Raw genomic sequence first — 45,159 nt, 5'->3', positions numbered from 1 at the left:
GCCCCGGCTCCCACCCCGCCCGGCGGTGGGCGCCCCCGGGGCGGGGCCCCCCCCTCGCGGGGGCAGGGCGTGCCGGGCCCCCCACCCGGGGGCCCCCGCCATGCCGCCGGGGGCCCACGGGCCTTTTCTCGCGACGACCTACCGGTTCCGGTCGACCCAGCCCGCCTCGTACGCGGCCAGCGCCGCCTCCACCCGGTTGCGCACGCCGAGCTTGCCGAAGATGGCGCTGACGTGCGCCTTGACCGTCCCTTCGACGAGGTGCAGCCGCGCGCCGATCTCGGCGTTGGACAACCCGCCACCGAGCAGGGCCAGCACGTCGCGCTCCCGCTCGGTCAGCCGGTCCACCGGGTACCGGGACGCGCCGGCCGCCAACCTGCCGGTGTTCAGACCGGCGACGACCCGTGCGGCCACCTTCCGCGACAAGTACGCACCGCCCGCGGCCACCGCGTGCACACCCGCGATGAGCTCCCTCGGGTCGCCCGCCTTCAGCAGGAACCCGCCCGCGCCCTCACGCAAGGCGCGGGCGATGAAGTCGTCCTCCCCGAACGTGGTCAGCATCGCCACCGCCGTCCCGGGCACCTCCCGGTGAATCCGCGCGGTCGCCGCGATGCCGTCCAGCCGCGGCATCTGGATGTCCAGGACGGCCACGTCGGGCCGGTAGCGGCGCACTGCCTCGACGGCCTCGTCACCGTCGGCCGCCTCGGCGACGACCTCGATTCCGGGATCCTTCGAGAGGATCGCGCGGACCCCGGCGCGGATCAGCACCTCGTCGTCGGCCAGCAGCACTCGGATCATTGCGGGCGCCCGCCCCTTTCACCACGTCGATGGATGTGTCGCGGGGCCATCTTCTCGCGTCGGCCGTGCGGCCCGGCGGCACCGTACGGCAGTCGGCAGAGCTACCGGGCGGGCGGAAACGACGGTTGGCACGGCCGCTTTCCCGCTGGGGTCACGGTGGTCCTGCCGCCCACTCGACCTTGACGAAAGTAAGGGGTCATCTGCCGCAGGGCAGAACTCACGCCTGTCGAAAGGCAAGTCACTGCCTGACGAACGACCGATGTGCCCGTGATCCCGGAACTCCTACGGTGAATCACGAAGAGGACGAGCCGAGCGCACAAGCCGAACGGAAGGGACGGGCGGCTGACCTACCCCAGCCCAAGCCGCGCGGACGCCCGTACCGGACCAACGCACCAACCGAGCGCATCAGCCGAGCGCCTCAGCCGAGCGAACGAACCCGTCAACCGGCCCCGAGCCGACCCACCGATCCGAAAGGAGACGCGTGATCACCTTGAGAGGTCTGACCAAACGCTACGGCGGCACCACCGCTGTGGACGGGATGACCCTGGACATCACCGAAGGCCGGGTGACGGGCTTCCTCGGGCCCAACGGCGCCGGCAAGTCGACGACGATGCGCATGATCCTCGGGCTCGACCACCCGACCGAGGGGCAAGCCCTCATCAACGGCAAGCCCTACTCCTCACTGCGCCACCCGGTACGAGAAGTGGGCGCGCTGCTGGACGCGAAGGCGTTGCACCCGGGACGGTCGGCCCGCGCGCACCTGCGGGCCATGGCGCGCAGTAACGGCATCCCCGTGCGGCGGGTGGACGAGGTGCTGGAGGAGGTGGGACTGGCCACGGTGGCGCACCGGCGTGCCGGGGCCTTCTCGCTCGGTATGCATCAGCGGCTCGGTGTCGCGGGCGCGCTCCTCGGTGATCCGCGGGTGCTCATCTTCGACGAACCGGTCAACGGGCTCGACCCGGACGGCGTGCTGTGGGTACGCGAACTCGTCCGGTCCCTGGCCACCGAGGGACGCACCGTATTCCTCTCCAGCCACCTGATGAGCGAGATGCAACTGACCGCCGATCACCTCGTGGTGATCGGCCGGGGCAGGCTGCTGGCAGACGCCCCGATAGCCCACGTGCTGGCGAGCGGCGCGCCGGCCCGGGTGCGGGTGCGCTGTCCCCGTCCCGACGAGATACACGCCCTGGCTGACGAACTCCTGTCGTACGACGGCACCCAAGTGGCATGGAGCAGTCCGGACGAGCTCGTCGTCATGGGCCGGACCGTCGAGGAAGTCGGCGATCTCGCCCACGAGCGGGGAGTTCGGCTGCACGGACTGAGTGAGGAGACGGCATCACTGGAGCAGGCCTACCGGGAACTCACCTCGGACGCCGTGGAGTACGGCACACACGGACGAGCGCCCGGCGCACCCGAAGCGGCGTCCGGCGGACATGAAGCAGCCTCCGGCCCGCACGGAAGAGCCTCCGGCACGAGCAGACGAGGCCCCGGCACGTCCCACACCGCGCCCCGGATACCGGCACGGAAGGGCAGGGAGGGTAGGACCGATGTCGACCATCGTCACTGACAGCGCACGCGAACGCCCACCGATCGACCACTTCGGCGGCCGGTTCGGGCTCGCCGGTGCGCTCGCGGCCGAGTGGACCAAACTGTGGACCACCCGCACCGCGTACGTCTGCTTACCCGTGGCCGCCCTGCTCATGGCGGTGTTCACGTTCTATTACGGCTCTCTGGCCCGGATCAACGACGAGCCGGTCCAACCGGTCGGCAGCGCGCCCGTCAGCGCCGCCGTCCTGGTGCAGTTCGCCTTCGTCGTCCTGGCCATGACCACCGTGACGAGCGAGTACACCACCGGCTCCATACGCGCGTCCCTGCTGTGGGTGCCGGTCAGGGGGCGGCTCCAGTGGGCGAAGGCGCTCGTGGCCGGCGCGGTCTCGTTCTGCGGCGGGGTGGTGCTCGGTGTGCTGGGGACGACCGTGAGCTGGATGACCTTCCGCGGCCATGCGACGTTCGAACCCGCCGAGGCGATAGGGCAAGTGCTGTCGCTGGGGGCGTACTTGGCGGCGGTGGCGGTGCTCACCGTCGGGGTGTCCTTCGCCGTGCGGTCCGCCGCCGGGGTGCTGGCGCTCGTCAGCCTCCTGCTCGCGGGCCTGCCGATGGTTCTCCTGGGCCTGGGCGGGAAAACCCTGCTGACGATCAACGACTACTTGCCGCAGAGCGCGGGCGCCCACTTCATGAAGGGAGAAGGTGATACTTACGCCCCCGTGGTGGGCCTGGCCATCGTCGTGACATGGTCCGCGGCGGCCCATCTGACGGGCCTGATCGCACTGCGCCGCCGCGATGCCTGAGGACGCGGTGCCTGAGGACGCGATGCCTGAGGAGGTGATCGCCTTGCGCCGCACGTCGCCATCGCCCCTGACGACCCCACCGTTCCCCGACGCGACTTCCCCAGACGACACCATCGCCCCCGGGTAACGCCATCACCTGCCAGTGACGCCATCGCCTGCCGGTGACGGCATCGGGGGAACAGCGGAACGATGACGTCACCAGCGCCCACCCCCTGGGGCCGGTTCCTGAAAACGGCCGCGATCAAGAACCGTCCGCCCCGCGGGGCAGCACGTCCTTGGCGACGAGTCGGGAACCGGCGAAGCACAGCCGGTACACGTCCACCTCCTCCAGGAGGTTGCCGTTGGACCGGTAGAACTCGCAGGCGGAGCCGGGCGGTGTGGGCGCTGACCGCATGGCGGCGGACGGATAGGGGAACTGGCGCGCGGGCAGCACGTCCGCGAACCGCTCGCGCTGCTGGCCGGGGCGCAGCGCCTCGTAGGCAGTGGGCCGCAGGACGCACGTGGTCAGTTGGTAGGCGAGCAGTGCGGCGGCCGGGAGCACCGTGAGCCCGATCCCGGCCGGTACGAGGAAGGCGGCGGCGAACCGCAACCTGGCCCGGCGCCGCGCCACCGCGAGCTGGTGCGTGGACTCCTCCTCCTCGTGCATCGTCCGCCGGCCCGCGGTGAGCGACCGATCGGGACCCACCCGATCCGGCACGGTGGCCACCACTTCGAAGCCGCCGCCGCGCGGTCCGGCCCGCAAGGTGCCGCCGACGATCCGCACCCGCTCCCGCATCCCCGTCAGTCCGCGGTGCCCGGAGGCCCGGGCGGGCGCGGACTTCGACCCGCCGGGGGAGTTGACCACCCGCACCTCGGTCTTGCCGTCCTTGTGCGTGATCCGCACCCGCACCGCGCTGCCGGGGGCGTGCTTGGTGGCGTTGGTCAGCGACTCCTGCACCACCCGGTACACGGCCCGGTCGGCCAACGGAGCCAAGGCGGGGGCCTCGCCCTCGCGGTGCAGGGCGACCTCCACGCCGGACGCGCTCGCCCGGCGCACGAGTTCCTCCACGGATTCGGCGGGTGACGCGTCCGGCCCGGACTCCGTGCCCTCGCGCAGCACCCCGATGGTGTCCCGGAGGTGCTCGACGGCGTCCGAGACCGCCGAGCGCAACGCGGTGACATCGGCACGGTGCTCGTCCGTCAGCGCCGGTTCCAGTTCCAGAGCACCGGCGCGCAGTGCGATCAGGCTCAGCTCGTGGCCCAGCGAGTCGTGCATGTCGGCCGCGATCCGGGTGCGTTCGCGCAGCCGGGCCTGTTCCACGACCGACCGCTGCCGCTGCTCAAGGCTCACCGCCCGTTCCCAGCCGCCGCGCACCAGCGCCAGCCGGGCCCGTCGGTAGCAGCCGGCGAGCCACGGCAGCAGCAGCGCCCCCGGCACCAGCGTCACCGTGTAGAACCACCACACCGCACCGGTCCGCAGCAGGGCACACACCGCGAGATCGACCGCGACACAGCCACCGAGCACCAGCAACGCCGAGCGTGCGGACGCCGACCGGATGCCCAGCAGGTAGCTCATCACGGCCAGCGGCAGCAGGTACGGGCTCCCCGGACTGACCTGGTCCGTCAGGCCCAGCGCACACAGCCCGTTGACCGCCACCACGGCCGCACCGGGCCACCGGCGCCCGCCCGGAACCGCCACCGCCAGCACCACCACGGGCAGCACCACATCCAGCACCGCATCCAGCACCACGGAGGGCGTCGCGTCGCCCGCCTCCACGAACCAGGCGACACCCACCAGGGACAGCACGGCCCACAACGCCCCGTCACGGAACGCCGGCCCTTTCACCACCAGGGAAAGGGCCGCGAGGAAGCCCGCGCCCGCCCGGTCCTTCCCGTTTTGCCGTATCACCCGCCGAGATTATCGAAAGCCGATCAGCGGTGAGGGGCGTCGGTCCTCGGGCGTCCGTCCCCGCCGGTTCGATGTGGCGTAGGGGCTCGCCCCGGGGCCTACGCGGCACCACCCACCATGCCGTGGACCGCCACGACGCCTTCGCCGAAGGTGATCTCCCGCGCCGACGCCTTCGTCCCGCTGACGTGGCGGATGGCCGTCCGCACACAACGAAGCCGGGGGCGCCGCGCCACCGGACGGAGCCCTCGCGTGAGTTGCTCAGCGCAGGCGTCGCAGGAAGACGTCCCGCGCGCCGTTGGTGTCCCCGGGGACGAGTTCGGCGCTGTCGCTGTTGAAGACCACCCGGCGCCCGGACCGGTCGACGGAAGCGCCGTAGGCGCCTTCGGTGAGCGTGCCGCCATCGGGTGTGGTGCTCAGCCGGGTCACCGCTCCGGTCCGCAGGTCGCGGGCGAACACGTCCCAGGTGCCGTTGGTGTCTCCGGGAACGAGATCGGGCGCGTTGGAGGTGAAGTACGCGGTCCGGTGGTCGGCGCTGAGCCCTTCCCCGAACACGGTCCCGGTCGGCTGTCCGCCGTCCGGCCGTGCACCGAGCCGCAGCTGCGCACCGGTGCGCAGGTCGAGGGCGTAGAAACCCTGCAAGCCCGCCCGCTCCCCGGGCAGGACCGCTTGGCTGGTGCCGAAGAGGACGTACCGTCCATCAGGCGAGAAACGCAGGGTGTAGTGCACGTCCGCCGGGACGCCGTCCACGTTGTGCGCGCCCGCCCGGGTCTCCCCGGTCCGCAGGTCGTGGACGCCGAAGGCGCGGTACGGCTGCGGAGGGCGCTTCACGGAACCCTCATCCGCCGTCCGCGTGGGATTCCCCGGCCAGGGGAAGAGGTTCCTGGCTTCGGTCACGAACGCCACCCGGCGGCCGTCGGGGCTGATGACCGCGTCGGTGGAGACCCCCGTCCCCTGGGTGCCGTCACTGGCGACGCTGACGCGCTTCGTGGTGCCCTTCCACCGGTCGCGGACGAAGATGTCGGCCAGGCCGTTGGTGTCCCCGGGCACGAGATCGTCCCGCTTGGACGTGAAGGCGATGTAGCGACCGTTGGCGCTGATGGACGGTGTGAAGCTGTCACCCCGGGGCGCGCCCGCGGGCTGACGGGTGATCAGCTCGGTGGTGCCCTTCCACCGGTCGCGGAGGAAGATGTCGTCCCCGGCGTTGGTGTCGCTGGGATCGAGCGTCCGGGAGGGCGAGTCGAAGACGACGAAGCGACCGTTGGCGCTCACGGCCAGCGTGGCCCCCGGCACGTAAGCCGGTTCACCGTCCTGGCCCGCGCTGACCAGGTCGACCCGGCCGGTGCGCAGATCCTTGGCGTATATCTGCAACCCCACGCCGCCGGCCGCCTCGGGCACGAGGTTCGTGGCCTCGCTGATGAAGACGACGGTCCGCCCGTTCGCGCTGAGGACGGCGTCGAACGAACCCCCGTCACCCTGGCGCCCGTCCGGAGCGACGCTGACCCGCCGGATGTCCGCGCTCGCCGCCCCCCGTACCGCGGTCGTGCGGGCCGCCTCCGCGGTGGTCCGTGGCGTCGTCGCGCTCGTCCATGGCCGCGTCGTGGCGGGGCGTGTCGCCGTCGCGTCAGGTGCCGGTGAGGGCGAGGCGAGGGCGGAGGCGGGCAGCGTGACGGCGCACGCCCCCGCCACCACCGTCAGCGCGGCCTTGAGTCGCCAATGACGCATGGTGCCTCCCATGTCCGCTGGGCTCGTGTGACGGGTGAGACCAGCCAATCCGCCGCCGATCCCCGGGACAACGGCGGAATCGGCCATGCCCCGGGGTATTCCCTCCCGAATCAGCCGATGGGCGCGGCCCGTACACAGCCGCGGACACGGGCGGCAGCACGCTCGTGGGCCGTATCCCTCAGCGCCCCACCTCTTCGTAGCCGGTCTCCTCGCTGCCGATGAAGGTGAGAGCACGGCGGTCGAGGCCCAGCGCCGTCAGCAGAAGGTCGAGATCCGTGTCGACGTCCTCGGTGGTACGGGGCACCGAGACCAGCGTGCCTTGGCAGGAACTGCCTTCCAGGCGGTGCAAGGCGAAGTGCTCACCCTTCACGTGAACCATCGCGACATCGACGTGGCCCAGGTCCTCCCAGCTTCGTTCGACGCTGAGCCGCAGCCGTGCCGCCAGCGCCTCCAGAGGGGGAGCGAGTCCGGCCACGACGTGGAACGACCCTGAGACGTACCACCACAAGCTGAACTGCGAGGCGTGGTTGGGGTTGCCCGGACAGGCCGATGGCGCCGGCCCCCATCCCGGTTCCGGCCCCGGTACTTCCACGTGCCCCATCACGCCCACCACCCCCGATTTCCCAGGGCCACCGTATCTCTGCCCCGGAAAGGGACGGCATCCGTCCCCGGCCTTTGGTTGACGGGAATGACATGCCGATGCCCCAAGCCGACCGGCACGGCGTCAGACCGTGGGGAAGTGCCGAGTAAGCGGATATCGGAGACCCGATCCCTCCCCGTGGCGTTTTCACCCACCTGGTCAGTTGCATTGCACGGATCGTCTGTGCTGCCGGTGATAGGTGAGGGCCCTTCGGAATTGCCGGGAGACGGGTCGGCGGGGCTCGGTCGTGCGGGGGAGCGCCTCCTCCCTTCATTCCCGCCGAAGGTCTCCGGCATCAACGAAGGGAGGGGGCTATGGCAGGCAGGGAGCCGCTACGACCATCGAAAGATGGTTACAGGCGCGCAAGCAGCCTAATTTTCCAAGGCGTGTGAGGCGAGTCTCATGTGAAGCGGAACCGCTCTCCGTCGGGGGTGAAACGCCCGATAGCTCCCGACCTGATGTTGCTCAATGTTTCGGCAACATGAAAAAGCGTCGGTTTTGTTAAATACCGCGGAACTGATGTCCGGCAGGGCGGAAGGACGGGGATTGCCAAGTTCGGGACGGCTGGCTCTAATGATCGTCCGCAGCCGATGCAGAGTCAGCCAGGTCCGTTACCCGATCCGATCTGCGAACAGGACTGCCATCGGTTCCCCGATCCTCCCCGCGGCCGATTTCGACGAAGAAGCAGGAGTGCGCCCGCGCATGACCGAAATGCAGATACAGGAGTCCCGTGGTCCCCTCGCCGCGGCGCTCGGCGCGTTCCGGCGGGACCGGCTCGGGCTCGTCGCGGGCGGTGTGGTGCTGTTCTTCGTCGTGCTGGCACTGGCGGCACCGCTGATCGCCGCCGTGTACGGCAAGAACCCGGACGAGCATTACGGGCAGAACCTGCCGGGACTGCTGAGCGAGGAAGGGCTGCCGGTGCTGCCCAACGGCGGTATCTCGGGAGAGTTCTGGTTCGGCATCGAACCGGGGCTCGGCCGCGACGTCCTGACCCAGCTCCTGTACGGAATCCGGACCTCGCTGCTGGTCGCGGTGGTGGCCGTCGCGATCATCGCGGTGGTCGGGGTCGTGCTCGGGGTGACCGTCGGTTACCTCAGCGGGCTGGCGGACCGGGCGTTCACCTTCGTCTGCAACGTTCTGCTGGCCTTCCCGACTCTGCTGCTGCTCCTCGCGCTGAGCCCGGTCATCCAGACCCGGTTCGTGCCGCCCGGGGAGAACGAACCCGCCTGGATGCAGTTCACGGTGCTCGTCCTAGTCTTCTCGGCGTTCGGCTGGGTGCCGCTGGCGATGGTGCTGCGGACGACCGTGCGGTCCCTGCGTGAACGGGAGTTCATCGAGGCGGCACGGGCCGTGGGCGCCGGTCGTCGGCACATCGTGCTGCGCGAGTTGCTGCCCAACGTCTGGGCGCCGGTGCTGGTGCACATCACCTTGGCGCTCCCGGGCATCGTGACGGCCGAGGCCGCGCTTTCCTTCCTGGGGGTCGGCATCAGCGAGCCGATCCCGGACTGGGGACGCATGATCGCCCGCGGCGCCGAGGTCTTCTACGACGACCCGACCTACATGTTCTTCCCCGGCGTGACGATCCTCGTCTTCGTCCTCGCCTTCAACCTGCTGGGCGACGCCGTCCGCGACGCCCTCGACCCACGGACCGGCCGCTGAACCGGCCGCGTCTCCTGGTCACCGCGACGGGTCCGCAGCCGTCGGTCCGGCCACCCAGCCGCTCCATCACGACGTAAGAGGCGCAGGAGCCCCCACCCCGCTCACGTCAGGAGCAGGGCCCCGCAGGCCGCCGATCCGCTCGTCGTGCCCGTCACACGTCCTCGTCAGTCAGCGAAAAGCAACTCGCCGAGGACCGCCGGAGCGGCTGCCGAGCCCTGTCAAGGCACCTCCGCGCCCGCTTCCCCCTTTTTTCACCACCGTGCGTACCACGCCCCCACCCACAAGGGAGATCACCATGCCCCGCACCAACCGCCGTCCCCACCCCGCGGCACGGGCGGTCCCGGCCATCCTCGTCAGCGCCGCGCTGCTGTGCTCCTGCTCGGCGGGCGCCGGCGCGGGAGGGGCGAAGGCGGAGCACGGGAAGGAAGCCAAGCTGTCCGCGCTGCTGGGGACCGCGCAGGACAGTGCGGGCCCCGCGCCGGCGGTCTCCGGGGCCCGGTCCGGCGGCACGGTGCACATCCTCAACCCGACCGATGCCCCGCACCTGGACCCGCAGAAGGTCTACAGCGGGGAGACGTTCAACACCTCCCTGCTCTGGGGGCGTCAACTCACCCAGTACCAGGTGGTCGACGGCAAGCCGAAACTCGTCGGTGACCTGGCCACGGACCTCGGCCGGCCTTCGGACGGCGGGCGCACCTGGACCTTCACCCTCAAGAAGGGGATCGCCTGGGAGGACGGGAAGCCGGTCACCGCCGCGCACGTCAAGTACGGCATCGAGCGGACCTTCGCGCCCGGGTTCGAGGTCGGGCCGTCCTACTGGCCGATGTGGCTCACCGGTTCCGACGACCTGACGGCGGCGGTGAAGAAGTACCGCGGCCCCAAGGACGGCCATCTGAAGGTCGGCGGCCGGGACGCCATCGAGACCCCGGACGACCGGACGCTGGTCTTCCACTTCCCCAAGCCGCAGTCGGACGTGTCCTTCATGGCCACGCAGTCGGCGTCCTCGCCCGTCCGGCCCGACAAGGACACCGGGACGCGCTACGACGTCAAGCCGTTCGCCACCGGCCCGTACCGGATCGTCGAGCACCGGCAGAACCACTCCATGACGCTGGAGCGCAACCCCCACTGGAAGGCGGAGACCGACCCGATCCGGCACCAGTACGTGGACCGCTTCGAGTTCATCTTCGGGAAGAAGGCGGTCAACTCCGGTCAGGAGATCCTTACCGGCCGGGGAGACGGGGCCGACAGCACCAGCACGGACCGCGACGGCCTGGCGCCGGAACTGTTCGCCGAGGCCGAGCGCGACCCGAAGAAGAAGGACCTGGTGGTGGGCGGGCGGCGCGGGGCGTACACCACCGCCCTGCGGATCAAGAACACCCGCGTGCCCGACCCGGCCGTGCGCAAGGCCATCCACTACCTCTTCCCGCGCCGGCAGATCCGCCAGGTCCTGGGCGGCCCGCGCGCCGGCGACCTCGCCACCACCCTGTCCTCGCCCGCCGTGGCGGGCTGGCGGGCGTACGACCTGTACCCGGTGGCGCCGACCGGCGACATCGCCAAGGCCAAGGAGTACCTGCGGAAGGCGAAGAAGCCGGTGACGCGGCTGACGTACGCCTACGAGAGCACGCCGGTCAACGACCGGGTCGCGCAGGTGCTGGCGGACGCCTTCCGGGAAGCCGGCATCGAACTGGTCCGCAAGCCGCTGAGCGAGGCCGCCTTCTTCGACCAGGTCTTCCGCGGCCCGGCCCCGTACGACCTGTGGATGAACACCACGTCGGTGAACTGGCCCACCGCCGGCACTCTGCTGCCGGAGTCCTTCCACAGCGAGTTGGACGCCCTGTCCAACGAGACCCGCTACCGCAACCCGCACGTCGACCGGGAACTGGAACGCATCGCCGGCATCGGGGACCTCCGGAACAAGACCGCGGAACTGCTGGAGCTGGAGCAGACCGTGATGAAGGACGTGCCGGTCGTACCGTTCCTGAACGCCCGCACCGCCCAGGCGCACGGCGCGAACGTCGGCGGCGCCTTCATCCACCCGATCTACGGCACCATCAGCCCCGCCTGGCTGTACCTGAAGAAGGCGTGAGCCGCCGACCATGCCCACCTACCTGATCCGCCGCTGCCTCCAAGCGGCCGTGGTGCTGCTGGCGATCTCCGCCACCGCCTTCGCCCTCTTCTACGCGGCCCCCGCCGACCCGGCGCTGATCGCCTGCGGCCCCCAATGCGACACCGCGCAGGTCGAAGCGGTCCGGCACAGCATGGGCCTGGACCGGCCGCTGCTCGCGCAGTACGCCGAGTACCTGCGCGGCCTGGTGGCCGGCCGCACCATCGCCGACGTGGACGGCACCCCGATCGCCTGCCCCGCCCCCTGCCTGGGCTACTCCTACACGCTGCACGAACCGGTACGGGAGGCGATCACCGGGCGGTTCCCGGTGACGCTCTCCCTCGCGGCCGGCGCGCTCCTCGTCATCCTCGTCCTCGGCATCGGCGCCGGGTTCGTCTCCGCGCTGCGCCGCGGCACCGTCACCGACCGGCTGCTGTCCGGCTTCACGCTCGTCGGTGCCAGCGTCCAGATCTACTTCCTGGGCTACGCGCTGCAGTACCTGCTGGTGTACGGCACCGGCCTGCTCCCGCTGCCCGGCTACACCCCGCCCGGCGAGGACCTGGCGGCCTGGGCCGGCGGGTTGCTGCTGCCCTGCCTGGTGCTCGGCTTCGTCAACGCCGCCGTCTTCGCCCGGCTCTCCCGCGCGCAGATGCTGGAGGTCATGCACGAGGGGTACGTGCGCACGGCGCGCGGCAAGGGCCTGGGCACCCTGCGCACCCACCTGAAGTACACCTCGCGTGGGGCGGCGGCGCCGCTGGTGCAGCTGCTCGGCCTGGAGGTCGGGGCGCTGCTGGGAGGCGCGTTCATCACCGAAACGGTCTTCGGGCTGAGCGGCGTCGGCAAACTCGCCGTCGACGCCGTCACCCAGAACGACCTGCCCACCGTCGTGGGCACCGTCCTGCTCGCCGCGTTCTTCGTGGTGGTGTTCGTCGCGGTCGCGGACCTGGTGGTCGCGTGGCTCGATCCGAGAGTGAGGCTGGCGTGAGTGCCGCGGGGTTCGTCGTGCCGGGCGGGTTGCCCGGGGCCGGGGCGCCGGACCGGCGCGGGGCTGGGGGCGCGGATCGGCGCCGAGGCCCGGCCGCCCGCACTGCGGGAGCGGGCTTGTCCGGGGCCGGGTCCGGGGCGCCGGGGAGCGCGGGGGCTGCCGTGCGGAGGACGGGAGAGGAGAGCGCGGTGCGAAGGGAGCCGAGGCCGGTGGAGCCTGTGCGGACCACCGGACCGGTGAGGCGTACGGGGACGAGCTCCGCGGCCGATCGGGAAGTCGTAAGGACGGGGACAGGGATGCGTACGGACGCGAGCGTCGCGGCGCGCGCCGAGGCGGGGCCCCGGACCGGCGCCGAGGCCCGGCCGCCCGCGCTGCGGGTCCGGGGGCTGAGCGTGTCCTTCACCGGCCCGCGCGGCACCGTCACCGCCGCCGAGGACGTGACCTTCGACCTGGCCCCCGGCGAAGTGCTGGGGCTGGTGGGCGAGTCGGGCTCCGGCAAGTCGACCGTGGGGCTGGCGGCGATGGGGCTGCACGATCCCGCGCGGACCCGGATCACCGGCAGCGTGGAGGTCGGCGGAACGCCCGTCACCGGGGCGCCCGAGGCGACGCTGCGGGCGGTGCGCGGCGCGCGCATCGCCATGGTCTTCCAGGACGCGCTGGCCTCCCTGTCGCCCTTCCACACGGTCGGCGCGCAGCTCGCCGAGGCGTACCGCCTGCACCACGGGGACCTCGGGCGGAAGGCCGCGCGGGAGCGCGCCGTGGAGATGCTCGAACGGGTCGGCATCCCGGCCGCGCGCGCCCGCGACCACCCCCACCGGTTCTCCGGCGGCATGCGGCAGCGCGTCATGATCGCCATGGCGCTGATCAACGATCCGGACGTGCTGATCGCGGACGAGCCGACCACGGCGCTGGACGCCCGGGTGCAGCGCCAGGTGCTGGACCTGCTGGCCGAGTTGCAGAAGGAGCACGGCACGGCCGTCCTGCTGGTGACCCACGACGTGGGCGTGGTGGCGCACACCACCGACCGGATGCTGGTGATGCGCGGCGGACGCATGGTGGAACTCGGCCCGACCGCGCGCCTGCTGACGGCCGCGTCGGCCCCGTACACCCGGGCCCTGATCGGCGCGGCGCCCTCCCTGAGGACGGAACCGGGGACCCGGTTGCCCACGGTGGAGGACGCGGAGCCGGGGGCGGCCCCGGGCGGCGGGACGCCGACCGCGGTCCCGTGGGCTGCGGGGAGCGGAGCTCGCGGCGGGACGGGAGACGCGGCAGACCTCCGCAACGGGATCCCGGTCGCGTTCCGCGGCGGCTCGGCGAGCGGGGTCCCGGGGGCCTCCCGGGGCGGGACGACGGTCGCCGCCGTCCCGGTCCCGGAAAGCGGCGACCCGCCCGTACGCCGCCCCCTGGCCGAGATCACCGGCCTGAGCGTGCGCTTCGGCGGCGGCCGGACCCCACTGGGACGGCGCCGCGACCCCACCCACGCCGTGCGCGACGTCACCCTCACCATCGGCGAGGGCGAGACGCTCGGCCTGGTCGGCGAGTCCGGCTCCGGCAAGTCGACCACGGCGCGGGTGCTCGCCGGACTCCAGCGGCCGACCTCGGGCACCGTACGGTTCGACGGCCGCGACATCGGGCGGGCCGCCGTGGACACCCGGCTGCGCCGCGAGCTGAGCCGGGCGGTGCAACTGGTCTTCCAGGACCCGTACGCCTCGCTCAATCCCCGCCGCACGGTCGAGGAGATCGTCACCACGCCGCTGCGGGTGCACACCCGGCTGGACCGGTCCGCGCGCCGGGCGCGCGCCGCCGAACTCCTGGAACAGGTCGGGCTGGAGGCCCGCCACCTGCCGCGCTACCCGCACGAGTTCTCCGGCGGCCAGCGCCAGCGCATCGGCATCGCCCGCGCGCTGGCCCCGCGTCCCCGCCTGGTCATCGCCGACGAGCCGGTCTCCGCCCTCGACGTGTCCGTGCAGGCGCAGGTCCTCAACCTGCTCATGGACCTGCGGGCCGAGCTGGGCCTGTCGCTGCTCTTCGTCTCCCACGACCTGGCCGTCGTACGGCACTTCTGCGACCGCGTCGCGGTGATGCGGCGTGGGGAGATCGTCGAGACCGGCACCCGGGAGGAGGTCTTCGACCGGCCGCGCGCCGCCTACACGCGCGAGTTGCTGGCGGCGACGCTGTAGTTCCGGGCCGGGGCGGCCTCGTGCCGCTGCCCCGGGGAGGGGGCGGGGCGGCGGCACGCGTCCGAGGCGATCGTGGTGGGAGCACCGCGCGTGTGCCCGACGGTTCGGCAACGGCATGTCCTTTGACGAGGCGCTGCCCATGCCGCCCGAAGAGGCGGCGGTCTTCTCCACAGAAGCGGCGGTCTTCCTAAAGAGGCGGCGACGTGAACACATCCAGCAGCCATCGGGCGCTTTCCGCCTCGCCCGCCGTCCCCGGGGCGCCGGACGGCTCCGGGAAGAGACGGCCCCAGGAGCAGGACCGGCCGATCGCGCCGAGCCGCCACGCCAGGCTCACCGCGCGCCGCAGCTCCGCCCGCGTGCGGCCGTCTCCCGTCCACGGCTCCAGGTAGGCGTCCCGCAACCGGGGCAGCACCTCGGGCCCGTACCGGTCGCACGCCGCCTGAGCGGGGACCGGCAGGCTGCAGAAGGGATGGGTGACGTTCGCGTCACCCCAGTCGAAGAAGACGAAGCGGCCCGAGGGAACGGCGAAGAGCTGGCCCGCGTGCAGGTCACCGTGGTCGAGGGAATCGGCGATGCCGACGCCCGCCAGCTCCGCGCACCACTCGGCGAGCCGGGGCCGCAGCGCCCGTAGCGCCGCGCGGTCGTCGGCCCCCAGCACGGCGTTACCGGCGACGAGCCGGTCGAAGGCCTCGGGGAGCGCGGCCGTGCGCGCGCTCGGGACGCCGAGCCGCTCCATCGCGCGGACCTGCGGCATGACGGCGCGTTGCAATTCCGCGTACTGGCGCAGCGGTTCCTCCCAGGCGCGCGGGTCGTCGGGAACGTGGTCCAGCGCGTCCTTGAAGAGGGGCCCACCGTCCGGGAGCAGCGACCACCCGCGGCCCGGGTCGACGGCGAGTGGCCGCAGGACGTGCTCGGGGACCCACCCGGCCAGCGCCTCGGTCAGGCCCGCCTCGAAGAGGCTCGCCGGCGGATTGGCCTTGAACCACACGGCACCGGGCCGCGCGTCGGTGTGAGTGGGCGTGCCGGTGCCCGCAACCGAGATCTTCACCAGCACGGACCACGGCCGCAGCCGCACTTTCTCCAGCCCGGTCGCGCGCAGCCCGTGCGCGGCCAGCTCCCCCGCGGCCCACTCCAGCGCCGCTCTCCGCCAGTCCGGCCCTTCCCAGGGGGTCACGGCGTCCTCGTACCGTCCGCGATCCACTGCACACGGCCCCTGGTCCCTTTCGTGCCGTCTCTCGCCCATTTCATCTCGTCCGTGAGACACGGCCTCCCGCGTGTGATGGCGCATGACGCCACTCCATCACCGCGCCCACCGTGCCTTCACCGCTTTTCGGCGCCCCGCCCCGGGCACGTTCACCCGGCCAGCCCGCAGTCCCCGCACTTCACGCCAAGGGGAACGCGGTAGTACAGACAGCAGCTCCGGCGCCGAAAGCTCAGGTCCGGGCCGGTGACGTGCCCGGTCCCGGCCAGCCTCCCCGTACGGAGCAGCGTCCCGACGAGGTCCGTGAGCGGTTCGCGGACGTCGGGCCGGGCGGCGAGGATCGCTCGGGCGGCCTCGGCCAGGGCGGAGGCCGCGTTGCCGTCCAGCAGGCGGCGGGCCACCTTGACGCGCAGGCCGGCGGCCAGCGGTTCCAGGTGCCGGACCATCACCACCTCGTACAGCGTGTCCGCGAGCCGGGGGAGGTCATCGGCGCGCCATCCGGCAGGAGCGACCGGCAGCCGCAGGGCCGGGCCGTGGTCGGCGCGGCGCAGCCCGGCCAGGTCGGGCACGACGCCGTGCAGGACGGCGCAGGCGAGCACCGGCGACCAGAGGCGGGCGGCGTGCCCGAGCTGCACGATGGAGGCGGCGACGCGCGGTTCGCGGGTGCCGTACCGGGCGACGCGCGCCGCGATCAGATCGTCCAGGCCCCGGGCGTAGGACGTGCCGACCGGATGCCATCCCTCCTCCACGTCCCCCAGCTCGACCGCGAAGAACGGCCCGAGCGCGGCGACCTCCGCCAAGGCCGGGGCGACCGACCCCGAGGCGTCCGATCCGGCCGGGGCCCGCGGCACGGAATCCCGGTCGGTGACCCTCACTCCACCCTCCCCACCGGTCCGGCGCCGGGCAGCAGCGTGACGTGCGGGACGCCGGTCACCGGGTGCTCGGTCACCTCGGCATCCACCCGGTAGACCTCGGCCAGCAGCGCCGGTGTGAGGACCTCCCGGGGCGTGCCGAGGGCCACCACCCGCCCTTCCGCCATCACACAGATCCGGTCGCAGAAGGCGGCGGCGAGGTTGAGGTCGTGCAGGGCGATCACGGCGGTGACGCCGAGCCCGCGGACGAGCCGCAGCACGTCGAGCTGGTGGCGCAGGTCCAGGTGGTTGGTCGGCTCGTCCAGCACCATCGTCCCGGCGCGCTGGGCCAGGGCGCGGGCGATCAGGACCCGCTGCTTCTCGCCGCCCGACAGCCGGGGGAAGGGGGCGTGCGCGAGGCCGGCGACGTCGAGCCGTTCCAGCGCCTCCATGATGATGACGCGGTCCGCGGCACCGTCCCCCTCGAAGGCCCGCTTGTGCGGGGTGCGGCCCATGGCCACGACGTCGTGGACGGTCAGTTCGAAGTCGCCCGGGGCCTCCTGGAGGACGGCCGCGAGCCGGCGCGCCAGCGTCTTGCCCGGCAGCCGTCGCACGTCCTGGCCGTCCAGCAGGACCCGTCCCGACGTCGGGCGCAGCGCCCGGTAGACGGTGCGCAGCAGGGTCGACTTGCCGGCACCGTTGGGACCGGCGAGCCCCACCACCTCCCCGGGAGCCACCCGCAAGGTCACCTGGTCCACCAGCGCCCTGCCGTCCACCACGACCGAGACGTCCTCGGCGGCCAGCGCACCCGGCGCCGTCAGCGCGTCGTCCGTGGCCGCACCGTGCGTCGGCCCCCCGTCCGTCACCGCACCACGCGTCGTCATGCCGTCCGTCATTGGGCCCTCCGTCGCATCAACCACAGGAAGAACGGGCCTCCGACCAGCGCCGTGAGGATGCCCACCGGGATCTCCTCGGGGCTCATGAACGTGCGCGCGGCGAGGTCGGCGGCGATCAGGAAGGCGGCGCCGAGCAGCGCCGCGGCGGGCAGCGCCCGGCGGTGATCGGCGCCCACCAGCAGCCGCACCACGTGCGGCATGATCAGGCCGACGAAACCGATCTGGCCGCTGACCGCCACGATCGTGCCGATCATCAGCGCGACCAAAGTGAACAGCGCGGCGCGGAAACGGTGCACGTCCAGGCCGAGCGCCACGGCGGCCTCCTCACCGGCCAGCAGGAGGTTGAGCGGACGGCAGACACCGAGCAGCACCGCCGTGCCGATCAGGACCGCCGCGGCGGGCACCCAGACCATCGGCCAGGTCGTCCCGGCCAGCCCGCCGAGCATCCACCGCAGCGCCGACTGCGTCTTGTGCGGATCGTCCGAGGTGACGAGGAAGAAACTGGCCAGCGCGGAGAGCACCTCGGCCGTCGCCACGCCCGCGAGCACCAGCCGCACGGTGGTCATCCGCCCGCCCGATTGGGCCAGGAGGTAGACGGCGACCAGCGCGACCAGGGCGCCGATGAACGCGGCGACGGGCAGCGAGAACATGCCGAACAACGTGAGGTGGAACACCATCACCACCACCGCGCCGACCGTCGCGCCCGAGGAGACGCCCAGGAGCATGGGGTCGGCCAGGGGATTGCGGACGAGCGCCTGCAACGCCATGCCCGCGACCGCCAGCCCGGCCCCCACCACACCGGCCAGCAGGACCCGAGGCAGCCGGACGTCCATGACGATCGTCTCCCGGGCCGCGGACCAGGTCGGCTCGGCCAGCCCCGGATGCACCCGGTGCAGCAGGATGCCCCACACCTGATCGGCCGGAACACTGATCGAACCGGCCGCGACGCCGAACGTCGCGGCGAGGACCACCAGGACCCCGAACAACCCGAGGACGAGTCCGTAGGGCAGCGTCCGACGCCGGACCCCGGCATCCGTGACCGCCGTCCGCCGGTCGCGCTTCTCCCGCACGCCGCTGACGCCGATCACCGGAAGCGCCCTGGGTGGAGCTGGCGCGCCAGCGACTCCACGCCGGAGGGCACCCGCACACCGAGCACCGTCGACGACAACGGCAGCACGGCGAACCGCTTGTTCTTGATGGCCGGTACGTCCTTGAGCGCCGGGTTGGAGAGCAGGAACTTCTTCTTGTCCTCGACGGGCTGGTCCCCGTAGTCGTAGATCACGATGACCTCCGGCGCGCGCTCGGCCACCTGCTCGAACGACACGTCACCGAAGGACTTGCGCAGGTCCGCGAACAGGTTCACCCCGCCGGCCCGCCGGATCATCTCCGCGCCGACGCCGGCGCCGCCCGCGGTGAAGGCCGTCTTCTCGCCGCTGTCGTAGACGAAGACCTTGACCGGCGTGACACCGGCCAACTTGTCCCGAACCCGGTCCAGCGTCCCGTGCAGCTTCTTCAGCTCCCGCTCGGCGCGCTCGGGGACACCGAAGATCTTGGCGACGTTCCGGATCTCCGTGTCCATCGTGTCCATCGTCACCGGGCCCTTCGGGCACGCCTCGACATTCACGTACGAGTTGATCCCGGCGTCGCGGAGAGCGGCCCGCCCACGCCCCTCCTTCTCCTCGAAGGAACTGGTGAACCCGCCGTAGGCGAAATCCGGTTCGACCGCCAGCAGCGCCTCGAAGGAGGGGTAGGTGTCCGCGAGCACCTTGATCTTTCCGTAGGCGTCCCGGTATTCCGGCAGGATCCGGTCATCGAGGAACGCGGTACCCACCATCCTCTTCTCCAGCCCGAGGGCCAGCATGACCTCGGTGACGTGCTGGTTCAGCGACACCGCTCGCCGCGGAGGCGACGTGTAGGTGGTCCGCACGCCGCAGTTGTCCACCGTGACCGGGAATCCCTTGGCGGGGGTGGCCGCCGGCGCGGCCTCGTCCCGGGCGGCGGCACCGCCGCAGCCGGACATCAACAAGGCCGCGGAGACGGCCAGCAGCACGGACATCGGGCGTTTGCCCATCATGGGACGGGTCCTCTCGTCGCAGGGGAACGGCGGGTTCTCATCGAGGGCGGCGGGCCGGGAGGAGCCGCGCCGGGGTGGGCAGGGGAAGGCGCGCGGGGCGGGACGGCAGGAGGCGGAGGCGTGGGGGCCGAGGCGTGGGGGCCGAGGCGTGGGGGCCGAGGCGGCGCGGGGCAGGCAGCACGGGGACATCGGAGCACCCCGTGCGCGTCCGCGCCGTGGTGTCCTCGGGTTCGACCCGGTCGGCCGGGGCGAAACAGCTGGTGTCGTGACAGCGGTGCGGCTGCGGGGCCGAGGCGTGGCACGGAGACGATCACGGGGTTCCCAGCCCGCGCCGGAACAGCGGCTGACGGGCCGAGCAGCACCGACGGTCCTGCCACACCAGCGGTCGCGCCGCACGGGCGGTCCGTGGCACCAGCAGTCAGGGCGGCCACGGGGCACGGGCAGGCGCACGCGAACGCCGCTAGGGCATCGCGGAACTCGTATGACGCGGCCTCGTCGGCGCGGGCGGTCGCCATCCTCTTCGCTCAGCCAACACCGGCCGGCCGGAGGCCGCCGTGGCGGCGTCCCGGCGTACGACGGCACGGCACCAGGCCGTGCCGGGGTGCACAAACCCCATGGGCATGCGGACAAGCCCTCCCTCTGGGGAAATCCGCCCCAGTTCCTACGAGGAGGCGACCGCGTGAGTCTCCTGGCTCTCGGGTCGATGCTCGTCCCGGCCTTCCCACCCGCACGCGGGCAGTGGCCTGTGGGGGATCCGCTCGCCGATCACAGTGGCGGGACCGCGCCGGATTCACACCGGCTTCCTCGTTCCGCCGTCGCCTTTACGCCTGACATCATTGACAGAAATGCAGACGGTAGCACATGGCCGATAGGCGCATGACCCGGGAGTGCGGTCACGTTGTGCGGCGATATGCGGGACCGCTCGTCGACGTGGTGCCGGGCAATCCGACGGTGGGTAACGACCTGGCGATCCCTGCCGACTTGGGACGTGAGTCCCGTGCCCCGACAGCGGCGCGACCACATGACTGGCGGTCACTCCGCAAGGAGCTGACCTGCGGACCTGCTCTCTTCAGGAGCTCTGACCCGGCCGTGGAATGGGAGCGGAAACACAACGGGAGAACCGTCCACGGTCAGCGAATCCATATCTGCGCCCGGTGTTCACCCATTGTCCCGGGAAAGCGAATCGCTCTCCTTTGGTGAGCGGCCTGCTGATTTCCCGCGGAACCGGATGGATGCCGGAAGGCGACCGGCCGGTATTCCATGGGGAGTTGGTCAACTTCCGTGGGCGCGCCTTGGGCACCTGGAGACGGACGGAGACGCATGCAAGCGGACGTGCCCTGGGCGACGGGAGATGTCAGTGCCTCTCGCTACCGTTCTGGTGTCGGAGGTGGAGCGTCGGCAGGAGGGGGAGAAACGATGGGCGTACGGGGGAGTGGTGCGGGTGCCGGAGCCAGCGCCCGCCGGATGGCCGGGGTCGTCCGGGCCGCTCAGCGCGTCGCCCAGCACGAGCGCGCCCGGCGGTTCCTCCCGTGGGCCGCGGTGGGTGCCGCCGTGGTGGGTTGGGCGCTGGGCGCGCTGTGGGGCTGGGGGATCGGGGTGCCGGCCGCCGTCGGGGTACTGGCGTACGCCGTGTGGCAGACCTATCGGCGCGGCGTCAACACCTGGGCGATCGGCGCGGCCGGCGAGGAGCGCACCGCCCGCTTGCTCGCCCCGCTCGCCCGCCGTGGTTACGTGATCCTGCACGACCGCGCCGTCCCCGCCGGCCGGGCCAACTTGGACCACCTGGTCGCCGGTCCCGCCGGAGTGGCCTACATAGACACCAAGAATTGGCGCGCGAAGCGGGCACGGGTCACCGTCTACGGAGGACTGCTGCGCTACGGCCGGTACGACAAGACACGCGAGATACAGACCGTCTTGTGGGAGGCCGAGCAGGCGTCCCGCGCGCTCGGTGTGCCCGTCCGGCCGGTCATCGCCGTGCACGGCGCGGCCGTTCCGGCGCCCCGGGGCCGCCTTGAGCTGCACGGGGTGACGATCATCGAGGCCAAGCGGCTGCGGGGGATGCTGGAAGGCCTGCCGCCGCGGCCCGGATGGGACGCGGACCGGCTCACCGCGATCCGGCGGCTCGCCGAGCGGCGACTGCCGCCGCACGCCGCCTGATCCGCCGTGGCGCGGATCCGAACGAGGGCGTTTCGGCCTCGACGGAACAGGTGGGGGAGGAGCCACCGGTGAAAGACGATCTCCAGCCCAAGGGCGTCGACAGGGATACCACCAGCCCAAGGACCGCCGGAAAGGGCACCAGCCCAAGAACCGCCGGAAAGGGAAGGAGCCTCAGCCAAACAGCCACCAGGAAAAGGACCGTCCAGTACAGGCGACGAGCACCACCCACCCCCTCGATAACTCCCACGCGGCAGCCCGGTGCCCGCAACACCACCCCATCGGGGGATTGTCGCGGGAGAGACGCCACACGCCGATTAGCCTGACCCGCACAACCGCACCAACCGACGGGGGACTTCATGTCGGATCCGATGACCGTGCTGGCCATGACGGGGGCGACCACCGTCGTGGCGGCGATGGCCACCAGCGCATGGGAAGGGACCCGGCACCGGGTCGTGGAACTCTTCCGGCGCCGGGACGCGGAGCGTACGGCGGCTCTCGAAGCCCAGTTGGACGGTGACGCCGAACTGGTCCTGGACGAAGGGGCCGAGGCCGACGGCGTACGCGAGGACCTGGCGCGCCTCTGGGCACGTCGGATCGCCGCGCTGCTGCGGGACCACCCGGAAGCCGCCGCCGACCTGCGATCCCTGGTGGCCGAGACCGCTGCCGCCCTGCCTCCCGCGGCGCAGACCTGGACGCAGCACATCACCGCGCACACCGGCGGCACGGCGTTCGGCGCGCAGGGCCCGGGCAGCAGCGTGCACGTGCACCCGTACCCGCCGGCCGCCGGCGACGTCCCCGCGTGACCGGCCAGGGCTCTCCCGCGGGCCAGCAGGTGCGCGCCGAGGGCGGTTTCGCCTACGGCGCGATCGGGGCCGACATCCACGTGTATGCGGGCGGCCCGCCCGTCTACCTGCTGGTGAACTGGTCCCCCGCTCCGGACGCGGACCCGCGGTGGCTGCGCGAGTTGCCCAGCCGCATGCTCAGCGCCCGCCACGAGATCGTTCCCTTCACGGGCCGCGCCGGTGACCTCGCAGACCTGCACGCCTGGCGCACGTCGGAGCGCCGGCTCGCCGTTCGCTGGCTCCACGGGCCCGGCGGCCAGGGCAAGAGCCGTCTCGCGGCGGCGTTCGCCGGGGAGGCCGCCGCGGAGGGCTGGAAGGTGGTGCGGGCCGTCCACGGTCCCGGAGCCGTACTGCCGCCGCCCGGCAGCCAGGACCTGCGGACCGACGGCGCCGCCGGGCTCCTCCTCGTCGTCGACTACGCCGACCAGTGGCCCCTGCTCCACCTGACCTGGCTGCTGAGCAACCAACTGCTGGCCCGGCGGGGGCTGCCGACCCGCGTGCTGATGCTCGCCCGCGGCACCGACCTGTGGCCGGCCGTGCGCGCGTGCCTCGTCGAGGCGCAGGCCGCCACCTCCGCCCACGTCCTGGAACCTCTCTCGGGTGGGGACGCGGGCGGCGGGGAACGCGCCGACATGTTCCGCGCCGCCCGCGACAGCTTCGCCGCCCGGCACGAACTGACCTCCGCGACGGGTATCGGACCGCCGATGCCCCTGGACGGCGACGACTTCGGGCTGACGCTCGGCATCCACATGGCCGCGCTGGTCGCCGTGGACGCCCACCGGTACGGACGGCGCCCGCCGACGGACGCCGCGGGCCTCGCCACGTACCTCCTCGACCGCGAACGGCGCCATTGGACGCTGCTGTACGAGCACGGCACGGCCCCCGGCCCGGCCGCGGCGGGCGCGACGTACACGACCCCGCCGGAGGTGATGAACCGCACCGTGTTCGCCGCCGCCCTCACCGGGCCGGTCGCGCGGCCCACGGGCCGTGCCGTCATCGCGCGGGTCATGGGGACGGCGCATCAGGCCGATCAGGTCCAGCGGGTCACGGGGACGGCCCATCCGGCCCACCCGGTCGCGCGGGCCACGGAGACGGCGCGCCCCGCGCACCCGGACGATCGGGTCACCGGGACGGCACGCCCGGCCGATCCGGGCGAGCGGGTCACCGGGCCGGTCGCGCGGCCCACGAGCCATGACGCCATCGCACGGGTCACCGGGACGGCGCGCCCCGCCCGCCCGGACGAGCGGTTCACGGCGACGGCCCGCCCAGCCCCTCCCGACGAGCAGATCACCGGCACGACGCGCCCCGCCCACCCCGTCGAGCAGACCCTCGACGACCACGCGACCTGCTACCCGCCGGCCGACCCCGACCGGCCGACGGTCCTGGAGCCGCTGGTCCCCGACCGGTTGGCCGAGGACTTCCTCGCCCTCACGCTCCCCGGGCACGCCGCCGACTACCCGTCGGCCCCTTGGGCGCCGCGCGCCCTGAGCACCCTGCTGCCGCGCACCGCCGACGCGCGCGTGACCGACTGGACTCCGCGCGCGATGACCCTCCTGGCCGCGTCCGCGCAGCGGTGGCCCCATCTGCGCCACCAGCACCTGTACCCGCTGCTCCAGCGGGCTCCGTGGCTCGCCGTCGCGGCCGGGGGCGGCGCGCTCGGCGCCCTCGTGGCCCTCGACGACATCACCCCCGACCTCCTGGAGGCCGTGGAGGGATGGCTGCCCCGCCACGAGAGCCCCGATCTCGACCCGGCCCGCGCCGCCCTTCTCCTCCGTCTCGTCCCCCACTGGCTGGCCACCACCGACGACCCCGCCCGGCACGCCCACGCGCACAACAAGCTCGCGGGCGCGCTGACCGGCGCCGCGCGCTACGAGGAGGCGCACGCCGCGACGGAGCGCGCCGTCGCCCTGTATGAGGAACTGGCGGCGCGGGACCCCGGAACGCACGCCGCCGACCTCGCCGTGGTGCTGAACAACCTCTGTGCCGGCTTCGACCGGCTCCGGCGCGGGGAGGAAGCCGCGCAAGCGGGGCGCCGGGCGGTGGACATCGAGCGTCGGCTGGCCCGCGCCGATCCGGACGGCCACCGTGCCCCGCTGGCCCTCGCCCTCTCCACCCACGCCGGGGCCCTGCGGCGCAACGGGCAGTGGGTGGAGGGCCTGCGGGCCCAGGCCGAGGCGCTGGAGGCCTACCTCCGGTTGTCGCGGGAGCGACCCGGCGCCTACGACCGGGAGCTGGCGACCACCCTCCTCAACCTCGGCGTGGACCTCGCGGCGGCGCTCCAGGAACCCGCCGCCCTCGCCGCGACGCACGGGGCCGTCCTCCTCCTGGAGAAGAGGGCCGGCGTCGATCCGCCCGGCCGCGAGGGGACCCTGGCCCTGGCCCTGTCCAACCTGGCACGGCTGCTGGTGCCGCGGGGCCCGGTGTCCCGCGTGCGGCCCGAGGCGTACGAGCGCGCCCTGGCGGCGAGTACCCGTGCGGTGGAGATCGACCGGCGGTGCGCGAAGGCGAACCCGGACGCGCTGGAAGCCGCGCTGGAGCGATCCCTCAGGGTCCACGCCCGCGTCCTGGAAGCCGGGGGACACCCCTGCGCCGCACGCGCCGCGCGCGACGAGGCCGACACGCTGCTCGCCCGCCAGCCCCGGGCGTCCCGCCCTCACGACCTGAGCGACGTCGCCGAGACCGCGTACGACAGGTCGGACGCGTGCGCCGCCCTGGACGAGGCCCGACTCGCGGTCTACCGCTACATGGCGCGCGTGGACGTCCGGACGTACGGAGCGTCGCTTCTGGCGCACCTGCCTGGCTCCTCCTCAGGGCGGGACCACCTTTCCGTGCTGGAGGAGATCACCGACGTGCGCCGTCGCCTGGCCGCCCGGAACCTGCCGGAGCACGGCCCGGCGTACGCCTTCGCGCTCGGTCAGTTCGGGCTGGCGCTGTGGTCGGCAGGGCGCCGGCCGCAGGCCATCGAGATGCTGCGGCGATCCGCCGAGGCGCACCGCGACCTGGTGGCGGTGAATCCGCGCCGGCACCGGGAGGGCCTCGTCCGGGCCCTGCGGACCCTGGCGACGTTCCTGCGGGCGGCGGGCCACTCCGGCGAGGCCCGCGCCACCCGCCGCGCGGCACGCCGCCACCGGTGGCCGTTCCTCCGGAGCTGAACTCCCGGCGCCCCGCGGACCGGCGTGACGAGGGACGAAGGGGGCCGGTCCGGCGGCTCGGACCACAGACGAACGGACCGGGCGAAGTACGCACGTCGGCCGACACCCCGCGCGCGTCTCGCGCCGTGGACCGGCTTTGACATCGTCAGCCGACCGACCCCAGGCGAATTGGCCACCGCTGGCGCCGTCACCGGTTTTATGACGGTCTGAAGGCCCCACCCGGAGCCGTACTCGCGGGTGACCGGGGCCGGGGCCACGGCAAGGCGTCATCCGCTCGTCACCTGTGTGGGCGCTGGAAGCCGACCCGGCGGGGCCGCTGAATATCGCCGGAGTCACCGTGAACAGAGGGGCTGTGCGGCGATACGGGGCCAGATGGCAGTCAGGCGATCGAAAAAGCTTTGCTTACAAGGACGGTGACGGGATAGATGTTGCTCCCGAACCCCCCACCACACAGGACGGGGAACACGACAGCGAGAGGAGGGACAAGCCCGTGAGCCCCTTGATCACAGCGCTGGTGTCCTCCCGGGGTGCGGACCGCGTCTGACCCCCGGAGCGGACGGGCGCCGTCACCGGAGCGTGCCTCGACCGTGGAAACGAACGACCTGACCGTGCGTCCGATCACCGGACGCGAAGAACTCGACCTCTTCCGCCACCTTCCCTACGTCCTCAACGGAGAACTGGCGGACGACCTCGCCACCGGCCGCCGGCGACCGGAAGGGATGTGGGTCGCCCTGCGCGGTGATCGCCTGCTGGCCAGGGCGGCCTGGTGGAGCCGATCCGCCGGCGACCCACCGCTCCTCCTCGACGTCCTCGACATCGACGACCGCGCCTCGGGCCTCGATCCCGTGGGCATCGGGGCGCGGCTCCTACGCACCGCGATGGCCGCCATCCTCCCGAACGGGTCCCGCCCACCCGAGTACAGCCGTTTCGTCCCGCCGGACTGGCGCGAGAACGCGGCCACCAGGCGCGCCGTCGAGAACCGCATGACGGTGCTGGAACGGACCGGCGCCCGCCTCCTCGTCGAACGACTGCGCCTGGAATGGCGCCCGGAAGCGAAGGTCCCCGAGCCCGGCGGGCGCCTCGCCTTCCGGCCGGTCCACGGTGCCGGGGAAATCGTGGCGCTCATGGCCGACGTCCTGGACGGGACGCTGGACGCGCACGGCCGCGACGACCTCAAGCGGATGTCCGCTCGCGAAGCGGCCGTCAGACAGTACGAGGACGAGCTGACGCGTTACCCGAGCCCGCGGGACTGGTGGCGCATCGCCACGCTGCCCCACGGCGAGCCGGTGGGGTTCGTCATCCCGGCACGCAACGACTACAACGCGATCATCGCCTACCTCGGGGTTCTGCCCCCGCACCGCGGCAACGGCTACGTCGACGACCTCCTCGCCGAGGGCACCCGCATTCTCGCCGCGCGGCACGTCCCCCGCGTCCGCGCGGCCACGGACCTCGGCAACGTCCCGATGGCACGCGCCTTCCGGCGCGCCGGTTACGTCAATTTCGAGCGTGAGATCAACATGACGTGGGACTGATCGAGCACGGGGCGGGACGCCGCGAACGGTGTCCCCCCACGTGCCGCCGCGGCGAGGCTCCGGCCGGGGCCGCTCCCGATGCGGACCGTGGAGTCGACCGGGCGAGGCGGGCCCAACGGGACACGGTCCCGGCCCGGGAGCGTGGCACGACTCACCCGCCCCCCTTCCACGGCCCCAAGGCCCGCCCGGCGCGCCGGACGGCGACAACGCCGCCGAGCACGGCACAGCCGATCGGCACGGCCACGAACGCACCCAGCAGCACCCCGGCCCCCTTCAGGTCGGGGGCGCGGCCCAGGACGAGGGTGAAGAGGGCCGCCACGCCCTCGGTCAGCAGAAACCCGGCGGCGGCGCCGACCAGGCAACCGGCGACGGCGGCAGCGGCCTTGCCGGAAGGGGAACGCGTGTTCATGGTCAACAGCCTCGTCCCGAGGCGGGCCGGCGGCGTCGGCCCGGAGCGGTCACCTGCCGTACCCCACCGGTCGCGGGTGCCGGCGCCCGGCTACGCCCCCGGTTGTTCCTCGGTCAGCCAGCCGGGGGTGACCATGCCGGACTCGTACGCCAGGACCACGAGCTGGGCGCGGTCGCGCACGTCCAGTTTGGTCATGATGCGGCTGACGTGGGTCTTGGCGGTGGCGGGACTGAGGACGAGGCGGGCGGCGATCTGGTCGTTGGTCAGTCCGGCGGCCACCAGGACCATGACCTCGCGCTCCCGCTCGGTCAGGACGCCCAGCCGCGGGCCGGGCTCGGGGGCCTTGACCCGCGCGGCGAACTCGGCGATCAGGCGGCGGGTGACCGACGGGCTGATCAGCGCGTCGCCGCGGGCCGCCACCCGCACGGCGTGCACCAGTTCCTCCGGCTCGGTGTCCTTGACCAGGAAGCCGGAGGCCCCGGCGCGCAGTGCCGCGTACACGTAGTCGTCGAGGTCGAAGGTGGTCAGGATGACCACCTTGACGCCGTCCAGCCGGGCGTCGGCGGCGATCCGCCGGGCGGCCTCCAGACCGTCGACGCCCGGCATGCGGATGTCCATGAGCACCACGTCGGGGCGCAGTTCCCGGCAGACGGCGAGCGCCTCCTCGCCGTTACCCGCCTCGCCGACCACCGCGAGGTCCTCCTCGTCCTCCAGGATCGAGCGGAACCCGGCGCGCACCAGGCGCTGGTCGTCCGCCAGCACAACGTTGATCATGACGGGGGAAGCGCTCCGTTCGTGTAGGGAAGCCGGGCCCGTACCGAGAACCCTCCACCCGGCGCGAGCCCCGCGGTCAGCTCTCCGCCCAGCGCGCGGGCCCGCGCGCGCATACCGGCGATGCCGCTGCCGCCCCGCACGCCGCCGGGCCCCGGCCCCCGCCCGTCATCGCTCACCTCGACCGTGACGTGCCGCGGCCCGCGGTCGACGCGGACGGTGACGGTGGTGGCGTGCGCGTGGCGGGCCACATTGGTGAGCGATTCCTGGACGATGCGGTATGCGGCCAGGTCCACCTCGGTGGGCAGCGCCCCGTGCGCGCCGCCCGTCCGCGTCCGCACGTCCAGCCCCGCGAGCCGGGCGGACGCGACCAGCTCGCCGAGCCGCTCCAGCCCGGCCGCGGGGGCGGTCGGCGCCGCCTCGTCGACCTGCCGCAGCACCCCCAGCGTCGCCCGCAGCTCGCGCAGCGCCTCCCGGCTGGACTCCTTGATCGCGCCGAGCGCCTCTGCGGCCTGCAGGGCGCCGGTGGCCGGGTCCTTGTGCAGGCGGCGCAGCGCCGCCGCGGACTGGACGTTGACGAGCGAGATGTGATGGCCGATGACGTCGTGCAGCTCCCGCGCGATGCGCAGCCGCTCCTCGGTCGCCGCCCGCCGCTCTACCTCCCGGGCGTGGACCAGGCGGGTGTGCCGCACCCAGCCCAGCGCGACCGTCCCGACCAGCCACCCGGTCAGCATGAACAGGGCGACGCCGGTCACGTCGTGGTTGCCCGCCAGCGTGCCGATGCCCGTCCCGACGACGATCAGCGCGGCCAGCGCGCTCGCCGCCTGGAGGTGCCCCTCGGCCGCCACCCGGTAGAGCGCCACGACGAACGCGAGCATGAGCGGCCCGTCGTACACGCTGGTCAGGTAGTACGAGGCCGTGGCGGCCAGCACGAAAGCGCCGACGGCCACGGGACGGCGGCGGGAGAGGGCCAGTGCCCCGCAGGCCGCGAGGATCAGCGCCCACCCCAGGACGGTGACCGGCCAGGGCTCCTCCCGCGCGCCGATGAGCGACCGCAGGCTGCCCACGGCCACCACCAGGAAGACGCCACCGGCGAGGGCGAGGTCCGCCGCACGCCCGCGCGGCGGCCACAGACGGGCACGGAGGACGAGGTCGGGGGCCATGCGGCCAGCCTAAACAGGCCGCCCGGCCGGTGCCCCCGCCCCGCGGCGGAACCTCCCCGCGCCCGCTGTACCACCACGGTGGTAGGCCCGGCCGCGCCGCCGCAACCGGTGGGGTAGGGCAGGTGCCCGCCGTCGGCCGACGCCCCGGACGGGGGCGCCCGGCGACGCTGGAGCCATGCACACCACCACCGACACCAGCCTCCCGATGAGCCGGCGGCTGCGCGGCCTGAACCGACCGCTGATCGCCGGCCTGACCGCCGTCGCTCTCGTCCGCCCCCTGTTCTCCCTCCTCGGCCTGAGCGACGCGCTCGGCAAACCCGCCACCCCCCTGCTCCTGACCCTGGTCATCTCCCTGACCTGGATCGCCGCCGTCGGCCTGCGCCGCGTCCGCGAACCGCTCCTGACCCTCGTCGTCACCGGCCTGGCGTACGCGCTGGCCGTGCTGGTCCTGAGCGCGATCCTCTCCCCACTGCTCACGGGCAGGCTCCAAGGCCCCCTCGCCCAGCCGCAGGCGATCGTCCCGCTCTTCGCCATCAACGCCCTTTGGGGCGCGCTGTGCGGCCTCGCCGCGACGGGGCTGCGCAAGGCTCGCCACGGCCGTTCCGGTTCCTGACGCGCGGCGGACGCCGCCGAGCCCGCCCGATGCCTCGCGGCCCCGGCGCCCAGCGCACGGCGGCCGGGAACCCGGCGGTGTACGCCGCGCCGAAAATGAGCGGCACCCCCTGTTCCACATAGGTCAGCGGTACGTGGCGCCGCCAGTTACGGCCCGCGCCCCGGGCGCCCCACTCCGCCTCCGAGTACGCGAGCGCCGGCAGCCTCCGTTCCAGTGCGCCGATCACCGCGTACTTGGTGGCGTTGAGCCGGCGGTGGGAGCGCGTCATCACGAAACAGGCCAGGCACTGGGTCAGAAGGGTGATCAGCCCCGCCGGCAGCAGCCACACCGGACCGCCGCGCCAGTTCGCCGGGGAGGCGGTGGCGAGGGCGGCGACGACCGCGGTGTTGAGCGTCAGGAAGAAGGTGTTGGTGAGGTTGCGGCGGGGACCGACCCGGTCGGCCGTCTCGACGCACAACTTGTACCGCTCCAGGATCGCGCTCTGGTAGCGGTCCGTGCTGCGGCTTGCCGCAGCGGTGCGCCGACCGCGGACGCGGTCGCGCTGGAGGCCCGCGGCGAGGGCCCGTCCGCGAACGACGGCCGCCGACGTCGGCGCTGGTGCAGATCGGCGGGCGAGGCTCGGCACCCGGTTCACCACCGCGCGGACGACGAGCAGACGTTCCCGCCGTTTGCCGCCTCAGATGCCGGATGAACAGGCTGGAAGCCGGGCTTGTCGCCGCGGCCGGCCACCAGCATCGTCTACGCCGGGCGGGTGTGCGCCTGCGCCGAGATGGCGCGGTCCTGCCGGTTCGCCGTGTCGTGCAGTGCGAGTGGGGTAAGGGGAGGCTTCCATGGCACCTTCGACCACTCCGGGGCTGGTCTGGGCATCGCCGTTCACTCTCGAAGGGGGGATCACCGCTGATCCGGCGGTGGCCGCGAACGCGGACGACCGCCTGTCGGTCTTCGTGCGGGGCGGCGGTTGGGACCTGTACGTCAGGTCGCAGAAGCGGGACGGGACCTGGGGCGACTGGACACCGATCGCCGGAAGCGCCGGAAACGTCGCGGGTTCCCCGGTGGCCGTGCGTGCCCCCGACGGCATCATCAGCGTCGTGTGGCGCGGCCCGGACGACAGCATTTGGGCCGCCCGGCAGGCGGGGCTGAACACCGACGCGTACGCGCTCACGAAGATCGCCTCCGGTGCGGCGAGCGACCCGGCCGTGGCCCTGAACGCGGACGGCCGCGTCTCGGTCTTCTACAACGGCACCGACCGGGCGCTGTGGCACGTCTGCCAGACGAGCGTGACCTACCCCAGCGGCTGGAACCGGCCCGAGAGCCTGGCCGGCGACACCGGCACGCACAACTCACTGGCCCCGGCCGCGTGCTCGGAGGCGACGGCCTGATCCAGGTCTTCGTCCACGGTGCGGCCGACGAGATCTGGGGGATCAGGGAGAAGAGCCCCGACAGCACCAGCAGCTGGAGCAGCTACTTCATCGTCTCCGCGCGCAACGCCGGGGTCATCGGGCCGCCCACGGCCGTCACCGACGCGGACGGGCGCATCCGCGTCTTGTGGCGGGCCGGCAACGTCGGCTACCACGCCGTCCAGCCCGCCGGCCACGGCATGGTCTACAACATCCCGGGCACCACCCAGGGCAAGATCGGGGAAACGCCGGTGGCGGTCCTGGCCATGGACGGCCGCCTGGAGGTTTCGTCATCGCCGACACCCGCGCCCTGTACGTCTGCGAGCAGAAACAGGCCAACGGCGACGACTTCGCCGACGCCGCCCACCTGGGCGGCACCGTGGCCGGCCGGTCCCGGCCAGGTACCACGACAACCGCGTCGTGGTCGTCTACCGCGGCTCCGACAACAGCGCCTGGGCCGTTCAGCAGAACTTCGCCTAGAGCCCTGCTCCTCCGTGCCCCCGGCCCGGCACGCCGCCGGGGGCACGGCCGTGCACCGCCACATCTCGCGGTCCGAGGGCCGGCGACGGACGGAGCACATCGACCGGGTAAACGTGCTCCGCACGTACAAGCGACATCGGAACTCGCTGATGTCGATCAACGATTCAGTCCCGGAACGCCGTCCGAAGCCGCTTGCAAACGCCATCCCGACCTACTGACACAGCCACACGGGGGAGCGCCGCCCGTCAGGAGGCACTAGTTTCGTACGCGTGACCACATCGTCTGTCATGTTCGTCAACGAGGGCATCTTCGCCGTCTCGGACGACGCCCCGGTGCCCATGGACACGGTGCGATGGTCCAACGGTCTCGCCGCGCCGATGGATCTCGGAGCGTGGATCCTCACCGGCATCAACACCGGCAACGTAAGCATCCGGGCCGAAGTCCTCGACGCCCCGCCGGCGGTGGATGCCGCTGAGTGGGACGAGATCGTGGAGATCAGCGTCCGGACCGTCGAAGGCGACCTGCGCGTCCATTCCGGTTACGTGATCACGCCGGACGACCTCCCGGTGCTGAACCCCCACGGGCCGGGCTGGTACCGCATGCGCGTCCATGCCCGGGGGCGCGCGGCCAACCCGGACGGAGTCGGCGAGGAGCCGCTTGAGTACTACCTCGTCGCCATATGGCCGCAGGAACGGACAGCGGCCGTGGTCATCCGCTCAAGCCAAATGATCGAAGACGCGTTGCGGCGCCATGCCGGGGTGGTGCCTGATCAGGGTGTCTTCCGCCACCCACCGCGAGCAGACAGGGAGAGCAGCGGTAGGACCGGCCAACGGGCCCGGCTCCTGCGCTCTATGAGGGAGGACTGATCTGCCGACGGTTCACGGCTGGTCCGCGGTGCGGACGGCAGCCGGGGCGGCGGCAGCACCCGCAAGCGGTTCGGCGCCTCACGACAGCGGAAGTTCGAGTTCAAGCTCGTGGCGGATCGGGATGTCGTCCAGGCCGAGTGCGGGGATCGTCGGTTTGAGCAGGCGCGATTGATCCGCGGCGTCGCGGTGCAGGGCGACGAGGTCGAAACCGTAACGCTGGTAGAACCGCAAGGCCCGCACGTTGTCGTTCGTCGTGACCAGCCACAGGCGGCAGGCCCCTGCCGCGCGTGCCGCCCGGACCACGGCATCCACCAGCGCGCTGCCCACCCCGACTCCCTGCCGCACGGAGTCGAGCGTGACGAGTTCGCACTCGCGGCCATCGACGCGGTACGTCGCGACGCCGGCCCGCCTCCCGTGCCGTCGCGCCACGAATCCCGGCAGGGCCGTGGTGTCGTGAGCGACCCCGCGGCTCACCGAGACGGTCCCTCCCCAGCGCGCGGTGAACAGCTCACGCACCCAGCCGGTGTCCTCGTCGGTGAACGGCCGTACCGTCAGCTGTACTTCAGGGTGCCCGTCTGTGTCCATCCGGCCAGGATCTCAGACGGCGACGCCGCCTGTCCGGCGGGGCCCGCGGCCAGGCGGCAGCGCACCCACCGGTACCTGATGACCGCCAAGGACGAACCGAGAGCACGGCGAGAGAGGACGGTGTGATGATGCCGGAGCCCTGTACCAACCCCCGGCCGGAAAAAGGGAGATGCAGCATGCAGTCCGCACGGATTCGCCGCCTCGGCGCCACCGCGTTCGCCGTCCTCGCGATCGGTACGGGTGCCGTGGCCACTGCCGCTCCGGCGGTCGCCCAGAGCGATTGGCCCGGCTCCCTCAACAACAACGTGATCATCCGCGACATCGCGCTCGCGCCGAACAAGGCCGTCACCGTCGGCGTCACCTATGTCTGCGAGCGGACCCCCGAGCTGTACATGAGCGTCTCCTGGGAGCTGGCCGACCGGGACTGGAACGTCGACAATCCCCGGGGCTCCACCTCGATCCACAAGCTGACCTGTGATGAGGAGGTGCACGACATACAGGTCACGATGCCCGCCGCCGCGGACAGCCTGCCCTTCGGCAAGGGCGACGCCGTCCGTTCCGAGGTGGATCTGAGCAGCCTTGAGGGCCTTCCGTACGCCTACACGAAGAGGGTCAAGACCCTCTGACGGTGCGCGGACGTGCGGCCCGCAGTCCGCTGTGACGCCCTTTCCCCGGTCCGCCCTCCAGCCGATTCCGAAGGACCCGCTGGAGGACGGAGGGGAGCGGGGCCCAGCCACACACGGGCGGCCGAGGCCGCCGGCCAGGCGCCGGTTCCCCGCCGGGGTCGCCGGTGACGGCAGGACATCGGCCGACGGGTTCCGCACCGGCGCGGCGGTGCCCCCCGTCGCCACCGAATTCGGGTGACCGCGGTGTGGCCATGCGGACACAATTCCGTGCATGGCCGAAATACACGGCACTTATGATGATCTGTTCTCCGCGGTGCCCAGCGCGCTGGCGGGGTTGCTGGACGCGGGGGACACGGGGGCGTCGGCGGCGGTCTTCGTGGACGGTGAGCCGGTGGTGGACGTCTGGGGCGGTTTCGCCGACGCGGACCGCGTGTTCCCGTGGCAGCGCGACACGATCACCAACGTCTGGTCCACCACCAAGACGATGACGGCGCTGTGCGCCCTGATCCTGGCCGACCGCGGCGAACTGGACCTGGCGGCGCCGGTCGCCCGGTACTGGCCAAAGTTCGCCGCGTCGGGCAAGGAGGGCGTGCTGGTGCGGCACGTGCTCGCACACACCGCGGGCCTGCCCGACTGGGAGGGGACGGTCGAGGACCTCTACGACTGGCCGGCCGCCACGGCGCGGCTGGCCGCGCAGGCCCCCCGTTGGGAGCCGGGCACCGCGGCCGGATACCACTCGATCACCCAGGGCTTCCTCGTCGGGGAGGTCGTGCGCCGGATCACCGGCCGCGGTGTGGGCGCGTTCTTCGCGGACGAGGTGGCCGGGCCGCTCGGCGCGGACTTCCACATCGGGCTGTCCGCCGAGCACGACCACCGGGTCTCGCCCACCCTTCCGCCGCCGTCGCGGGACGAGGACTACGCCGCGAGCGCGCCCGGCAGCGCTCCCCCTGCCGCCGGGACCCGGCTGCGGGTGCGTGACGGCAACAGCGTGGCCTGGCGCCGCGCGGAGATCCCCGCGGCGAGCGGATTCGGCAACGCCCGCTCCGTGGCCCTCGTACAGTCGGTCATGGCGTGCGGGGGAGCGGCGCGCGGAGTGCGGCTGCTGTCGCAGGCGGGCTGCGACCGTGCATGGGAGGAGCAGTTCAGGGGCGAGGACCGCGTCCTCGGCATGGCGATGCGCTACGGCCTGGGCTACGGGCTGTTCGGCAGCACCTACGGCTGGGGCGGCTGGGGCGGGTCGATGGTCATGATCGAGCCCGATGCCCGCATGGTGGTGGCGTACGTGACGAACCAGATGCTCGTTCCCGAGGGCGACAACCGCGGACTGGAGATCGTGATGGCCGCTTACGACGGGCTGAAGGGCCTGCGCCCCTGACCCTGTCCGCCCGGGCTCGCACCAGGGGCGTGCGGTGGTCGCCAGGCGGCTTGGCGAGCAGGCTGGACCCGCCCGGTACGCCGGAGACGCTGAGCGCGGCCGTGCCCCGTCACGGGTCTCGCCCCGCACGGTCGTGGCTCGGGCGGACGCAGGGGACCGGCCCGGCGCCTTGATACGGCCCTGGCGGTGATCGCCGCGCGCCCCCACCGCCGTAAAGCCGATCAAGGCCGGACCCGGTTGGCCGCGGGTCCCGAGGCTAGCCCACTCCGCGCGGCTCACGCTTTCCTGGTGTTCTCCGTCCGAAGGATCCAAAGGAAAGGGACGGACGGGAATAGCCGGTGAACGGGAAGGAGCGAACCATGCGGCACGGTGACATCGCGTCGAGCCCGGACACGGTCGGCGTCGCGGTGGTCGGCTACAAGATGCCCCGCCTGCATACCAGGGAAGAGGTGCTGGACAACGCCCGCAAGATCGCCGACATGGTGGTGGGCATGAAGACCGGCCTGCCCGGAATGGATCTCGTGGTGTTCCCCGAGTATTCCACCCAGGGAATCATGTACGACACGGATGAAATGTACGCCACCGCGGCTGCCGTTCCGGGCGAGGAGACCGAGATCTTCTCCGCGGCCTGCCGAACGGCCCGCACATGGGGCGTTTTCTCCCTCGCCGGCGAACGGCACGAGAACCATCCCGACACCCCGCCGTACAACACCCTCGTCCTGATCAACGACCGGGGTGAGATCGTGCAGAAGTACCGCAAGATCCTTCCGTGGTGTCCGGTGGAAGCCTGGTATCCGGGCGATTCCACGTACGTCACCGAAGGGCCGAAAGGGCTGAAGATCTCGCTGATCATCTGCGATGACGGCAACTACCCGGAAATCTGGCGGGACTGCGCCATGAAAGGCGCCGAACTGATCGTGCGCTGCCAGGGCTACATGTACCCGGCCAAGGAACAGCAGGTCCTGATGGCCAAAGCCATGGCCTGGGCGAACAACTGTTACGTCGCCGTGGCCAACGCCACCGGTTTCGACGGGGTGTACTCGTATTTCGGCCACTCCGCGATCATCGGCTTCGACGGCCGCACCCTGGGCGAGACCGGCGAAGAGGAGTACGGCATCCAATTCGCGCAACTCTCGGTATCGGCCATTCGTGACGCGCGGACCTACGACCAGTCCCAGAACCATTTGTTCAAGCTGCTGCACCGCGGCTACTCCGGAATCCAGGCCGCGGGGGAAGGCACGGCGGGGGTGGCGGACTGCCCGTTCGACTTCTACCGCCTGTGGGTCACCGACCCGCGGAAAGCGGCGGAGAACGCCGAGGCCATCACCCGCACCACCACCGCCGTACCGGAACGCCCGGCCAGCTCCCTGCCGGACGAACGGGCGGACCGGACCGACTGACCGGGCCGACTGACGGGACTGGCTGACGAACCGAGCGACTCGGCCGACCCGACCGGATCAAGCCTGGCGCTGGTCGCACAGGCGGCACGAGAAGCCGTGCGAGAGCCGGTCGGCCGAGTGCTCGAACGCACAAAGAGCATGCGCGATGGTGAGCGGGGCGGCGGCCTGCGGTGCCGCCGCCCCGCTCGTCTCCTGCGCGGAATCGTCGCCCGAGCCGCCCCGGGCCCAGTGGTCGGAACCGGCGGCGGCGTCACCGTCCCCCGGCCCGGTCCTTCCGACCGCCCGAGACCACGGCGGCACCGCTGGTGGCGGGCCAGTGGGACGGCCGCCGGCACAAGACGGCACCGCGACAGCCGGATTGCGGGCGTCCCACCGGGAAGAAGCTCCGGCCCGATGCCGGACGGCCCGTCAGGTCACCGTCACGGCCGCTTCGCCCCCCGTACGTCTCCTTCATGCCGCACAGCACGATCGACGCGTCCGGCATCCCGGACGAGGACACCCGGCGGCAGAAGGTCCTGGCCCGCGGGGCCGGGATCACCGAACCCGGCTGCCGGACCATGGACAACAACGGCGGCTCGTACACCATCGAGGTCATCGGCGCGCCGCCGCCGGGCCATCCGTACCGCGTACTGTACGTGCAATGGGCACCGAACCGTCCTGGCACAGAGGAGACCTGGGCCTCATGACAGCTACCCCTTGGCTGGGCGACCCGCCCACGGACGGTGAGCGGCTGACCGCCTGGGCACTGTCCCGGATCGCGTCGACGGCCGCCGAGGACGCGCTCATAGACGCGGTGATCGACATCGAGTACGCGGCACGCGCCACCGAAGCGGAGCTCGGCGGCCGTTTCGGCGCCGCCGTGGTGGGCGACCCGACGACCCGGCGGCACGGGGGACGGCAGCGTTTCCCCCTGGACGGGATCTCCTCCCGCCGCCTCCGGGAAGAGGACAGCGACGAGCCGTGGGCCGTACTGCTCGACCCGGCCCGCCTGATCCGGGGCATCGGGTCGGTGATCCGGGCATGCCGCGGCCGGGAGGGCATCGACCTCACCCTCACTCCCCACCCGCTGTTCGCCGTCCCCACCGACCCCTGGCTGCCACCGGGCGCCCACAGCCTGGCCGTCCGGCTCGACCCGGACACGGGCGTCCTCCGCTCCGCCCAGCTCCACGACGAACGGGGCACTCTGGCGACGGCCCGGGTCGGCGAACTGAACATCCGTGATGTGCGTTCTTCGGCGCGGGCGGCCTCGACCCTGGCCCGCATGGCCACCACCCTGCTGGAGCCCGTCCGTCTGACCGCGGAAGTGCACATCGAGGCCGATCCCCATGACGACCTCTCCCTCACGTCCGTGCCCTCCGCCCGCTCCTGGACGGTCTCCCGCGACCGGGACACCCTGACGATGACGGGCGACTACGCACCGGACCGGACCAGCCCGGCGGCAGCCCGCCTGGCCGAACTCCTCACCCCGGCCCGTATCGTCTCCCACCTCGCCCACGTCACGGCCGCATCACCCGGCTCCCTCCGGGCCACGGTCCGTCCCCTGCGCACTTTCCCGTTCAGCGCCTGGGCCCCGGACGAGGCCCTGACGTGCCACTTCACCGTGGACCCGGCGACGGGCGTCCTCGTACGGGCCGAAGCGGCAGCGGACGGACGCACCGTCTTCCGCCACACCGTCACCGCACTGGGACCCGAGGGAACGTGCTCAGCCGGTGGATCACGGCTCCGCCGACCGCTGATCGCGAGCAGTGCGGCGGAGGACGGCCGACCGGTACCAGTAGGGGAGCGCGGGGAAGCCGCCCTTCGGACGGGCGGATCGCCGCCGGTCAGCCCGCGCCGTGGGCCGTCCGGGGTGCCTCGCGGCGGGCCCGCCGCTCCCGCGCGGTCAGGGGCGGTCCCTCCAGGGGGCGGCGCAGGGGCCCGCGCGCCGCGGACCAGAGGAGCCCGGGCGTGACGAGGGTGGTCAGCGGCGCCTGGAGCGTCATCACGTCCGTGAGCGCCTTGGAGACCCGGGAGGAGCCGGTCGCGGTCTTCTGCAGGCGTGCGACGTACCCGCTCAGCACGCGGTCGGCGAGGGTGGGGCTCCCCCCGACGACGCCGGGAAAGAAGATGTCCTGCCCGGTGGACAGGTTCCACGCCAGGGACACGGGCCGGGCCAGGGCCCGCTGGACGCGACGCGCCAGTCCCGCGCGGCCGAGGCCCTCGGTGGCGACGAGCCGGCGAAGGGCCAGCGCGCCCTGGGCCGCTGCGGACATGCCGTGCCCGTACACGGGGTTGAACGAGGCGACCGCGTCCCCCAGCGCGACGAATCCCTCGGGCCAGCGCTCGGCCTTCTCGAAGTATCTGCGGCGGTTGACGGTGCTGCGGGTGACCACCACGTCGGTCAGCGGTTCGGCGTGGGATATGAGCTCACCGACGAGGGGGTGCCGCACGGCTCGGGCGAACGGCGCGAACGCCTCGTTGGCGCTGGAGGGTTCACCGCCCCGGGTGCCCGAGAGCGTCACCAGCCATCGGCCGCCCTCGATGGGGACGAGCGTCGCGGCCCGCCCCGGCCGTGCTTCCTGGGCGTTGGCCTGGACGTATACCACCGGGAACCCCTCCGTTCCGGCCGGTGCGCGGAAGACGCGGCTGGCGTAGACGAGGCCGGAGTCGACCTCGCGTTCGGGCACGGGCGGGATGCCGAGCCGGGCCAGGAGGTCGGGAGCGCGGGAGCCGCGCCCGCCGGCGTCCACCACCAGGTCCGCAGGCAAGGTGTCCTCCTGTCCCTCCGCGGTGCGGTAGCGCACGCCGGTGACACGCTGGGCGCTGCCCGACAGGGCGAGGAGTTCGGTTCGGGTCAGGACGGTGACCTTCGGCAGGGCCCGGACGCGGACGCGCACCGCCCAGTCCATGAGGTCGCGGCTGCAGGCGATCGTGAAGTGTGTTTCCTCCCAGCGCTGGAACCAGCCCTGGGGGCTGAGGAAGACCAGGCCGGTGGGCAGGGGAATGCGCCGCGCGCCCGCCGCGATCCACGCGTCGGTGATGCCGGGGAGCAGGTCTTCCATGGCCCGGGCGCCCCCGGACCACAGCAGATGGGCGTGGCGGGCCTGCGGCAGTCCTTTGCGCGGGGCCGCGTCCGCGGGGAGTTCGTCGCGCTCCAGGATGGTGATGGTGTCGACGGCCTCGTGGAGCGCTGCCGCGGCGAGCATGCCGGCGAGCCCGCCGCCGACGATGACGGCGCGTCGCGGGGCCGGGGGCTTGGGCGCGGAGGATTCCGTAAGGGTGTTCATGGCCGACCGTTCTCGTGCGAGCGCGGCATGGGCGAGGGACGGACCACATGCTGCACCGCATCGATCACCAGGTGAAGGGGCGGACGGGCCGGGGCTCTCACCGGACGGCGCGGTGCGGTGCGACGCCAGGCGACGCGGGCCGGTGGACGGTGCGGTGCCAGGCGACGCCGGGCCGAGCGTGCGACGGGCAGCCGGCGATGCGCCGAAGGCGTCCGGCCCCGTTCGGCCTGGTCGAGCGGCAAGGGGCCGGTTCCCGGTCGAGGCGTCGAGGAGTCGAGGAGGAGAAGGAGGAGAGCGCGGCCCCGCGGCGCGGGGCCGGCGAGACGGGTGTTTGTCTCCGCGGATCGCCGGCCCTCCAGGAGCGCTCCTCAGCGGCCCGTACGTTCCCCCGCCCACACCGCGGGGGTCCGGTCCGCCCAAGGGCAGGCCTCTTCGAGTTGGCCGGCGAGGCGGAAGAGGCGGTCCTCGCGTCCGTAACCGGCGGCGAACTGCATCCCGATCGGGAGCCCCGTCTCGGCGTCGGCCGTCACCGGCACGGACATGGCGGGCGTGCCCGCCACATTGAACGCCGCGGTGAACGGCGAGCGGTCGAAGACGCGGTCGATCCAGCCCGGGCCGTCCAGCGCCTCCGCGCCCTGGGCGTAGGTGCCCAACGGCACGGGAAGTTCCGGCAAGGTCGGGGTGAGCAGCACGTCGTACGCGTCGAAGGACCGGGCCAGGCTGCGGGCGACGCGGTTCCGGATCCCGAGAGCGGCCACGAACTCGGGGCCGGTGACCCGCTGTCCGTAGTGGTGGCCGGCGAGGGTCACCGGTTCGAGGGTCGAGGAGTCGACGGGCCGGTCGAAGGCCGCGGCCAGCTCGTCGATCGAGGCCGCGAGGTTCGCCGTCCACACGCGGGCGTTGGCCAGGACGAACTCCTCCCAGTCGCTTCCCAGGTCTGCCTCGGCCCCCTCCACCCGGTGGCCGAGGGATTCGAGCAGGCGCGCGGTGCGGGCGAGCGCATCGGCGACCGGTGGGGTGGTGCGGCGTCCGCCCCACGCCTGGCAGAGGACGCCGATCCGCAGCGAGCCCGGATGGCGGGTGACCTCCTCCGCGTACGGCCGCGACGGCTCCTGGGCGAAGTAGGGGTCACCCGGTTCCGGACCGCGGATCTGGTCGAGCAGGACGGCGCTGTCGCGTACGGTGCGGCTGACGCTGCCGTGCACGGCCAGGCCGCTGAAGACCTCGTCGGCACCGGGGCCCATGGAGACCCGGCCACGGGTGGGCTTGAGCCCGAACAGGCCGTTGTAGGCGGCGGGGACGCGGAGCGAGCCCGCGGCGTCGGTGGCGTGGGCGATCGGGACCACCCCGGCGGCGACCGCCGCGCCCGCGCCCCCGCTGGATCCGCCCGCGCTCCGCTCCAGATCCCACGGGTTGCGGGTCGCGCCGTACAGCACGGGCTCCGTCGTGATGCCGTAGGCCATCTCCGGCGTCGCGGTACGCCCGAACGTCACCAGGCCGGCGCGGCGGAAGCGCCGCATCAGGGAGGAGTCGGCGCCGGCGACGTGGCCGGCCGCGAGACGGCTGCCCAGCTCCATGGGCCTGCCGGCCATGGGGACGCCGATGTCCTTGATCAGGAACGGGACGCCGGCCAGCGGCGAGCTGCCGGGGGAGGGCTCGTCGTCGGCCGGCCAGGTCTCCACGACGGCGTTGATCCGCGGGTTGACCGCCCGCGCGGCCTCGTGTGCGGCTGCCTCCACCTCGGCGGGGGTCACCTCGCCGCCGGCCACCAACTCCGCGAGCCCGACCGCGTCGAAGCTCACGTACTCGGAAACTCTCACTGTCACTCCAGGACAAGAAGTAATACCGATCGGTCTCCAGCGATACCGATCGGTATCGCGTGGAACGGATTGGTACCGTAGCAGAGGCGAGGGGACCCGCCCGCACAAACGACCGAACGTCACGGAGCAGTCATGGCATCGACCACCAGAAGGCCGAGCAGGGTGGCCAAACTGCCGCCGCGCGAGCGCATCCTCGACGCGGCGGAAGAGCTCTTCCAGAGCGAGGGGATCCGGCGGGTGGGCGTCCAGGCGATCGCCGAGCGGGCCGAGACCACCAAAATGGCGATCTACCGGCACTTCGAAACCAAGGACGCGCTGGTCGCGGAGTGGCTGCGGATCGTCGCCGCCGACTACCAGGCGGCCTTCGACCGGGTCGAGACCGCCTACCCCGGCCGGCCCAGGGAACAGATCCTGGGCCTGGCCCGCTTCATCGCCGAGGGGCTGCCGGCGCTCTCACACCGGGGCTGCCCGTTCGTCAACTCCCTCGCCGAGCTGCCCGACCGCTCCCACCCCGCACGGCAGGTGATCGAGGAGCACAAGGCCCACCAGACCCGCAGACTGGTCGGCATGTGCACCGAGGCCAGGCTGCCCGACCCCGAGCAGGCCGCGGCCGAGATCACCTTCCTCCTCGAAGGCGCGCAGGTCAGCACGCAGAACGGAAGCATCGACCAGGCGGGGGACCGGCTGATGAGGATCGTCGAAGGAATCCTGGATCGGCACGGCACCCCCCGCGCCCCGTCCCGCATGACCACCGACTGACCGGACCACCCCGCGCCCGCACGTACGCGGCCGGCCGCGGCCACAACAGCGCCCCGCCGACGCGGCGCAGGCCGCGGCTTCCGGCGCCGGGCACCGCACCACGACCAGGCCCGCCTCTGACCGCCCGGGGCCCGGACGGTGGACGAAGGCCGGTCGGCGGGACAGCCGCCGACGGCTCCCGCACGCTCCCCGGACACATCCGGACGCCACCCCGCACCGCTCGTATGCCGTCCGCGCTCCGAACGCTCCTGGCGCCCAAGTGGCGCGACCTGACCGGTGCTCCGACCCCTGACTTCGCGTCAGCCGATCCCGCCCCGTTTTGATCACCGACCCCGATCATCAATACGATCCGGCGATGATCACAAGAAAACGGCTGGTGGCCGGGGTATGCGGGCTGCTCGCCACCCTGGCCGTGGGACTCAGCCCCACCACCGCGGCAGCCGCCGGAGAACCGGACACGGACAAGCCTTCCCCCAAGGTCGAGCTGGTGCTCGATGTCAGCGGATCGATGCGGGCCCGCGACATCGACGGGCAGAGCCGGATGGCGGCGGCGAAGCAGGCGTTCAACGAGGTGCTGGACGCGGTGCCGGGCGAGGTGCAGCTGGGCATCCGCACCCTCGGCGCGAACTACCCGGGCCCCGACCGCAAGACCGGGTGCAAGGACACCAAGCAGCTCTACCCGGTCGGGCCGCTGGACCGGACCGAGGCGAAGACCGCGGTGGCGACGCTGGCACCCACCGGCTGGACGCCGATCGGCCCGGCGCTGCTGGGCGCGGCCGACGACCTCAAGGGCGGTGACGCGACCCGCCGCATCGTGCTGATCACGGACGGCGAGGACACCTGTGCCCCGCTCGACCCGTGCGAGGTGGCGCGGGACATCGCCGCCCAGGGCATCCACCTGACCGTGGACACGCTCGGGCTGCTGCCGGACGCCAAGACCCGCCGCCAGCTCAGCTGCATCGCGGAGGCCACCGGCGGCACCTACACCTCCGTCCAGCACACCAGCGAACTCCGGGACCGCGTGCACCAACTGGTCGACCGGGCCGCCGATCCGGTGGTGAACCCGGTGGCGGTCCAGGGCGCGGATCAGTGTGCCAAGGCGCCGGTGCTCAAGCCGGGCCTCTACAGCGACCGCGAGAAGTTCGCCGAGCACCGCTGGTACCGGGTGGACGTGCGGCCCGGCCAGGAACTGCGGGCCTCGGCGAGCATCGGCGCCGACCGCGCCGTCAACAACGACTACGGCATCCTGCTGCGCGCCTCGACCGTGCACGGCCGGGAGATCGTGCGCGGCTCGGAGGCGGGCGACGGGCGCACCGACGTCATCTCATCCGGGCTGCGTTACCCCAAGGCGCTGCTGAAGAACGCCGACGGGGACGCGAAGGACGCGCCGGAGACCGTCTGCCTCCAGCTCAGCAACTCCTTCGCGGCCCCCGCCTCGGTCAAGACCGAGCCGGGGTTGCCGGTGGAACTGGCCATCGACCTCGTGGACGGCCCCTCCACCGCCTCGGACGTCGCCTCCTTCGGCCTGGGCCGGGGCTGGTGGCTGCTGGGCGCGCTGGCGGTCGCCGGTCTGGTGGCCGGTCTGCTGTGGGGCTGGCTCTCGCGCTGGCGTATCGCCGTCTGGAGGACCAACTGATGCGCAACCGTAGGTTTGTGACCGCGGCCCTGCTGGCGGGTGCCGCGCTCTTCGGCACGGCGGGCTCCGCGCTGGCGGACAGCCCGTCGCCGTCGTCCTCGTCTTCGTCCTCGCCGAGTGGCGCCGCTGCGGGGCCGACCGAGGCGGGGACCTCCTTCCGCACCGCGACACCGGTCCAGCCGGGGCAGCGGGCGACAGCCGGCGCGTCCAGCGGCGACTACCTGTACTGGGTGGTGCCCGTGGACACCGGGCAGCGCGCCACGATGAAGGCGACGGTGACGCTGCCGAAGGCGGCCCGGCACGGCGCCTCGACCTGGCGGCTGGACGTCTACGACGGGCTGCGCCGCCGTCAGGCGTGCGCGTACGGCGCGCAGTCCAGGACGGCGGCGGCGGACGCGGCCTCGGTGGAGCTGTCCTGCACGCTGCGCACGGTCCGCTCCTGGGCGGAGCAGTGGTCCGACGACCCGCTGCCGGGCGCCTATTACGTACGGCTGACGGTCACCGGCCTGCCGCAGGAGGACCTGGGCCTGCCGGTCAGCGCCGCGTTCGAGCCGACCGTGGCCGAAGCGGGCGGCGCGTACGCCGTGGACGGCAAGCTGTCCGCCCCGCTCGTGCCGGGCGTCGCCTCGGCGAGCCCGAAGGACGGTGAGAGCCCGGGGGATGACCAGAGCGCGTCGCCCGCGTCGTCGGCGGGCAAGCGGTCCGCCGGCGCGCTGGAGCCGGAGGGCGGCTGGTCCTCGGGCCACTGGTCCGACCGATGGGTGTGGACGGCGCTGGGCGGCCTGCTGGCAGCCCTCGCCGGGATCTTCGGATACTCCCTGACACGCGGCTCCGGCCGCCCGTCCCGGGTACCGCCGGGCGCCTGAGACGCTCCGGACACGCCGAGCGGGGCGGTGCGCGGACCCCGTCAGCGCCACGCCCCCCCCCCCGTCCTACCGGGCCGGGGGTGGGGCCCCCCGGGCCGGGC

Annotated in this window: 37 protein-coding genes and 1 riboswitch; of the genes, 21 read left to right on the top strand and 16 right to left on the bottom strand. The window is 72.7% G+C overall.

Features of this window, described 5'->3' with window-relative positions:
- Positions 1-138: 138 nt before the first annotated feature.
- On the bottom strand, positions 139-795 hold the full coding sequence (locus ABZX96_RS31910; RefSeq protein WP_355551111.1) for a response regulator transcription factor: 657 nt from the start codon (positions 793-795) through the stop codon (positions 139-141).
- Between the two features lie 481 nt (positions 796-1,276).
- On the opposite strand from ABZX96_RS31910, the gene ABZX96_RS31905 reads away from it, so the two are divergent.
- Together ABZX96_RS31905 and ABZX96_RS31900 are read left to right on the top strand one after the other, a co-directional pair.
- The gene (locus tag ABZX96_RS31905) at positions 1,277-2,362 is read left to right on the top strand and encodes an ABC transporter ATP-binding protein (RefSeq protein ID WP_355551109.1); all 1,086 of its coding nucleotides are present in this window, start codon (positions 1,277-1,279) and stop codon (positions 2,360-2,362) included.
- Entirely contained in the window at positions 2,343-3,143 is an 801-nt protein-coding gene (locus ABZX96_RS31900) for an ABC transporter permease (RefSeq protein ID WP_355551107.1), read from the top strand. The genes ABZX96_RS31905 and ABZX96_RS31900 overlap by 20 nt, the downstream gene beginning before the upstream one ends.
- Positions 3,144-3,384: 241 nt before the next feature.
- Here ABZX96_RS31900 and ABZX96_RS31895 read toward each other — a convergent pair whose 3' ends face one another.
- The 3 genes from ABZX96_RS31895 to ABZX96_RS31885 all read right to left on the bottom strand — a co-directional run bounded on the left by ABZX96_RS31895 (position 3,385) and on the right by ABZX96_RS31885 (position 7,228).
- Positions 3,385-5,031, bottom strand: coding sequence for a histidine kinase (locus tag ABZX96_RS31895; protein WP_355551105.1), 1,647 nt, complete (start codon positions 5,029-5,031; stop codon positions 3,385-3,387).
- A 258-nt stretch (positions 5,032-5,289) separates the two neighbouring features.
- Complete coding sequence (locus ABZX96_RS31890; RefSeq protein ID WP_355551103.1) at positions 5,290-6,753, bottom strand: hypothetical protein; 1,464 nt, start codon at positions 6,751-6,753, stop codon at positions 5,290-5,292.
- A gap of 178 nt (positions 6,754-6,931) precedes the next feature.
- Complete coding sequence (locus ABZX96_RS31885; protein ID WP_355551101.1) at positions 6,932-7,228, bottom strand: hypothetical protein; 297 nt, start codon at positions 7,226-7,228, stop codon at positions 6,932-6,934.
- An 867-nt stretch (positions 7,229-8,095) separates the two neighbouring features.
- On the opposite strand from ABZX96_RS31885, the gene ABZX96_RS31880 reads away from it, so the two are divergent.
- From ABZX96_RS31880 to ABZX96_RS31865, 4 genes are all read left to right on the top strand, one after another.
- On the top strand, positions 8,096-9,052 hold the full coding sequence (locus ABZX96_RS31880; protein WP_355551099.1) for an ABC transporter permease: 957 nt from the start codon (positions 8,096-8,098) through the stop codon (positions 9,050-9,052).
- A 295-nt stretch (positions 9,053-9,347) separates the two neighbouring features.
- Positions 9,348-11,138 (top strand): ABC transporter substrate-binding protein, encoded by a 1,791-nt coding sequence (locus ABZX96_RS31875; RefSeq protein WP_355551097.1) that lies wholly within the window; start codon positions 9,348-9,350, stop codon positions 11,136-11,138.
- 10 nt (positions 11,139-11,148) lie between these two features.
- The gene (locus ABZX96_RS31870; protein WP_355551095.1) at positions 11,149-12,141 is read left to right on the top strand and encodes an ABC transporter permease; all 993 of its coding nucleotides are present in this window, start codon (positions 11,149-11,151) and stop codon (positions 12,139-12,141) included.
- Between the two features lie 296 nt (positions 12,142-12,437).
- Positions 12,438-14,321: an ABC transporter ATP-binding protein gene (locus tag ABZX96_RS31865; protein ID WP_355551093.1), complete on the top strand. Its 1,884-nt coding sequence runs from the start codon at positions 12,438-12,440 to the stop codon at positions 14,319-14,321.
- Between the two features lie 187 nt (positions 14,322-14,508).
- Here ABZX96_RS31865 and ABZX96_RS31860 read toward each other — a convergent pair whose 3' ends face one another.
- From ABZX96_RS31860 to ABZX96_RS31840, 5 genes are all read right to left on the bottom strand, one after another.
- Entirely contained in the window at positions 14,509-15,564 is a 1,056-nt protein-coding gene (locus tag ABZX96_RS31860; RefSeq protein WP_355551091.1) for an aminoglycoside phosphotransferase family protein, read from the bottom strand.
- 110 nt (positions 15,565-15,674) lie between these two features.
- Entirely contained in the window at positions 15,675-16,397 is a 723-nt protein-coding gene (locus ABZX96_RS31855; protein ID WP_355551089.1) for a (2Fe-2S)-binding protein, read from the bottom strand.
- The gene (locus ABZX96_RS31850; RefSeq protein WP_355551087.1) at positions 16,394-17,269 is read right to left on the bottom strand and encodes an ABC transporter ATP-binding protein; all 876 of its coding nucleotides are present in this window, start codon (positions 17,267-17,269) and stop codon (positions 16,394-16,396) included. Before ABZX96_RS31850 ends, ABZX96_RS31855 begins: the two co-directional genes overlap by 4 nt.
- Positions 17,266-18,279 carry an iron ABC transporter permease gene (locus ABZX96_RS31845; RefSeq protein ID WP_355551115.1) on the bottom strand — a complete coding sequence of 338 codons (1,014 nt, stop codon included), beginning with the start codon at positions 18,277-18,279 and terminating at the stop codon, positions 17,266-17,268. The genes ABZX96_RS31850 and ABZX96_RS31845 overlap by 4 nt, the downstream gene beginning before the upstream one ends.
- Before the next feature lie 74 nt (positions 18,280-18,353).
- A complete protein-coding gene (locus ABZX96_RS31840; protein WP_355551085.1) occupies positions 18,354-19,343 on the bottom strand; it encodes an ABC transporter substrate-binding protein in 990 nt (329 codons plus the stop codon).
- A 660-nt stretch (positions 19,344-20,003) separates the two neighbouring features.
- Positions 20,004-20,197, bottom strand: a riboswitch (cobalamin riboswitch).
- Between the two features lie 562 nt (positions 20,198-20,759).
- On the opposite strand from ABZX96_RS31840, the gene ABZX96_RS31835 reads away from it, so the two are divergent.
- The 4 genes from ABZX96_RS31835 (at position 20,760) to ABZX96_RS31820 (ending at position 27,026) form a co-directional block, all read left to right on the top strand.
- On the top strand, positions 20,760-21,500 hold the full coding sequence (locus ABZX96_RS31835; protein WP_355551083.1) for a nuclease-related domain-containing protein: 741 nt from the start codon (positions 20,760-20,762) through the stop codon (positions 21,498-21,500).
- 356 nt (positions 21,501-21,856) lie between these two features.
- Complete coding sequence (locus ABZX96_RS31830; protein ID WP_355551081.1) at positions 21,857-22,303, top strand: hypothetical protein; 447 nt, start codon at positions 21,857-21,859, stop codon at positions 22,301-22,303.
- A complete protein-coding gene (locus tag ABZX96_RS31825; RefSeq protein ID WP_355551079.1) occupies positions 22,300-25,494 on the top strand; it encodes a tetratricopeptide repeat protein in 3,195 nt (1,064 codons plus the stop codon). Before ABZX96_RS31830 ends, ABZX96_RS31825 begins: the two co-directional genes overlap by 4 nt.
- Before the next feature lie 587 nt (positions 25,495-26,081).
- Positions 26,082-27,026: a bifunctional aminotransferase class I/II-fold pyridoxal phosphate-dependent enzyme/GNAT family N-acetyltransferase gene (locus ABZX96_RS31820; protein ID WP_355551077.1), complete on the top strand. Its 945-nt coding sequence runs from the start codon at positions 26,082-26,084 to the stop codon at positions 27,024-27,026.
- 151 nt (positions 27,027-27,177) lie between these two features.
- Here the strand turns inward: ABZX96_RS31820 and ABZX96_RS31815 are convergent, their stop codons facing one another.
- The 3 genes from ABZX96_RS31815 to ABZX96_RS31805 form a co-directional block, all read right to left on the bottom strand.
- Positions 27,178-27,435, bottom strand: a complete 258-nt coding sequence (locus ABZX96_RS31815) for a hypothetical protein (protein WP_355551075.1) — start codon at positions 27,433-27,435, stop codon at positions 27,178-27,180.
- Positions 27,436-27,525: 90 nt separating this feature from the next.
- Positions 27,526-28,209 carry a response regulator transcription factor gene (locus tag ABZX96_RS31810; protein ID WP_355551073.1) on the bottom strand — a complete coding sequence of 228 codons (684 nt, stop codon included), beginning with the start codon at positions 28,207-28,209 and terminating at the stop codon, positions 27,526-27,528.
- Entirely contained in the window at positions 28,206-29,369 is a 1,164-nt protein-coding gene (locus ABZX96_RS31805; RefSeq protein ID WP_355551072.1) for a sensor histidine kinase, read from the bottom strand. Before ABZX96_RS31805 ends, ABZX96_RS31810 begins: the two co-directional genes overlap by 4 nt.
- Positions 29,370-29,544: 175 nt before the next feature.
- Between ABZX96_RS31805 and ABZX96_RS31800 the strand changes: the two genes are divergently transcribed.
- Entirely contained in the window at positions 29,545-29,982 is a 438-nt protein-coding gene (locus ABZX96_RS31800; protein WP_355551070.1) for a hypothetical protein, read from the top strand.
- On the opposite strand, the gene ABZX96_RS31795 is transcribed toward ABZX96_RS31800, so the two are convergent.
- Complete coding sequence (locus ABZX96_RS31795) at positions 29,903-30,607, bottom strand: hypothetical protein (protein ID WP_355551068.1); 705 nt, start codon at positions 30,605-30,607, stop codon at positions 29,903-29,905. The genes ABZX96_RS31800 and ABZX96_RS31795 overlap by 80 nt on opposite strands.
- Before the next feature lie 205 nt (positions 30,608-30,812).
- Between ABZX96_RS31795 and ABZX96_RS31790 the strand changes: the two genes are divergently transcribed.
- From ABZX96_RS31790 to ABZX96_RS31780, 3 genes are read left to right on the top strand one after another with little or no spacing between them, the layout of a single operon-like run.
- Complete coding sequence (locus ABZX96_RS31790) at positions 30,813-31,361, top strand: hypothetical protein (RefSeq protein WP_355551066.1); 549 nt, start codon at positions 30,813-30,815, stop codon at positions 31,359-31,361.
- The gene (locus ABZX96_RS31785) at positions 31,340-32,077 is read left to right on the top strand and encodes a hypothetical protein (RefSeq protein WP_355551064.1); all 738 of its coding nucleotides are present in this window, start codon (positions 31,340-31,342) and stop codon (positions 32,075-32,077) included. Before ABZX96_RS31790 ends, ABZX96_RS31785 begins: the two co-directional genes overlap by 22 nt.
- A gap of 51 nt (positions 32,078-32,128) precedes the next feature.
- Positions 32,129-32,725, top strand: coding sequence for a hypothetical protein (locus tag ABZX96_RS31780; RefSeq protein ID WP_355551062.1), 597 nt, complete (start codon positions 32,129-32,131; stop codon positions 32,723-32,725).
- 78 nt (positions 32,726-32,803) lie between these two features.
- On the opposite strand, the gene ABZX96_RS31775 is transcribed toward ABZX96_RS31780, so the two are convergent.
- Positions 32,804-33,241 carry a GNAT family N-acetyltransferase gene (locus ABZX96_RS31775; protein ID WP_355551060.1) on the bottom strand — a complete coding sequence of 146 codons (438 nt, stop codon included), beginning with the start codon at positions 33,239-33,241 and terminating at the stop codon, positions 32,804-32,806.
- Between the two features lie 245 nt (positions 33,242-33,486).
- On the opposite strand from ABZX96_RS31775, the gene ABZX96_RS31770 reads away from it, so the two are divergent.
- The 4 genes from ABZX96_RS31770 to ABZX96_RS31755 all read left to right on the top strand — a co-directional run bounded on the left by ABZX96_RS31770 (position 33,487) and on the right by ABZX96_RS31755 (position 37,397).
- Positions 33,487-33,936, top strand: a complete 450-nt coding sequence (locus ABZX96_RS31770) for a hypothetical protein (protein WP_355551058.1) — start codon at positions 33,487-33,489, stop codon at positions 33,934-33,936.
- Positions 33,937-34,207: 271 nt separating this feature from the next.
- The gene (locus ABZX96_RS31765) at positions 34,208-35,311 is read left to right on the top strand and encodes a serine hydrolase domain-containing protein (RefSeq protein WP_355551056.1); all 1,104 of its coding nucleotides are present in this window, start codon (positions 34,208-34,210) and stop codon (positions 35,309-35,311) included.
- 359 nt (positions 35,312-35,670) lie between these two features.
- Positions 35,671-36,711 (top strand): aliphatic amidase, encoded by a 1,041-nt coding sequence (locus ABZX96_RS31760; RefSeq protein ID WP_355551054.1) that lies wholly within the window; start codon positions 35,671-35,673, stop codon positions 36,709-36,711.
- A gap of 452 nt (positions 36,712-37,163) precedes the next feature.
- Positions 37,164-37,397: a hypothetical protein gene (locus ABZX96_RS31755; RefSeq protein WP_355551052.1), complete on the top strand. Its 234-nt coding sequence runs from the start codon at positions 37,164-37,166 to the stop codon at positions 37,395-37,397.
- 1,137 nt (positions 37,398-38,534) lie between these two features.
- On the opposite strand, the gene ABZX96_RS31750 is transcribed toward ABZX96_RS31755, so the two are convergent.
- The gene (locus ABZX96_RS31750) at positions 38,535-39,977 is read right to left on the bottom strand and encodes an FAD-dependent monooxygenase (protein WP_355551050.1); all 1,443 of its coding nucleotides are present in this window, start codon (positions 39,975-39,977) and stop codon (positions 38,535-38,537) included.
- Between the two features lie 368 nt (positions 39,978-40,345).
- The gene (locus tag ABZX96_RS31745) at positions 40,346-41,797 is read right to left on the bottom strand and encodes an amidase (RefSeq protein WP_355551113.1); all 1,452 of its coding nucleotides are present in this window, start codon (positions 41,795-41,797) and stop codon (positions 40,346-40,348) included.
- A 132-nt stretch (positions 41,798-41,929) separates the two neighbouring features.
- On the opposite strand from ABZX96_RS31745, the gene ABZX96_RS31740 reads away from it, so the two are divergent.
- The 3 genes from ABZX96_RS31740 to ABZX96_RS31730 all read left to right on the top strand — a co-directional run bounded on the left by ABZX96_RS31740 (position 41,930) and on the right by ABZX96_RS31730 (position 45,058).
- On the top strand, positions 41,930-42,556 hold the full coding sequence (locus ABZX96_RS31740) for a helix-turn-helix domain-containing protein (protein ID WP_355551049.1): 627 nt from the start codon (positions 41,930-41,932) through the stop codon (positions 42,554-42,556).
- 355 nt (positions 42,557-42,911) lie between these two features.
- Positions 42,912-44,192 (top strand): VWA domain-containing protein, encoded by a 1,281-nt coding sequence (locus tag ABZX96_RS31735; RefSeq protein WP_355551047.1) that lies wholly within the window; start codon positions 42,912-42,914, stop codon positions 44,190-44,192.
- The gene (locus ABZX96_RS31730) at positions 44,192-45,058 is read left to right on the top strand and encodes a hypothetical protein (RefSeq protein WP_355551045.1); all 867 of its coding nucleotides are present in this window, start codon (positions 44,192-44,194) and stop codon (positions 45,056-45,058) included. The genes ABZX96_RS31735 and ABZX96_RS31730 overlap by 1 nt, the downstream gene beginning before the upstream one ends.
- The last annotated feature ends 101 nt before the right edge of the window (positions 45,059-45,159 follow it).

Origin of the sequence: Streptomyces sp. NPDC003077, from assembly GCF_040611095.1 — a bacterium.
Classification (GTDB): domain Bacteria; phylum Actinomycetota; class Actinomycetes; order Streptomycetales; family Streptomycetaceae; genus Streptomyces.
The sequence above is the reverse complement of the archived record's forward strand: the minus strand, read 5'-3'. Positions and strand labels throughout refer to the sequence as shown.

Excerpts from the sequence above, each read along its gene's own strand:
- ABZX96_RS31910 (WP_355551111.1), bottom strand. The coding sequence starts at position 795 with ATGATCCGAGTGCTGCTGGCCGACGACGAGGTGCTGATCCGCGCCGGG.
- ABZX96_RS31900 (WP_355551107.1), top strand. The coding sequence starts at position 2,343 with ATGTCGACCATCGTCACTGACAGCGCACGCGAACGCCCACCGATCGAC.
- ABZX96_RS31890 (WP_355551103.1), bottom strand. The coding sequence starts at position 6,753 with ATGCGTCATTGGCGACTCAAGGCCGCGCTGACGGTGGTGGCGGGGGCG.
- ABZX96_RS31880 (WP_355551099.1), top strand. The coding sequence starts at position 8,096 with ATGACCGAAATGCAGATACAGGAGTCCCGTGGTCCCCTCGCCGCGGCG.
- ABZX96_RS31875 (WP_355551097.1), top strand. The coding sequence starts at position 9,348 with ATGCCCCGCACCAACCGCCGTCCCCACCCCGCGGCACGGGCGGTCCCG.
- ABZX96_RS31870 (WP_355551095.1), top strand. The coding sequence starts at position 11,149 with ATGCCCACCTACCTGATCCGCCGCTGCCTCCAAGCGGCCGTGGTGCTG.
- ABZX96_RS31865 (WP_355551093.1), top strand. The coding sequence starts at position 12,438 with ATGCGTACGGACGCGAGCGTCGCGGCGCGCGCCGAGGCGGGGCCCCGG.
- ABZX96_RS31860 (WP_355551091.1), bottom strand. The coding sequence starts at position 15,564 with ATGGGCGAGAGACGGCACGAAAGGGACCAGGGGCCGTGTGCAGTGGAT.
- ABZX96_RS31850 (WP_355551087.1), bottom strand. The coding sequence starts at position 17,269 with ATGACGGACGGCATGACGACGCGTGGTGCGGTGACGGACGGGGGGCCG.
- ABZX96_RS31840 (WP_355551085.1), bottom strand. The coding sequence starts at position 19,343 with ATGATGGGCAAACGCCCGATGTCCGTGCTGCTGGCCGTCTCCGCGGCC.
- ABZX96_RS31835 (WP_355551083.1), top strand. The coding sequence starts at position 20,760 with ATGGGCGTACGGGGGAGTGGTGCGGGTGCCGGAGCCAGCGCCCGCCGG.
- ABZX96_RS31830 (WP_355551081.1), top strand. The coding sequence starts at position 21,857 with ATGTCGGATCCGATGACCGTGCTGGCCATGACGGGGGCGACCACCGTC.
- ABZX96_RS31815 (WP_355551075.1), bottom strand. The coding sequence starts at position 27,435 with ATGAACACGCGTTCCCCTTCCGGCAAGGCCGCTGCCGCCGTCGCCGGT.
- ABZX96_RS31810 (WP_355551073.1), bottom strand. The coding sequence starts at position 28,209 with ATGATCAACGTTGTGCTGGCGGACGACCAGCGCCTGGTGCGCGCCGGG.
- ABZX96_RS31805 (WP_355551072.1), bottom strand. The coding sequence starts at position 29,369 with ATGGCCCCCGACCTCGTCCTCCGTGCCCGTCTGTGGCCGCCGCGCGGG.
- ABZX96_RS31800 (WP_355551070.1), top strand. The coding sequence starts at position 29,545 with ATGCACACCACCACCGACACCAGCCTCCCGATGAGCCGGCGGCTGCGC.
- ABZX96_RS31790 (WP_355551066.1), top strand. The coding sequence starts at position 30,813 with ATGGCACCTTCGACCACTCCGGGGCTGGTCTGGGCATCGCCGTTCACT.
- ABZX96_RS31770 (WP_355551058.1), top strand. The coding sequence starts at position 33,487 with ATGCAGTCCGCACGGATTCGCCGCCTCGGCGCCACCGCGTTCGCCGTC.
- ABZX96_RS31765 (WP_355551056.1), top strand. The coding sequence starts at position 34,208 with ATGGCCGAAATACACGGCACTTATGATGATCTGTTCTCCGCGGTGCCC.
- ABZX96_RS31760 (WP_355551054.1), top strand. The coding sequence starts at position 35,671 with ATGCGGCACGGTGACATCGCGTCGAGCCCGGACACGGTCGGCGTCGCG.
- ABZX96_RS31755 (WP_355551052.1), top strand. The coding sequence starts at position 37,164 with ATGCCGCACAGCACGATCGACGCGTCCGGCATCCCGGACGAGGACACC.
- ABZX96_RS31750 (WP_355551050.1), bottom strand. The coding sequence starts at position 39,977 with ATGAACACCCTTACGGAATCCTCCGCGCCCAAGCCCCCGGCCCCGCGA.
- ABZX96_RS31740 (WP_355551049.1), top strand. The coding sequence starts at position 41,930 with ATGGCATCGACCACCAGAAGGCCGAGCAGGGTGGCCAAACTGCCGCCG.
- ABZX96_RS31735 (WP_355551047.1), top strand. The coding sequence starts at position 42,912 with ATGATCACAAGAAAACGGCTGGTGGCCGGGGTATGCGGGCTGCTCGCC.
- ABZX96_RS31730 (WP_355551045.1), top strand. The coding sequence starts at position 44,192 with ATGCGCAACCGTAGGTTTGTGACCGCGGCCCTGCTGGCGGGTGCCGCG.